Source organism: Mesorhizobium sp. LNHC229A00, assembly GCF_000502415.1.
In the GTDB taxonomy this organism is placed as follows: domain Bacteria; phylum Pseudomonadota; class Alphaproteobacteria; order Rhizobiales; family Rhizobiaceae; genus Mesorhizobium.
This window is the reverse complement of record NZ_AYWQ01000006.1, coordinates 56,022-110,730: the sequence shown is the minus strand read 5'-3', so window position 1 is coordinate 110,730 and position 54,709 is coordinate 56,022. Positions and strand designations below refer to the sequence as shown.

58 protein-coding genes and 4 pseudogenes (2 of these 62 only partly in view) are annotated in these 54,709 nt (G+C 64.2%); 27 read left to right on the top strand and 35 right to left on the bottom strand.

Annotation, left to right across the window (positions count from 1 at the left end; genetic code table 11):
• The 3 genes in view from X742_RS156770 to X742_RS156780 are tightly spaced (at most 21 nt apart) and all read right to left on the bottom strand, a layout consistent with a single transcriptional unit that may run on beyond the window.
• Positions 1-22, bottom strand: the 5' end (the start) of a protein-coding gene (locus X742_RS156770) for a Smr/MutS family protein (protein WP_023772012.1). The gene continues 509 nt to the left of window position 1, outside the view; only the first 22 of its 531 coding nucleotides appear in the window; it begins with the start codon at positions 20-22; its stop codon lies off the left edge, out of view.
• Positions 19-1,119 (bottom strand): murein transglycosylase A, encoded by a 1,101-nt coding sequence (locus tag X742_RS156775; RefSeq protein WP_023772011.1) that lies wholly within the window; start codon positions 1,117-1,119, stop codon positions 19-21. Before X742_RS156775 ends, X742_RS156770 begins: the two co-directional genes overlap by 4 nt.
• A 21-nt stretch (positions 1,120-1,140) precedes the next feature.
• Entirely contained in the window at positions 1,141-1,848 is a 708-nt protein-coding gene (locus X742_RS156780; protein ID WP_023772010.1) for a Tim44/TimA family putative adaptor protein, read from the bottom strand.
• A gap of 198 nt (positions 1,849-2,046) precedes the next feature.
• On the opposite strand from X742_RS156780, the gene X742_RS156785 reads away from it, so the two are divergent.
• From X742_RS156785 to X742_RS156795, 3 genes are all read left to right on the top strand, one after another.
• Entirely contained in the window at positions 2,047-2,544 is a 498-nt protein-coding gene (locus X742_RS156785; RefSeq protein ID WP_023772009.1) for an FxsA family protein, read from the top strand.
• A 392-nt stretch (positions 2,545-2,936) separates the two neighbouring features.
• A complete protein-coding gene (gene secB, locus X742_RS156790; protein WP_023772008.1) occupies positions 2,937-3,434 on the top strand; it encodes a protein-export chaperone SecB in 498 nt (165 codons plus the stop codon).
• Positions 3,435-3,782: 348 nt separating this feature from the next.
• On the top strand, positions 3,783-5,423 hold the full coding sequence (locus tag X742_RS156795; protein WP_023772007.1) for an ABC transporter substrate-binding protein: 1,641 nt from the start codon (positions 3,783-3,785) through the stop codon (positions 5,421-5,423).
• 794 nt (positions 5,424-6,217) lie between these two features.
• Here the strand turns inward: X742_RS156795 and X742_RS1000000175665 are convergent.
• The 5 genes from X742_RS1000000175665 to lepA all read right to left on the bottom strand — a co-directional run bounded on the left by X742_RS1000000175665 (position 6,218) and on the right by lepA (position 9,501).
• Positions 6,218-6,469 carry a hypothetical protein gene (locus X742_RS1000000175665; RefSeq protein WP_245275535.1) on the bottom strand — a complete coding sequence of 84 codons (252 nt, stop codon included), beginning with the start codon at positions 6,467-6,469 and terminating at the stop codon, positions 6,218-6,220.
• A gap of 30 nt (positions 6,470-6,499) precedes the next feature.
• The gene (locus X742_RS1000000175660) at positions 6,500-6,640 is read right to left on the bottom strand and encodes a hypothetical protein (RefSeq protein ID WP_156939378.1); all 141 of its coding nucleotides are present in this window, start codon (positions 6,638-6,640) and stop codon (positions 6,500-6,502) included.
• A 116-nt stretch (positions 6,641-6,756) separates the two neighbouring features.
• Positions 6,757-7,413, bottom strand: a complete 657-nt coding sequence (locus X742_RS156800) for a Fic family protein (protein ID WP_023772006.1) — start codon at positions 7,411-7,413, stop codon at positions 6,757-6,759.
• A gap of 22 nt (positions 7,414-7,435) precedes the next feature.
• Positions 7,436-7,615, bottom strand: a complete 180-nt coding sequence (locus X742_RS156805; protein ID WP_023772005.1) for a hypothetical protein — start codon at positions 7,613-7,615, stop codon at positions 7,436-7,438.
• Positions 7,616-7,854: 239 nt separating this feature from the next.
• A complete protein-coding gene (gene lepA, locus X742_RS156810; protein ID WP_023772004.1) occupies positions 7,855-9,501 on the bottom strand; it encodes a translation elongation factor 4 in 1,647 nt (548 codons plus the stop codon).
• Positions 9,502-9,709: 208 nt separating this feature from the next.
• Here lepA and X742_RS156815 point away from each other — a divergent pair, with 208 nt between their 5' ends.
• The 4 genes from X742_RS156815 to msrA all read left to right on the top strand — a co-directional run bounded on the left by X742_RS156815 (position 9,710) and on the right by msrA (position 12,959).
• The gene (locus X742_RS156815; RefSeq protein ID WP_023772003.1) at positions 9,710-10,789 is read left to right on the top strand and encodes a pilus assembly protein TadG-related protein; all 1,080 of its coding nucleotides are present in this window, start codon (positions 9,710-9,712) and stop codon (positions 10,787-10,789) included.
• Positions 10,790-10,968: 179 nt separating this feature from the next.
• Complete coding sequence (locus X742_RS156820; protein WP_023772002.1) at positions 10,969-11,673, top strand: DUF1223 domain-containing protein; 705 nt, start codon at positions 10,969-10,971, stop codon at positions 11,671-11,673.
• Between the two features lie 113 nt (positions 11,674-11,786).
• Positions 11,787-12,083: a hypothetical protein gene (locus X742_RS156825; protein ID WP_023772001.1), complete on the top strand. Its 297-nt coding sequence runs from the start codon at positions 11,787-11,789 to the stop codon at positions 12,081-12,083.
• A gap of 150 nt (positions 12,084-12,233) precedes the next feature.
• Positions 12,234-12,959 carry a peptide-methionine (S)-S-oxide reductase MsrA gene (gene msrA / locus X742_RS156830; RefSeq protein ID WP_023772000.1) on the top strand — a complete coding sequence of 242 codons (726 nt, stop codon included), beginning with the start codon at positions 12,234-12,236 and terminating at the stop codon, positions 12,957-12,959.
• Positions 12,960-13,038: 79 nt separating this feature from the next.
• Here msrA and X742_RS156835 read toward each other — a convergent pair whose 3' ends face one another.
• Both X742_RS156835 and X742_RS156840 read right to left on the bottom strand, forming a co-directional pair.
• Positions 13,039-14,043 carry a cytochrome d ubiquinol oxidase subunit II gene (locus X742_RS156835; RefSeq protein WP_023771999.1) on the bottom strand — a complete coding sequence of 335 codons (1,005 nt, stop codon included), beginning with the start codon at positions 14,041-14,043 and terminating at the stop codon, positions 13,039-13,041.
• Between the two features lie 286 nt (positions 14,044-14,329).
• Entirely contained in the window at positions 14,330-15,691 is a 1,362-nt protein-coding gene (locus X742_RS156840) for a cytochrome ubiquinol oxidase subunit I (protein ID WP_023771998.1), read from the bottom strand.
• Between the two features lie 295 nt (positions 15,692-15,986).
• Here X742_RS156840 and X742_RS156845 point away from each other — a divergent pair, with 295 nt between their 5' ends.
• A complete protein-coding gene (locus X742_RS156845; protein ID WP_023771997.1) occupies positions 15,987-16,913 on the top strand; it encodes an ABC transporter ATP-binding protein in 927 nt (308 codons plus the stop codon).
• Positions 16,910-17,671: an ABC transporter permease gene (locus tag X742_RS156850; RefSeq protein ID WP_023771996.1), complete on the top strand. Its 762-nt coding sequence runs from the start codon at positions 16,910-16,912 to the stop codon at positions 17,669-17,671. Before X742_RS156845 ends, X742_RS156850 begins: the two co-directional genes overlap by 4 nt.
• A 27-nt stretch (positions 17,672-17,698) precedes the next feature.
• Here the strand turns inward: X742_RS156850 and X742_RS156855 are convergent, their stop codons facing one another.
• Positions 17,699-18,736, bottom strand: a complete 1,038-nt coding sequence (locus X742_RS156855; RefSeq protein WP_023771995.1) for a phosphatidylglycerol lysyltransferase domain-containing protein — start codon at positions 18,734-18,736, stop codon at positions 17,699-17,701.
• 445 nt (positions 18,737-19,181) lie between these two features.
• Between X742_RS156855 and X742_RS156860 the strand changes: the two genes are divergently transcribed.
• On the top strand, positions 19,182-20,369 hold the full coding sequence (locus X742_RS156860; protein ID WP_023771994.1) for an NAD(P)/FAD-dependent oxidoreductase: 1,188 nt from the start codon (positions 19,182-19,184) through the stop codon (positions 20,367-20,369).
• Between the two features lie 32 nt (positions 20,370-20,401).
• Here X742_RS156860 and X742_RS156865 read toward each other — a convergent pair whose 3' ends face one another.
• The 3 genes and pseudogenes from X742_RS156865 to X742_RS1000000176510 all read right to left on the bottom strand — a co-directional run.
• A complete protein-coding gene (locus X742_RS156865; RefSeq protein WP_023771993.1) occupies positions 20,402-20,626 on the bottom strand; it encodes a hypothetical protein in 225 nt (74 codons plus the stop codon).
• A 134-nt stretch (positions 20,627-20,760) separates the two neighbouring features.
• Positions 20,761-22,344: pseudogene (locus X742_RS0136790) on the bottom strand (PhoX family phosphatase); the annotation flags it as partial.
• 2 nt (positions 22,345-22,346) lie between these two features.
• Positions 22,347-22,928: pseudogene (locus X742_RS1000000176510) on the bottom strand (alkaline phosphatase PhoX); the annotation flags it as partial.
• 480 nt (positions 22,929-23,408) lie between these two features.
• Between X742_RS1000000176510 and X742_RS156870 the strand changes: the two are divergent.
• Positions 23,409-23,801, top strand: a complete 393-nt coding sequence (locus X742_RS156870; RefSeq protein ID WP_156939377.1) for a hypothetical protein — start codon at positions 23,409-23,411, stop codon at positions 23,799-23,801.
• A 132-nt stretch (positions 23,802-23,933) separates the two neighbouring features.
• Here the strand turns inward: X742_RS156870 and X742_RS156875 are convergent, their stop codons facing one another.
• Together X742_RS156875 and X742_RS156880 are read right to left on the bottom strand one after the other, a co-directional pair.
• Complete coding sequence (locus X742_RS156875; protein ID WP_023771991.1) at positions 23,934-24,596, bottom strand: response regulator transcription factor; 663 nt, start codon at positions 24,594-24,596, stop codon at positions 23,934-23,936.
• Entirely contained in the window at positions 24,593-25,984 is a 1,392-nt protein-coding gene (locus tag X742_RS156880) for a sensor histidine kinase (RefSeq protein WP_023771990.1), read from the bottom strand. The genes X742_RS156875 and X742_RS156880 overlap by 4 nt, the downstream gene beginning before the upstream one ends.
• Before the next feature lie 169 nt (positions 25,985-26,153).
• Between X742_RS156880 and X742_RS156885 the strand changes: the two genes are divergently transcribed.
• From X742_RS156885 to X742_RS156900, 4 genes are all read left to right on the top strand, one after another.
• Positions 26,154-26,495 (top strand): hypothetical protein, encoded by a 342-nt coding sequence (locus X742_RS156885; RefSeq protein ID WP_015314759.1) that lies wholly within the window; start codon positions 26,154-26,156, stop codon positions 26,493-26,495.
• 8 nt (positions 26,496-26,503) lie between these two features.
• A complete protein-coding gene (locus X742_RS156890) occupies positions 26,504-27,208 on the top strand; it encodes a phosphatase PAP2 family protein (RefSeq protein WP_023771989.1) in 705 nt (234 codons plus the stop codon).
• A 273-nt stretch (positions 27,209-27,481) separates the two neighbouring features.
• The gene (locus X742_RS156895; RefSeq protein ID WP_023771988.1) at positions 27,482-27,760 is read left to right on the top strand and encodes a helix-turn-helix transcriptional regulator; all 279 of its coding nucleotides are present in this window, start codon (positions 27,482-27,484) and stop codon (positions 27,758-27,760) included.
• Between the two features lie 62 nt (positions 27,761-27,822).
• Entirely contained in the window at positions 27,823-29,553 is a 1,731-nt protein-coding gene (locus X742_RS156900) for a SulP family inorganic anion transporter (RefSeq protein WP_023771987.1), read from the top strand.
• Here the strand turns inward: X742_RS156900 and X742_RS156905 are convergent.
• From X742_RS156905 to X742_RS156915, 3 genes are all read right to left on the bottom strand, one after another.
• On the bottom strand, positions 29,543-30,169 hold the full coding sequence (locus X742_RS156905) for a DNA-3-methyladenine glycosylase (RefSeq protein ID WP_023771986.1): 627 nt from the start codon (positions 30,167-30,169) through the stop codon (positions 29,543-29,545). The two genes, X742_RS156900 and X742_RS156905, sit on opposite strands and share 11 nt — an antisense overlap.
• A complete protein-coding gene (locus X742_RS156910; RefSeq protein WP_023771985.1) occupies positions 30,148-30,528 on the bottom strand; it encodes a nuclear transport factor 2 family protein in 381 nt (126 codons plus the stop codon). Before X742_RS156910 ends, X742_RS156905 begins: the two co-directional genes overlap by 22 nt.
• Positions 30,529-30,630: 102 nt before the next feature.
• Positions 30,631-31,497 carry an ATP/GTP-binding protein gene (locus X742_RS156915; RefSeq protein ID WP_023771984.1) on the bottom strand — a complete coding sequence of 289 codons (867 nt, stop codon included), beginning with the start codon at positions 31,495-31,497 and terminating at the stop codon, positions 30,631-30,633.
• Positions 31,498-31,611: 114 nt separating this feature from the next.
• Here X742_RS156915 and X742_RS156920 point away from each other — a divergent pair, with 114 nt between their 5' ends.
• Both X742_RS156920 and X742_RS156925 read left to right on the top strand, forming a co-directional pair.
• Complete coding sequence (locus tag X742_RS156920; RefSeq protein WP_023771983.1) at positions 31,612-32,403, top strand: helix-turn-helix transcriptional regulator; 792 nt, start codon at positions 31,612-31,614, stop codon at positions 32,401-32,403.
• Between the two features lie 280 nt (positions 32,404-32,683).
• Positions 32,684-34,060, top strand: coding sequence for an adenylate/guanylate cyclase domain-containing protein (locus tag X742_RS156925; RefSeq protein ID WP_023771982.1), 1,377 nt, complete (start codon positions 32,684-32,686; stop codon positions 34,058-34,060).
• 79 nt (positions 34,061-34,139) lie between these two features.
• Here X742_RS156925 and X742_RS156930 read toward each other — a convergent pair whose 3' ends face one another.
• Genes X742_RS156930 through X742_RS156940 form a run of 3 tightly spaced genes read right to left on the bottom strand, consistent with a single transcriptional unit; the run spans position 34,140 to position 36,428 of the window.
• A complete protein-coding gene (locus X742_RS156930) occupies positions 34,140-34,967 on the bottom strand; it encodes a YiiX/YebB-like N1pC/P60 family cysteine hydrolase (protein ID WP_023771981.1) in 828 nt (275 codons plus the stop codon).
• A gap of 46 nt (positions 34,968-35,013) precedes the next feature.
• Complete coding sequence (locus tag X742_RS156935; RefSeq protein ID WP_023771980.1) at positions 35,014-35,958, bottom strand: CHAD domain-containing protein; 945 nt, start codon at positions 35,956-35,958, stop codon at positions 35,014-35,016.
• On the bottom strand, positions 35,955-36,428 hold the full coding sequence (locus tag X742_RS156940) for a CYTH domain-containing protein (protein ID WP_023771979.1): 474 nt from the start codon (positions 36,426-36,428) through the stop codon (positions 35,955-35,957). The genes X742_RS156935 and X742_RS156940 overlap by 4 nt, the downstream gene beginning before the upstream one ends.
• 91 nt (positions 36,429-36,519) lie before the next feature.
• Between X742_RS156940 and X742_RS156945 the strand changes: the two genes are divergently transcribed.
• The 4 genes and pseudogenes from X742_RS156945 to X742_RS156955 all read left to right on the top strand — a co-directional run bounded on the left by X742_RS156945 (position 36,520) and on the right by X742_RS156955 (position 40,100).
• Positions 36,520-37,239, top strand: a complete 720-nt coding sequence (locus X742_RS156945) for a CerR family C-terminal domain-containing protein (protein ID WP_023771978.1) — start codon at positions 36,520-36,522, stop codon at positions 37,237-37,239.
• A pseudogene (locus tag X742_RS01000000170030) lies at positions 37,236-38,050 on the top strand (HlyD family efflux transporter periplasmic adaptor subunit). The gene X742_RS156945 and the pseudogene X742_RS01000000170030 overlap by 4 nt, the downstream one beginning before the upstream one ends.
• Positions 38,047-38,967, top strand: a complete 921-nt coding sequence (locus X742_RS156950) for an ABC transporter ATP-binding protein (protein ID WP_023771977.1) — start codon at positions 38,047-38,049, stop codon at positions 38,965-38,967. Before X742_RS01000000170030 ends, X742_RS156950 begins: the two are co-directional and overlap by 4 nt.
• Positions 38,964-40,100: an ABC transporter permease gene (locus X742_RS156955; RefSeq protein WP_023771976.1), complete on the top strand. Its 1,137-nt coding sequence runs from the start codon at positions 38,964-38,966 to the stop codon at positions 40,098-40,100. The genes X742_RS156950 and X742_RS156955 overlap by 4 nt, the downstream gene beginning before the upstream one ends.
• Positions 40,101-40,121: 21 nt before the next feature.
• On the opposite strand, the gene X742_RS156960 is transcribed toward X742_RS156955, so the two are convergent.
• Positions 40,122-41,096, bottom strand: coding sequence for a threonine/serine dehydratase (locus X742_RS156960; protein WP_023771975.1), 975 nt, complete (start codon positions 41,094-41,096; stop codon positions 40,122-40,124).
• A gap of 150 nt (positions 41,097-41,246) precedes the next feature.
• On the bottom strand, positions 41,247-41,570 hold the full coding sequence (locus tag X742_RS156965) for a hypothetical protein (RefSeq protein ID WP_023771974.1): 324 nt from the start codon (positions 41,568-41,570) through the stop codon (positions 41,247-41,249).
• A gap of 170 nt (positions 41,571-41,740) precedes the next feature.
• Here X742_RS156965 and X742_RS01000000170025 point away from each other — a divergent pair.
• Positions 41,741-42,557 (top strand): annotated as a pseudogene (locus tag X742_RS01000000170025) (ferritin family protein).
• Between the two features lie 18 nt (positions 42,558-42,575).
• Here the strand turns inward: X742_RS01000000170025 and X742_RS156970 are convergent.
• From X742_RS156970 to X742_RS156980, 3 genes are all read right to left on the bottom strand, one after another.
• Entirely contained in the window at positions 42,576-42,920 is a 345-nt protein-coding gene (locus X742_RS156970) for an antibiotic biosynthesis monooxygenase (protein WP_023771971.1), read from the bottom strand.
• Positions 42,917-43,249, bottom strand: coding sequence for an NIPSNAP family protein (locus tag X742_RS156975; RefSeq protein WP_023771970.1), 333 nt, complete (start codon positions 43,247-43,249; stop codon positions 42,917-42,919). The genes X742_RS156970 and X742_RS156975 overlap by 4 nt, the downstream gene beginning before the upstream one ends.
• 91 nt (positions 43,250-43,340) lie before the next feature.
• A complete protein-coding gene (locus X742_RS156980; protein ID WP_023771969.1) occupies positions 43,341-43,556 on the bottom strand; it encodes a DUF1127 domain-containing protein in 216 nt (71 codons plus the stop codon).
• Between the two features lie 68 nt (positions 43,557-43,624).
• On the opposite strand from X742_RS156980, the gene X742_RS156985 reads away from it, so the two are divergent.
• A complete protein-coding gene (locus X742_RS156985; protein ID WP_023771968.1) occupies positions 43,625-44,299 on the top strand; it encodes a winged helix-turn-helix domain-containing protein in 675 nt (224 codons plus the stop codon).
• A 25-nt stretch (positions 44,300-44,324) separates the two neighbouring features.
• Here the strand turns inward: X742_RS156985 and ligD are convergent, their stop codons facing one another.
• The 3 genes from ligD to X742_RS157000 form a co-directional block, all read right to left on the bottom strand.
• Complete coding sequence (ligD, locus tag X742_RS156990; RefSeq protein ID WP_023771967.1) at positions 44,325-46,865, bottom strand: DNA ligase D; 2,541 nt, start codon at positions 46,863-46,865, stop codon at positions 44,325-44,327.
• 9 nt (positions 46,866-46,874) lie between these two features.
• Entirely contained in the window at positions 46,875-47,744 is an 870-nt protein-coding gene (locus tag X742_RS156995; protein ID WP_023771966.1) for a Ku protein, read from the bottom strand.
• Positions 47,745-47,852: 108 nt separating this feature from the next.
• Positions 47,853-48,359, bottom strand: a complete 507-nt coding sequence (locus X742_RS157000) for a ferritin-like domain-containing protein (RefSeq protein ID WP_015314781.1) — start codon at positions 48,357-48,359, stop codon at positions 47,853-47,855.
• Here X742_RS157000 and X742_RS1000000174785 point away from each other — a divergent pair.
• Positions 48,358-48,900 carry a hypothetical protein gene (locus X742_RS1000000174785; protein WP_198019212.1) on the top strand — a complete coding sequence of 181 codons (543 nt, stop codon included), beginning with the start codon at positions 48,358-48,360 and terminating at the stop codon, positions 48,898-48,900. The two genes, X742_RS157000 and X742_RS1000000174785, sit on opposite strands and share 2 nt — an antisense overlap.
• 2 nt (positions 48,901-48,902) lie before the next feature.
• The gene (locus X742_RS1000000176505) at positions 48,903-49,028 is read left to right on the top strand and encodes a hypothetical protein (RefSeq protein ID WP_023771965.1); all 126 of its coding nucleotides are present in this window, start codon (positions 48,903-48,905) and stop codon (positions 49,026-49,028) included.
• A gap of 195 nt (positions 49,029-49,223) precedes the next feature.
• Here the strand turns inward: X742_RS1000000176505 and X742_RS157005 are convergent, their stop codons facing one another.
• Positions 49,224-49,685 carry a RidA family protein gene (locus X742_RS157005; RefSeq protein ID WP_023771964.1) on the bottom strand — a complete coding sequence of 154 codons (462 nt, stop codon included), beginning with the start codon at positions 49,683-49,685 and terminating at the stop codon, positions 49,224-49,226.
• A gap of 233 nt (positions 49,686-49,918) precedes the next feature.
• Between X742_RS157005 and X742_RS157010 the strand changes: the two genes are divergently transcribed.
• Positions 49,919-50,287, top strand: a complete 369-nt coding sequence (locus X742_RS157010; protein WP_023771963.1) for a YciI family protein — start codon at positions 49,919-49,921, stop codon at positions 50,285-50,287.
• A 7-nt stretch (positions 50,288-50,294) separates the two neighbouring features.
• Entirely contained in the window at positions 50,295-51,539 is a 1,245-nt protein-coding gene (locus tag X742_RS157015) for an RNA polymerase sigma factor (protein ID WP_023771962.1), read from the top strand.
• A 9-nt stretch (positions 51,540-51,548) separates the two neighbouring features.
• On the opposite strand, the gene X742_RS157020 is transcribed toward X742_RS157015, so the two are convergent.
• The 4 genes from X742_RS157020 to X742_RS157035 all read right to left on the bottom strand — a co-directional run.
• The gene (locus X742_RS157020) at positions 51,549-52,175 is read right to left on the bottom strand and encodes a glutathione S-transferase family protein (RefSeq protein ID WP_023771961.1); all 627 of its coding nucleotides are present in this window, start codon (positions 52,173-52,175) and stop codon (positions 51,549-51,551) included.
• Positions 52,176-52,344: 169 nt separating this feature from the next.
• Positions 52,345-53,325, bottom strand: coding sequence for a cysteine synthase A (gene cysK / locus X742_RS157025; RefSeq protein ID WP_023771960.1), 981 nt, complete (start codon positions 53,323-53,325; stop codon positions 52,345-52,347).
• 179 nt (positions 53,326-53,504) lie between these two features.
• The gene (locus tag X742_RS157030; protein WP_023771959.1) at positions 53,505-54,122 is read right to left on the bottom strand and encodes a LysE family translocator; all 618 of its coding nucleotides are present in this window, start codon (positions 54,120-54,122) and stop codon (positions 53,505-53,507) included.
• 115 nt (positions 54,123-54,237) lie between these two features.
• Positions 54,238-54,709, bottom strand: partial view of a sorbosone dehydrogenase family protein gene (locus X742_RS157035; protein ID WP_031247884.1) — the final stretch only. 893 nt of this gene lie beyond the right edge of the window; only the last 472 of its 1,365 coding nucleotides appear in the window; its start codon lies beyond the right edge, outside the window; it ends in the stop codon at positions 54,238-54,240.

Below are 54,709 nucleotides of genomic sequence, written 5' to 3'. Positions count from 1 at the left end.
GCTTATCCCCGCGCTTGCTCATCTCGCGCCCCCGGCCAGCGCGCGCGGCACCAGCGCATAAAAATCGGCGGCGTTGCGCACCACGCCGGCGATCTCGCCGGCGGCATCGCCCGAGCCGGCGAACAGGTCGCCGCGCGCCGGCCCTGTTATGGCCGAGCCGGTGTCCTGCGCGATCATCAGCCGCCGGAACGGCCTTTCGTCGAAGGCGGTGAGCGTCGGCGCGTCGATGTAAAAGGGCGTGCCGAATGTGTGCAGCAGCCGGTCGACGGCCATCGAGCGGCCCGGCGTCAGCGGCACCTTGGCGGCGGCGATCGGACCGAGCGCGGCATCTTCCACTGCAGCCTCGCGGAAGAAGATGTAGGAGCGGTTCTGCCACAGGATCTCGTCGACCCGCTCCGGATCCGCCTTGAACCAGGCGCGGATCGACTGCATCGTCACCTGCGCCAGCGGGATTTCACCGAGCCCGCTCAGGATTTTGCCGGGGCCAGTAAAGCGCTGGCCTGACTTGGCGGCGTAGGTGACGCGGCTAAGCCGCCCGTCCGTCATGACAAGCCGCGCCGCGCCTTGGACATGGATGAAGAAGGCATCGACCTTGTCGGCCAGCCAGGCGATCTCCAGCCCCTGGCCGGCGAGCGCGCCGCGCTCGATCGCGCCACGGTCGGGATATTCGGCCAGCCCGTCGGCGGTCCGGCGCGCGAAGGCGAGGTAAGGATCCATCCCGGCGGGCCGGTTGGCGTCGTCCACGTCAATGAGATTGGCTGGACGCGACAGCAGCGGCACGCAGAAACGCTCCGTCCGTACCGGCGATGCCTCGACTTGCGGCTCGTAGAAACCGGTGACGAGACCGGCGCCGGTGTCCGGCCGCACCAGCATGGGCACGAAATGGCGCTCGAAGAAGGCACGCGCTTCGGACGAACTGGCGGCAGGGGCTTCGCGTGCTTGCGCATAGGCCTCGGCGAAGGCGCCGAAATCGACGCCGAGCGCACCGCTGCGATAGGGTTTTACCGGCACATGGAAGGCGGACCGGGCAAAAGCAGCGAAGGCCGGCAGGTGGTCGTCGTCACCCCAGCCGGGCAGGCCGCCGAAGGACCTTTCTACAAGGAGAGGCGACAGCGACACCGGAGCCTGCCTTTTTCGGACTCAGTCTTCTTCTTCGGTGGCGACGAGCTTCCAGTTCGGATCGCGCGAGCGTGTGTCGCGGGCGAAGGTCCAGACATCCTTGACCTCGGCCACCGTCTCGGGATCGCCGTCGATGACCGTACCGGCCTGGTCGCGCGTCGCCGAGATCAGCTCGCTGATGATGCGCAGCGTCACATGCGCCTCGCCGCCCTTCATCTCGGCCGAGACGATGTCGGCCTTGTCGATGCCGACGAAGGAGGACTGGATCTTCTCCGACTTGGCCTCGCGCTCGCCGATCGCGGCGACGAAGCCGTCATAGACCTCGCGGGACAGAAGGTTCTTCAGCGTTTTGCGGTCGCCGTCGGCATAGGCCATGACGATCATCTCATAGGCCATCTTGGCGCCGTCGACGAACCCCTTGGGGTCGAAGGAGGAGTCGTTGTCCTTGATCGCGCGCAAGCCCTTGTTGAGATCGGTGCCGGGCTTGGCGAAGGCGTCGATGGCCGTATAGGTGTCGGCCGCCGCCGGCTCGCCAGGCGCCCGCTTGCGCGGCAGCGAAACGACGTTCTCGGGCTTCTGCGTGGCGTCCTTGTCGGTGCGCGCCGCCGTGTAGGGGTCGAAAGGCGGCCGCTCGCTACCGGTCCGGCGGCCCAGCACGTTGCGCAGTTGGAAGAAGATCACCACCGCCGCGATCAGGAAGAAAATCGTGCCGAAGTCGAAGAAGCCCATATTTTCCGCCAATCAATCCCTGCCTCTAGGCCGGACCGTCCAGCCGAAGGCCGCGGTCGCATAGCGTTCACCATTCAAAGCATATAGAACGCAAGGCGCAATCATTCAAATCAAAGGCAGGCATACCTATCTAACAGCCTCCGTGCCAGCGGCGATTGGCCGCCAGGGGGACAAAACAATCGAATGATCGGTAAAGACTTGCGCATTTCGCTGCTTCCCCTCTTTCTCCTGGCGCTTCCGCTGCTGGAAATCGCCGGTTTCGTCGTCGTCGGCCGTGAGGTCGGCGCACTGGCGACGGTCGGCCTGGTGCTGGCCTCGAGCTTCGCCGGCGTGCTTTTGCTGCGCCACCAGGGTTTCGGCGTCATGACCCGTATCCGCACCGAGATGGCGGCCGGCCGCGACCCCAGCGGCCAGCTCGCCCATGGCGCCATGATCGTGGTAGCGGCGATCCTGCTGATCATTCCCGGTTTCATCACGGACATTGTCGGCCTGCTCCTGTTCCTGCCGCCGGTGCGCGACCTTGCCTGGAGCAGGCTGAAGGGCCGCATCGTCGTGGCCAGCAATTTCTCCACCGGCGGCTTCCGCCGGCAGCGCGACAGGGTCATCGACCTCGACGACGGCGACTATTCGCGCGAGGACGACCTGAAGCGCGGCCCGGACCACAACTCGCCTTGGCGGCGGCTGAAGGACGACTAGCTCGCGGCCGCGGCGTTCCGGTCTGTTTTGTCGAGGCCGGCGGCGCATTGTCCCGCCGGACATTTCTCCCCGTATAGTGACGGGGAGAAAGGGCTGATTGGGGCGGCGCTGGCGCTCAATCCTGCAACGTTGGCGATTGGCGAAAGCGCCGATGACAGCACCCCTCTCCCCGTCACTATAAGGGGAGAGGATGCCGGCAGGCAGGTGAGGGGCGGCACTGCCCTCGGCGATGATCTTCCCGTCACAAAGCGTCCGCGTCGATTGCCTCGGAACCACCGGGCGGCAAACCTTGTCTTGTCATGCCGGCCATGGTAGCGAACGCCCGATTTCAATTCGGTCAGCCCCGATTCAATTCGGTGAGCGAGACTGCCCAGGGGAAAAGGATAAGGCTCATGGCCAGCAATGATGACGCGCCGGTCGGCGCCAACGGCAACGGCAACGCGGCGCAGCCATCGCTCAACGTGCTGGCCCAGTATGTGAAGGACCTGTCCTTCGAAAGCCCCGGCGCGCCGAACTCGCTGCGCGGCCGCGACAAGGCCCCCGGCATCGCCATCAATGTCAACGTCAACGCCAACCCGCTTTCCGACAAGCAGTTCGACGTCAATCTGACGCTGAACGCCAAGGCTTCCTTCGACCAGGAAGTGCTGTTCAACGTCGAGCTGGTTTATGGCGGCGTCTTTGCCATTTCGGGCTTCCCGCAGGAGCACATGCTGCCGATCCTGTTCATCGAATGCCCGCGCCTTTTGTTCCCCTTCGCCCGCCAGATCATCGCCGAGGCGACGCGCAATGGCGGCTTCCCGCCGCTGATGCTCGACCCGATCGACTTCGCGCAGATGTTCCAGCAGAAGCTGGCCGAGGACCAGGCCGCGTCGAAGGTCCAGGTGAGCTGATCCGCGGCTGACAGGCATCGCTTGAAAAACCCGGCCTCGCGCCGGGTTTTTTTGTTGGGCGCCGCCATCGCTTCGTCGTGACGGGCGGAGCAAGGAGCGCGGCGACGCGGCGCAGACCCGAGGATGACGAAGGTAAAGGCCCCTGCGGAGCTCCGCACAACTCCTGCGGATTCCAGAACATTCCGCAACGTCACCCAGCCCTATCATTCCCTCTCAGGCAATGGCGCCCCGGCGGTCGCAGCCGCGCCGCGTCGGCTTGTCCGCCGGGGCGCAGCCTGTTTCCGTGCATGCCTCGTCCTAAAGCTGCTGGGCACTTTTGGGCATGCACCAACGACAAAGGGAACGACGATGAAATTCATGCTGACCGACCGCAAACTTCACCCGCGCGCCAAACCTGTCGCCGCCGATTTCAAGGCGGGCGGCATCAGCCGTCGCGAATATGTGGCGCTGATGGCCGGCCTCGGCGTCAGCGCCGCCGGCGCTTTTGCGCTGGGCGGCATTGCCCCGACGCCCGCCCGCGCCGCCGAGCCGAAGAAGGGCGGCGTGCTGCGCGTCGCCATGAACGTCAAGGGATTCAAGGACCCGCGCACCTTCGACGGCGTCGAAATGTCCAACGTCGCGCGCCACTGCAACGAATATCTGGTGCGCTGGAACACCGACTTCTCCTTCGAGCCCTGGCTGCTCGAAAAATGGGAGATGAGCGATGACGCCAAAACGCTGACGCTGCATGTGCGCAAGGGCATCACCTGGTCGAACGGCGACGCCTTCAACGCCGACGACGTGATCCACAACCTCACCCGCTGGTGCGAGGCTGGCGTTGCCGGCAACTCGGTCGCCGCGCGGATGGGCGCGCTGGTCAATGCCGACACCAAGAAGGTGGTCGATGGCGGCATCGAGAAGGTCGATGAGTACACGATCAAGCTCAATCTGCCGAAGCCAGACATTTCGCTGATCGCCGGCATGGCCGACTATCCGGCGCTGATCATGCACCGCTCCTATGATGGCGACGGCGATCCGATGAAGGCGCTGGCGATCACCACCGGCCCCTGCGAACTGGTGAAATGGGACGCCGAGACGGGTGCGGAGGTCAAGCGCAGGGACAAGCCCTGGTGGAAGGGCGAGTTCTATCTGGATGGCATCCAGTGGATCGACTACGGCTCCGACCCCAACGCCATGCTGTCGGCGTTCGAATCCGGCGAGATCGACACCGACCACGAAACCGCTTCCGACGCCGTCTCGCAGACCGACAAGATGGGGCTGAAGAATTCCGAGATCGCCACCGGCTCGACCATCGTCGCCCGCTTCAATGTCGCCAATCCGCCCTATGACGACATCAAGGTGCGCCGCGCCGCGCAGCTCGCCGTCGACAATTCCGCCGTGCTGAAGCTCGGCCTCGACGGCCGCGGCAAGCCCGCCGACAACCACCATGTCGGCCCCATGCACCCCGAATATGCCGATATCGGCCCGGCCAAGCGCGATATGGAGGCGGCGAAGAAGCTGCTGGCCGAGAGCGGCAAGGCCGACCATGAGTACGACCTCATCTCGGTCGACGTCGAATGGCAGAAGAGCACCGGCGACGCCATATCGGCGCAGATGCGCGAGGCGGGCCTCAAGATCAAGCGCACTGTGTTGCCCGCCGCCACCTTCTGGAACGACTGGAGCAAATATCCCTTCTCGTGCACCGAATGGCTCGGCCGCCCGCTCGGCGTCCAGGTGCTGGCGCTGGCTTACAAGTCGGGCGCCGCCTGGAACGAAAGCGCCTATGCCTCGAAGGAGTTCGACGAGCTGCTCGACAAGGCGCTCGCCATGCCCGACCCCAAGGCGCGCAAGGAGATCATGGCCAAGATCGAGCAGAATTTGCGCGACTCAGGCATCATCATCCAGCCCTACTGGCGCTCCGTCTACCGGACCTACCGCAAGGGCATCGAAGGCTGCGAACAGCACCAGGCGCTGGAGCAGCATTTCGAGAAGGTCTGGATTGAAAGCTGACGCGGGCGCGGCGCCAATCTTGGACGCCGCGCCGACGCTGTTCTTCCTGTCGCGGACGGGGGATGATCTCGACGTACCAGCCCCTGCCCGGTCGCCAGCAGCGTCAAGATCCAACTGACGAAGGTCAGGACGGGACCTCCGGGCGATGTGGAGCGCCTTTGGTCCACACTCATATCGTTCTGGAAAGATGGCCGGCGCGATGCCTGTGAGACAATTGCCTGAGCCCCGCGCCGGCCACTAGCGACCTGATGAAGGTCCGCCGCCAGATTTGTGTACCGGCCCCGCGCCGCGCGATCAACCGAGCCGGGCAATTGGTATGAATTCGTACCAACCCTGCTGGGATTTGTCGCGGGAGAGCCAGCGGCGGCAGCAGGCCTGCCCGTTCCCGGAAAACGTCTTTAGCGCGGGCAGACCGACACTGGACACGCGACAGCCGTCACGGCCGAAAGCTTCTCGCGCTTGCTCAGCCTCGGTTTTGCGTAGATCTTTTTCACGGATAGTCCCCCAATTGGCCCGCGTCCAATGACGCATGCGCGGACCCGATGTCAATACGGGCCGGCCGTGGTTCGGGGCGGACTGTTGCTGTTGCCAAGGTCGGCGCCGCCCCTCACTGTCCTGCCGGACATCTCTCCCCGTAAACGGGGCGAGAGGAGCTGGCCGCAACGCCGGCGCCTTTTGTGCAAGCGGTGGCGATTGGCGAAAGCCGCCACGACAGCGTCCCTCGCCCCGCGGGGAGAGGATGCCGGCAGGCAGGTGAGGGGCGGCGCCGACGCATGGAGACAAGGCGGTCCCGCTCACCGCGCCGGCTTCACCAACGTCCAGATCCAACCGGCGAAGGTCGCCACCAGGAAGGGATAGCCTGCCGCCGGCAGCGGCGCCGAGGTCGGCAGCAAGGGCGTACCCCACAGCACCATGCCCACCGAGGCCAGGAACAGCGCGGCAGCGATGAAGGCGGTGAGCCGCATCCATACCGCGAAGGTATTGGGCACGCTGATCAGCATCAGCGCCGCCGCCCACAGCGAGATGCCGCCGACATAGGAAGGCACGCTCGCCTCCAGCCCCGCCGCATTGCCGGCCTAAAGCAGACTCTCGCCAGCCAGGAAGGTCAGGAACCCTGCCGCCACGCAATCATTGCCGAGACGCTGGTATTTCATGCTCAGAAGTGCTGCGGCCACGACGAGGGCTACGCCATCGATCGCCCAAAGGGTTTCGCGCAACGGCGCGCCGGCGACGAAGGTGCCGGCAAGGCCGAAGGCACCACAGAGAGAGGCGACGTAGTGAGTGTTAAGCGAAAGGGAAGGAAGGATGAGGGCAGCCGTTAGCCGAGCGAACTCTAAGCTCGACCACCAGCCTTTTCATAAGCGTTTGTTAGCTGCCGCGCCAACATTCCAGACAGCAATTCTTCCATCTGAGAAAGATCGATACGCCCCTCTTTGGAGGCAGCGTCCGCCGCATCCAATGCATCGAAGTACGGATTTCTGTTCTCTACTATCTGTTCCGGAATGGTTGGTGTTCCGGGAAACACGCTCTCCGCCTTTATACACAAAACAACATAGGACAATATACGGGATGTCCGACCGTTACCATCGGCAAAAGGATGCACCCAATTAAGTCGCCACATTATGTATGCTGCGAGATGTATAGCCGTTGTCTTGTCCCAATTCTCGTTGACGTAGTCACAAAGCTCTTCAATTAGTTCTGGCACAAGGTGAGCTTCAGCCGGTTTGTGTTTACTGCCAACTATTTCAACGCCTGCGGGCCGAAAATTACCCGCATATGCGCTAATTCCAGCCAGCGCTTCTCGCTGCAAGGCAAGTATCAGAGACGGTCGGAGCTTGAAGCTGCCGCGGTCAAGCGCCTGATAAACCGTCTGGATGCCGTAATCATACTGCCTCAGGCCATTCCTGGCCTCAGCCTCCGCCTTAAGCTCCGGGTCCGATATCAGCTCAGCTTCAAATGCTCGGCTGTGACGTTGTGTGGAATCGACCACTATAATGACCTTCAGCCGACAATTAACCCTTAGCACTTTTGCTCAAAAGTTCCGCCTGCTTATCGACCATTTCACGAGTTATTCTATCGTTCTCGAACTTCGTATTACCATAAGCAAAGCTTCGGCGTTGCTGTTCCTTATCGGTTTTTGTCTGATCGAGCGTCTTGGTAGCTTCAATCAGTTTTTTCAGTGCTTCAGTCATTGATACCTCCTGCGCTTATCGCCTAACTGGTAAACGCAAATCACTTTGGCGAGCATGCGTGATACCAGCCGAATTTGCCAATGAATTTGTATGAAGGCCAACCGCGCATAGCGCATAGCCCAAACACCTAGCCCTACCAAGCCAACCACCAGCAGAGGATGGCCGTAAAGATAAGGTTGGAGACCTTCCGGGCGGTGTGGCTCTTCTCATCCAGAACATATCAAGAACCGTTTGACTTCTCAATCCCCCATCTTCAGCGCCTGGATAAACGCCTCCTGCGGGATATCCACCTTGCCGAACTGCCGCATCCGCTTCTTGCCCTCTTTCTGCTTGTCCAGCAGCTTGCGTTTGCGGGACACGTCGCCGCCGTAGCATTTGGCGGTCACGTCCTTGCGCAGGGCGGAGATGGTTTCGCGGGCGATGACCTTGCCGCCGATGGCGGCTTGGATCGGGATCTTGAAGAGATGGTGCGGGATCAGCTCCTTCAGCTTCTCGCACATCTGGCGGCCGCGCTTTTCGGCCGCCGTGCGGTGCACCAGCATGGACAGCGCGTCGACCGGCTCCTCATTGACCAGGATCGACATCTTCACCAGGTCGCCCTCGCGATAGTCGGTCAGGTGATAGTCGAACGAGGCGTAGCCTTTCGAGATCGACTTCAGCCGGTCGTAGAAGTCGAAGACGACTTCGTTGAGCGGCAGGTCGTAAGTCAGCATGGCGCGTTTGCCGACATAGGAGAGGTCGGCCTGGATGCCGCGCCGGTCCTGGCAGAGTTTCAGGATGCCGCCGAGGTAGTCGTCGGGCGTCAATATGGTGGCGCGGATCCACGGCTCCTCGATGGCGGCGATTTTCACCACGTCGGGCATGTCGGCGGGGTTGTGCAACTCCTTGACCGAGCCATCGTTGAGAAGCAGCCGGTAGACAACTGATGGCGCGGTGGCGATGAGGTCGAGGTTGAACTCGCGCTCCAGCCGTTCCTGGATGATTTCGAGATGCAAGAGACCCAAGAAGCCGCAGCGATAGCCGAAGCCAAGCGCGGCGGAGGTTTCCATTTCATAGGAGAAGGACGCGTCGTTGAGGCGCAGCTTGCCGACGGCGGCGCGCAGGTCCTCGAAATCGGCGGCGTCGACCGGGAACAGGCCGCAGAACACCACCGGCTGCGCCGGCTTGAAGCCGGGCAGCGCGTGCGCGGTCTGGCGCTTGTCCTCGGTTATGGTGTCGCCGACGCGGGTGTCGGCCACTTCCTTGATCGAGCCGGTGAAGAACCCGAACTCGCCGGGGCCGAGCTCGTCGACATTGATGCGGGCGGGCGTGAACACGCCGGTGCGCTCGACCAGGTACTTGGCGCCGGTGCCCATCATGCGGATGGTCTGGCCCTTCTTCAGCACGCCGTCGATGATGCGCACCAGCACGATGACGCCGAGATAGGCGTCGTACCAGCTGTCGACCAGCATNTCGGGCTCGGCGGCCGGCAGGTCGACCTTGTTCAGCACCACGACGATCTCGTGGTTGTTGTCGATGGCCTGGTAGACATTGGCGAGCGTCTGCGCCTCGACGCCTTGCGAAGCGTCGACCACCAGCAGCGAACCCTCGCAGGCGGCGAGCGACCGCGACACTTCATAGGCGAAGTCGACATGGCCGGGCGTGTCGATGAGGTTGAGGATATAGTCCTCGCCATTGTTGGCGCGGTACTTCAGCCGCACCGTCTGCGCCTTGATGGTGATGCCGCGCTCGCGCTCGATGTCCATCGAGTCCAGCACCTGCTCCTTCATGTCGCGCAGCTCCAGCCCGCCGGTCGACTGGATCAGGCGGTCGGCAAGCGTGGATTTGCCATGGTCGATATGGGCGACGATGGAAAAATTGCGGATGTGGTCGAGGGGCGTGCTCATGCCGCGCGCTTTAGCAGGGGCGGCAAGCGGCGGCAAGGCTTGGCGCCCAAGGGCTACCTTACCACTCACAAAGCGGTGAGATCGGCAAAAGAATCGGAAAAACCGGCCCTCGAGGGAGGAATGCATAAACTTTGATCGATCACATTAGAGCTTGGTTTGGCGGCTGCGTGGTAATTGCACGCTCGCTATTGTCTGTCGGGGGTTTGAAATGTTCAGGGTTTTGCGCGGGTTTGCCCGCTCCCGCAGCGGGTCGATGATGCCGCTCTTCCTGGTGATGCTGATGCCGCTGATCGCGGTCATCGGCTTCTCGGTCGACTATACCGGCGCGGTCCAGACCAAATCCAACCAGCAGCAGGCGCTTGATGCCGCGATCCTGACGATCACCACCATGGACACCACGTCGACGCTGGCGCAACGCCAGACGCTGTTGCAGGATTCCTTCGCCGCCAATGGCGGGCAGGGCACCGCGACGCTGACCAACTTCGTGGCTGGCAACACCACCACCGCCACCACGGCGCAGGCCACGGCAAGCTTCGCCATGCCGACCGTTTTCATGTCGATTGCCAGGATCAACACCGTACCGATCGCCGTCGGCGCGGCGGTCAACAAGCCGCCGGCACTGGTGAATGCCACCTTCAAGGTCTCCGGGGTGTCGGGTTACTGGAACAAGAAGATGACGCTCTACGGCACGCAATTCGGCGCGACGACGGCCAAGCCGCTGATGACGATCGACTACACCTATGGGAACACCGGGGACCCGAAGGGCTATGGCACCACCAATGTCAACGTCCTCACCACCGATTCAACCGGCAAGACCGTCACCACGCTGGTGCAGAAGCAGGTCTGCACCGTCGGCAAAAACCCGCCAAACGGCGTGACGCTCCTGAAAGATGCGAGTGGCACGTCCTATTACTGTGTCGACACGATGTACCCCGCTAACGGCTCCGGCGCATCGATCGACGTCAGCCAGATGGGTGGCCTCTCTCTGCAGATGTATGTGCCATCGGGGAACCCGCAATATCTCCAGACAAATGATCCGACCACCTCGAACCGACTCTACAGCGGGGTCAAGGATCCGCAGACCAACCAGATCACCTACAATGAGACCGCGACCGGCCAGATGGTCGATATCTTCAGCGTCGTGCCTTGCGGCTCGACAGCCTATCAGGCCTGGGAAGACGGCGGCAACTCGGTTCCGGCGCCTGTCAGCAACGCCGACTTCTTCTACAACGTCACCGGCAAATGCGACTTCAACAAGCGACCCTCGGAGACGGCACTGACGCAGTGACGTGGACGATCTCCCCCCGCGTGGGGGAGATCGGATGCGGCGACCGAGTTCGCCAATGACGCCCGCAGGGAAGAGGCGCCTTCAATCACAAACCGGTGAGTGCCGTAACGAAACGGTCGGTCGCGGCGAAGTGGGGATATGAGCGGCGCATCGTGGCGTCGTCCCCACGGAGCAAGCCGATGTCGCCAGTCCTATCAAGCAGGTTTTTCGCACTGTCCGGCCTCGCCGCGCTGGCGCTCGCCGGATCGCTTGCCGGCGCCATCGCCCAACCGCTCACCGTGGTCGAGCTGTTCACCAGCCAGGGCTGCTCGTCGTGCCCGCCGGCCAACGCCAACCTCATCAAGGTCAAGGACCGCCCCGGCGTGCTGGCGCTGTCGTTCAACGTCACCTACTGGGACTACCTCGGCTGGAAGGACACGTTCGGCAAGCAGGAATTCACCCAGCGCCAGGTGTCCTACGAGCCGCCGCTCGGCCATGACGGGCCGTTCACGCCGCAAGTGGTGGTCAACGGCCATGCCGACGTCGTCGGCGCCGCGCCCGGCGAGATCGAACATCTGATCGCGGCTACGGCCAAGGCCGGAGGCCCGTCGCTGTCGCTCGAGGGCGGCAAGGTCGCGATCGGCGCCGGCGCCGCTCCGGGCGGCCACGCCGATGTCTGGCTGGTGCGCTACACCAAGGGTGTCGTCGAGGTGCCGGTGGCGCGCGGCGAAAATACCGGCCGCACCTTGCCGCATGCCAATGTCGTGCATGCGCTGACAAAACTCGGCAGCTGGAGCGGCGTCGCCAAGACGCTCGATTTGCCGGCGGCCTCGGGCGGCCTCAGCACCGCCGTGCTGGTGCAGTCGCCCGGCGGCGGACCGATCCTGGCCGCAGCCGCCAATTAGATCGCGTTCGAGCGGAATTGTTCAAACAGAGATTTGCGCCGCCGCATGAGCAGCGGTGCAAGAGCCCGGCCGCCACAAGGCGTGCCAACAACCCTAAACCCAAGGAACCGACCATGACCACTTTCTCCCGCTTGACGCTGCCTGCGCTCGCCCTCGCTTTGTGCTCCACGGCGCTGTTTGCCGGCGGCATCGCGCATGCCGACGATGCCACCAATGCGATGAAGCCCGCCGCCAACGCCATGGCGCCGGCCGCGGACGCCATGAAGCCGGGAACCGATGCGATGAAGCCGGCCGACCCGATGGCCACCAACTCCATGAAGCCAGCCGCGAATGCCATGAAACCCGCCACGGATGCGATGAAACCGGCGACGGACGCGATGAAGCCGGCGACGGATGCCACCGCCAATTGAGATTGGCCTTCTGTCCCTGGCGGCTCCCTGTCCAGCCGGGGACAGTCGGGAGGCGCACGCGAATGTGAGCCTCCGCCGCAACTCACGCATCGCGCCACCGTAGCTGATCCAATAGACTGATCCCAAATGGAAGCCATGAGGACTGCAACCATGACCACTATCAACAACCGTTCGACAGGCTTTGTCCGCGGCGCGCTCGCCGCACTCGCCCTTGCCGTCGCGGGCGCCGCCTTCTGGCTGACGCCGGCCATTTCCGCCGAGGATGCCGTGAAGATCCCACCGCCGGCAATCGATGAAAAGGCCGCCACCGGCAGCGAGAAGGCGATCTTCGCCGGCGGCTGCTTCTGGGGCGTGCAGGGCGTGTTCCAGCACGTCAAGGGCGTCAGCAAGGCGGTCTCGGGCTATACCGGCGGCGCCAAGGACGACGCCGTCTACGAGACGGTCGGCACCGGCCGCACCGGCCATGCAGAGTCCGTCGAGATCACCTATGATCCGTCCAAGGTGACCTACGGCCAGCTGCTGCAGGTCTATTTCTCGGTCGCCCACAACCCGACCCAGCTCAACTACCAGGGTCCGGACTCGGGCACCCAGTACCGCTCGACGATCTTCGCCGAGAACGACGCCCAGAAGAAAATCGCGCAGAGCTACATCGCCCAGCTCGACAAGGCCAAAGTGTTCGGCGAGCCGATCGTCACCACGCTGGAGACAGGCAAGACCTTCTACCCGGCCGAGAACTACCACCAGGACTTTTTGACGCTGAACCCGACCTATCCCTACATCGTCTACAACGACCTGCCCAAGGTGGCGAATTTGAAGACGCTTTTCCCGGCGCTTTATAGCGAAAAGCCGGTGCTGGTGCTGTCGGCGAGCAATTAGTTGCTCGCGAGGGTGCACAAAGGACGACAGGCCGGCGGGACAGCCTGCCCCGCCGGCCTGCCTGCCGCTCTAACAAGCCTCAATCATACGTCAGATCCGTCGCCTTGCCGCCGAACACGCGGTAGGCATAGAACGAATAGAAGATGATGACCGGCAGCACCACCACGGTGCCGGCCAGGATGATCGCCAGGCTTTCGGGCGCCGACGCCGCCTGCCAGATGGTCAGGCGATCGGGCACCACATAGGGATAGAACGACCAGGCCAGGCCGGCAAAACCGAGCGCGAAGATGGCGGCCAGCGTCAGGAACGGCGTCAGCGAATGGCGATCGTCAGGTCTCGGCAGATGGAAGGTCTGCCGCCACAGCCAGGCAAACAGCAGCGCCGACACGATCGGCAGCGGCGACAGATAGAGCATCTCAGGCCAGACGAACCATTTGGCGAAGATGCGCGGGCTGGCGAACGGCGTCGCCAGCGACACGGCGGCCATGCCGAGCGCGGTCAGCACCAGGGCGGTGCGCAGCCAGAGCACCGCCTTCTTCTGCAGCGCGCCTTGGGTCTTGTAGATCACCCAGGCGGAGCCCATCGCTGCGTAGGCCGCCGCCAGGCAAAACGCCACCAGCACGCCAAACGCCATGCCGCCTGGTCCGACATCGAGGCCGAGCACGTAAACGCCCAGCATATAGCCTTGCGCCAGCGAGGCGATGAGCGAGCCCAGGAAGAAAATACGGTTCCAGCGATGTTTCTTCCCCGCCGGCACCTTGGCGCGGAAATCGAAGGCGACGCCGCGCAGGATCAAGCCGACCAGCAGCACGAAGACCGGAATGTAGAGAGCCGTCAGGATGACGCCGTGCGCCAGCGGAAAGGCGACCAGCAGCAGGCCGACGGCCAGCACCAGCCAGGTTTCGTTGGCATCCCAGAACGGGCCGATCGCGGCGATCATGGTGTCCTGCTCAGTGTCTTCGGCGGCGGCGAACAGGATGCCGATGCCGAGGTCGAAACCGTCGAGGATGACGTAGATCAGGATGGCCAGGCCCATCAGGCCGGCAAAGATCAGCGGGAGGGCGGTTGGCCAGTCGAAGGTCATCGGTATATCTCCGAGCCGCGATGGGCCGGGTGCACTGCCCTACCGCTTGAAGCAATCGTTTTAAATCGATTGTCGGGATTGGCACTGCCCCTCATCGCCCTGCCGGGCACTTCTCCCCGTATGGTGACGGGGAGAAGGAGGCTGGCCGCAGCGCCGACGCCCTTCCTGCTACCACGATGATGATTGGCGAAACCGGCGACGACAGCGCCCCTCTCCCCGTCGCTATACGGGGAGAGGATGCCGGCAGGCAGGTGAGGGGCGGCGCGGACCTGCGATGAAGACATGCTCACTCTCCCGCCGCCGGTTGCGACATGGCCGTCTTCATCACCCCCGGCAGCGGCGAGGTGTCGCCATCCTTGGCCGCCTTCAGCGCCAGGTGCACCAGCACGCCGAGATAGGCGATCAGCAAAAGCACGTAGAGGAGGAGATAAATGGCAAGCGTCAGCGCGACATGGTTGCCGGCCACCGGGCCGACGGCGTCGGCGGTTTTCAGCACGCCGGTCACCAGCCAGGGCTGGCGGCCGATCTCGGTGGTGTACCAGCCGGCCAGCGTCGCCAGCCAGCCCGACAACGCCATCGGCACCATCAGCATGGCGAGCGGTCTTGGCAGCGCGTGCCGGCGCTTGAGGAAGAAGGCGGCCGACCAGGAGACGGCGAGCATCAAAAGCCCGGTGCCGACCATGATGCGGAAGCTCCAGAAGATCGGAAAGACCGGCGGATGGTTGCCGGGATAGTCGTTCAGCCCTGGCACGACACCGGCGGTCGAGTGCCGCAGGATAAGGCTGGCCCCGTCCGGAATCGCGACCTCGAACTTGTTTTCCCTGGCCGCCTCGTCGGGCAGCGCGAACAAAACCAGCGGCACGTTGGGACCGGTGTTCCAGTTGGCCTCCATGGCGGCTATCTTCTGCGGCTGGTGTTCCAGCGTGTTGAGCCCGTGCTGGTCGCCGGCCAGGATCTGGACCGGGATCAGGATCGCCGCGGTGAAGACGCCGGTGCGCAGCGCCTTCCACATCGATTCCGAACGGTCGCCGTCGAGGTAGCGCAGCGCCGACAGGCCGGCGATCAGGAACGACACCGTCAGCCCCGAAGCGAGCAGCATGTGCACCAGCCGGTAGGGCATGGACGGGTTGAAGACGATGGCCCACCAGTCGACGGCGTGCGCGACGCCGTCGCGCATCTCGAAGCCGGCCGGCGTCTGCATCCAGGAATTGAGCGCGATGATCCAGAACGCCGACAGCGTCGTGCCGCCGGCGACCAGCACCGTCGCCAGCGTGTGGATGCGGTTGGAGACGCGGCGGAAGCCGAACAGCATGATGCCGAGAAAGGCCGCTTCGAGGAAGAAGGCGGTGAGGATCTCGTAGGCGAGCAGCGGCCCGGCGATGTTGCCGACATGCTGCATGTAGCCCGGCCAGTTGGTGCCGAACTGGAAGCTCATGGTGACGCCCGAAACCACGCCCATGGCAAACGACAGCGCGAACACCTTCACCCAGGTGAAATAGGCGCGCATCCAGGCGGAATCACTGGTCGCGTTGTAGCGCAGCTTGAAGAACAGCAGCACCCAGCCAAGGGCAATGGTGATTGTCGGAAACAGGATATGAAACGAGATATTCGCGCCGAACTGCATGCGCGACAGTATGAGCGGGTCCATGGCGGGCTCCGGCTGCTATTATTTTTTTCGACGCATTCCGGACGGAAAACCGTTCACATTTTCCTGGGATTGCTTCCAGTACCGGCGAAGGATAGGCCCGAAGCAGGGTCAGGTCAAAGCGGCGTCCTGCCGCGAGGCTGAACGCCGCAGGACAATTTTCCGGATAGGCGCGGCGCATTCCCAGCCAGCCTCGAGCTTCGATGTCCAGAACTGGCAGCAGGGCATGGACTTGCGGTTGCACCGGGCGACAACAGGCCTATATCAAGTCACCTCTTTCAGGCAGCCGTTTTCAACCATGCCCTCCATATTGTCCATTTCCGGGGTCTCCAAGACCTACGCCACCGGCTTCACCGCGCTCAAGGAAGTCAGCCTCGACATAGAACGCGGCGAGATCTTCGCGCTGCTCGGCCCCAACGGCGCCGGCAAGACGACGCTGATCTCGATCGTCTGCGGCATCGTCAACCGCTCGTCGGGCACCGTCACCGTCGATGGCCATGACATCAACAAGGACTATCGGGCCGCGCGCGGCATGATCGGGCTGGTGCCGCAGGAACTCACCATCGACGCCTTCGAGAGCGTCTGGGCGACCGTCAATTACAGCCGCGGCCTGTTCGGCAAGCCGGCCAATCCGGCCTTCGTCGAGAAGGTGCTGCGCGACCTTTCGCTGTGGGACAAGAAGGACGCCAAGGCGATCACGCTGTCGGGCGGCATGAAGCGGCGGCTGATGATCGCCAAGGCGCTGTCGCACGAGCCGCGCATCCTGTTCCTCGACGAGCCGACCGCCGGCGTCGACGTCGAGCTGCGCCAGGACATGTGGGCGATGGTGCGCCGGCTGCGCGAGGACGGCGTCACCATCATCCTCACCACGCACTATATCGAGGAAGCCGAGGCCATGGCCGACCGCGTCGGCGTCATCAACCGCGGCGAGATCATCCTGGTCGAGGGCAAGGCCGAACTGATGCGCAAGCTCGGCCGCAAGGAGATGAGGCTGGAGCTGCGCGCGCCGCTAGGCAACGTGCCCGACGGGCTCTCGCGCTACGCGCTCGAACTGTCGCCGGACGGCACACAACTCATCTATACCTATGACAACCAGAGCGACCGGCCGGGCGTCGCCTCGCTGATCCGGGATCTCGAGGCCGCCGGCATCGAGTTCCGCGATCTCGACACCAAGAACAGCTCGCTCGAAGAGATCTTCGTCAATCTCCTGAGGCAAGAGCCATGAACCTGCGTGCGGTATGGGCGATCTACCGGGTCGAGATGGCGCGTGCGTTCCGCACCGTGCTGCAGAGCATCATCTCGCCGGTCATCTCGACGTCGCTCTATTTCGTCGTCTTCGGCTCCGCCATCGGCTCGCGCATCACCGAAATCGACGGCATCGCCTATGGCGCCTTCATCGTGCCGGGACTGATCATGCTGTCGCTGTTGACGCAGTCGATCTCCAACGCCTCATTCGCCATCTATTTCCCGAAATTCGTCGGTTCGATCTACGAGCTTTTGTCGGCGCCGGTCTCCTACCTGGAGATCGTCATCGCCTATGTCGGCGGCGCCGCGACCAAGTCGATCATCCTCGGCCTGATCATCCTGGCCACGGCCTCGCTATTCGTGCCGCTGCACATCGAACATCCGTTCTGGATGCTCGCCTTTCTGATCCTGACGGCGGTGACCTTCAGCCTGTTCGGCTTCATCATCGGCATCTGGGCGAAAAGCTTCGAGCAGCTGCAGCTGGTGCCGCTGCTGATCATCACCCCGCTGACCTTCCTCGGCGGCAGCTTCTATTCGATCCACATGCTGCCTGGCATCTGGAAGACGATCACGCTGTTCAACCCGGTGGTCTACCTGATCAGCGGCTTCCGCTGGAGTTTCTACGGCAAGGCCGATGTCTCGGTCGTCGTCAGCCTCGGCATGACGCTGGTGTTCCTGGCCGTCTGCATCGCGATCGTCGCCTGGATCTTCCGGACCGGCTACCGGCTGAGGAACTGACGCGGCCCTAAAGTCGTGAGAGAGGCCTCAAATGGCCTTGACCAGCCGCAGCAATCCCAGCATCTCGATGTAGGTCCCCTCGCGAAAGGCGATATAGACCGGCTCCTCGGCGCCGTGGAAGCGGCGCTTGAATGCCGCCTGTCCCTGCAGGTTGAACCTGCGGCGGTTGACCCAGGGCGAATCGTAGGCGCGCTGGAAGGTGTTGCGCCAGAACTCGCTTTCGGCAAATCCGCTCGGGCCGACATCGACCAGCGGCGACAGGCCGAGCGTCACCACCGAAATGCCCTCGTCGCGAAAGCGGTCGACGGCGAATTTGGTCAGGCCGATCTCGGCATGCGGCGAGGCATCGATATGCTTGCGCTTGAAGGCGGTGGTGTAGCCGATCACCTTGCCGTCGGCGAACATCGGATCGAAATCGAGCAGGGCGACCAGATCGCCATCGGGACCGTGCAGCACGAAACGGCGCATATCGGTGCCGAGCTGATCGTAGAACGGTCGGTTGAGGAAACCCATCTCCCATCGCTTGACGATGCGGTCGCCGCGCCAGTTTTGAGACAGCCGGGAGATCTCGTCGAGATGGATCGTGCGTTTGTCCTCCTCGAATGAAAAGCCCTTTTTCAGCAGCCAGCGCTCGGAATAACGCACCGTTTCGTTCCGCTTGCCGGAAAAGTCATGGTCGGGCAGAACAAGGCGCGTGTCGATGCCCAGCCGGTTGATCTTGTAGCCAAGGCCGGCAAGGACCTGGGCGGTCTGTTCGCCGATCTGCACGAACCACGGGCCGCCGGCGCTCTCGACGAAGCGTCTGATGTAATCGGGCCACCGATCCGGCGCCGCCACGGGATCGCCGAGCGCGAAATGATGCTTCATCTTGGTGCCGAAGGCGATGTAACCGTCGGCATCGCCAAAATAGGAAAGCTTGCTTTGCACGGCGGTGGAATAGGCGAGCGAGAAGCCGCCATGGCGGCGCACCAGCGCCAGCCGTTCGACATGCGTCAGCGCCCGGCGCTCGACCTTGGGCGAGGCCCCCTCGAGGATGTTGTCGAAATAGATCCGCAAGGAGGGCATGGTCGAGATTCCGCGTGCCGTCCGTGGCGCGACGTGTCCGACGACACGCAAGACGCGCCACGGCGTCTTGATTTTCCGCAGGGAAGCCGAAATCGGGTTGCCGGTTTCGAATGCCCGCGTCCGTGACGAGATCCGCCTGCCCCCGGACCTCGAATCAATCACTTTGCCGCGACCTGATTATCGCCGATGTCGCCGATATGCCATATAGGGTTGTATGTATTCGGACAGAAGCGGGTAATCCGCTCCATGTCGTGGTTTTGACGCGGTGCCGCGACCGGCTGTTTGCGCCGGGCGGTGGAACGCTCCGGAAGCGAAGCCGCCTCGGCGCGGGACCATCGAAAATCGGCATCGAGTTGCCGTTCGGGTTCTTGCGCGCGATCAAACTGTTACAGCGGCCTGCGAGCCTTCAGGGGCTGCCGCGAGGGCGAATGGGATTCGAGAGTGAATGGCTGATACGACAAGCAGATCGATGGTGGAGCAGGCGGAGACGGTCGAGCCGGCGATCGTCATTGGCGCCGGCGCCGCCGGGCTGGCCGTCGCGAGGGCCTTGATGAAGGCCGGCGTGGCGACGGCGATCCTGGAGAAGGAAAGCCGGCTGGCCGAGCCCTGGCGCCGGCGCCACGAGCAGCTGCACCTCAACACCCACCGCGATCTATCGGCGCTGCCCGGCCTTGCCTATCCCAAGGGCACCCCCGCTTTTCCGCACCGGGACGTCGTCATCCGTCATATGAGCGATTTCCATGAGGCGAACCGTCTGCCGGTGGAGTTTGACGTTTCCGTCGAGGCCATCACGTTCAGGGGCGATCACTGGGTCGTGCGCACCGGCGCCGGCTCGCGCCTGGCACGTCATGTCGTTGTCGCCACCGGCCGCGACCGGGAACCCTTCACGCCGCAGTGGACGGGCATGCAGGCGTTCGCGGGCCGGATCATCCATTCGGCGGATTTTGGCGATGCCCAGGCCTATGCGGGCAAGAAGGTTCTGGTTGTCGGCGCCGGCAATTCGGGCTTCGACGCACTCAATCATCTGGCGGGTGTCGATACCGCCGCTGTCTGGCTGTCGGCCCGCAACGGCCCCGCCCTTTTGCCCAAGCGCGTCGGCAAGATCGCCGTGCACCGCCTCTCGCCGCTCATGGCGCGCCTGCCTCTGCGCGTCGCCGATGCGGTGATGGCGGTGACGCAGCGCCTGGTATTCGGCGATCTCACCAAATTCGGCATGCCACCCGCGCCCGCCGGCGGCGCCAGTCGCCTGAGCTCGGACTACACCGCGATCGCCGCCGACGATGGCGCCGTCGATGCCATCAAATCGGGCAGGATCGTGGTGGTGCCCGGGGTACGGGAGTTCACCCGCGACGGCGTCATCCTGGCCAATGGCAGCTTGATCGCTCCCGACATCGTCATTGCCGCGACGGGCTACCGCACCGGGCTGGAGCGGATGGTCGGCAATCTCGGCGTGCTCGACGACAAGGGCGTTCCGCTCTTCAACGGCGGCCAGGCCGATCCGAAACTGCCCGGCCTGTGGTTCACCGGCATGCGGCCGAGCATCCGCGGCTGCTTTGCCAATGCCGGCATATTGGCCAAGGCGATAGCTGCTCGGATCGCCGGCTCATCCCGCCCCTCCGGCGCATCACGCTGAGCGACCGCATAGGACAACATTTTCCGTCGGCCTCACGCCGATTTCGGCTCCAGCCGCCGGAAACCGACAGCCTCGGTCAGCATCTCCTCGTCGACCATGCCGGCATTGTAGAGGGCCAGCAAGGTGAGCGCCAATTCACGCGCCTCGGCGGATTCGGGATGCGCTTGCCGTCGGCGGCAGGCCTCGTCGAAGACACGTTGCAAGGTGGCCACTTCGTCAGGTTTGAGCAGGCCACGGTCGTAGATCGACTTGGGCATGGCGATGATCTCCTGATCACGATCTAGGGCGCCACGTGTAAATTTCCAATCTTTCCCGAGGCTTGAATACGATGTCGCACAAAGGAGGGGCCCCGGATCGCCGGAGCCCCTCTCATTTTTTGTCTCGCGTGACCTCAGATGGCGATCTTGCCGCCACCCTGTTTGGTGATGGCGACCACCGCCGGCCGCACCGGCATGTCGGGCTTGAAATCGGGCCAGCGGGTTGACAGGTCCTCATAATAGGAGGGCCGGCCGAACGCTTCCCAATCCTCGCCGCCGTCACCCGGATGCTGGACGGCGACGAAGGCGGTCTGATCGTCGGGCGCAAACTGCGGGCCGCACATCTCGGCGCCGATCGGCACCCGGAAGAACAGTCTCGAGGTCGCCCGCGCCGATCCTTCCGTGTCCACCGCCCACAGGCCGTCGGTGCGGCCGGTGGCCTTCGGGCCCTGGCCGTCGGTGGCGACCCACAGGCGCCCGGCCGAATCGACCGCGCAATTGTCGGGCATGCCGAACCAGCCATTGGCGCTCGTCGCGGTGGAGAAGGTGGCGCCGACGGCCGCCACCGACGGGTCGCCGCATTTCAGCAGCACTTCCCACTTGCCCTTGGTGGCGGCGAAATCGCCATCGTCCTCGACGATTTCGATGATGTGGCCGAAGGCGTTTTCCGCGCGCGGGTTGGCGGCGTCGACCTGATCGGCCTTGCGCTTGGAATTGTTGGTCAGCATGACATAGACCTTGCCGTTGCCGGCATTGGGCTGGATGTCTTCGGGCCGGTCCATCTTGGTGGCGCCAAGCAGGTCGGCGGCGCGGCGTGTCTCGATCAGCACGTCGGCCTGGCCGGCAAAACCGTTTTCCGCCGTCAGCGGGCCGTGGCCGAACACGATCGGCATCCATTCGACCGAGCCGTCCTCCGCGAATTTTGCGACATGCAGTGTGCCGTCGTCGAGCATATCCTTGTTGGCCGCGCGGTCGCCGGCGTTGAACATGCCCTTGGTGACGAACTTGTAGACATAGTCGAAGCGCTCGTCGTCGCCGAGATAGAAGACCACGCGACCATCCTTGGCGACGATCGATTCGGCGCCCTCATGCTTGAAGCGGCCCATGGCGGTGCGCTTGCGCGGTACCGAGGCCGCGTCGTTGACATCGACCTCGACGATCCAGCCGAAGCGGTTGGGCTCGTTCGGCTCCTTGGCCAGGTTGAAGCGGTCATAGTGCGCGCCCCATTCATAGGCGCCTTCCGGAATGCCGAGGCGCTTGTAGTTGGCGGCCTCCTTGTGGCCCTCCGGCAGCTCGCCGGAGAAGTAGCCATGGATGTTCTCCTCGGACATCACATAGGTGCCCCAGGGCGTGACCCCGCCGGCGCAATTGTTGATGGTGCCGAACACCTTGACGCCGGACGGGTCGGCATTGGTCTTCACGCGGTCATGGCCGGCGACCGGGCCCGACAACGCCATTTCGGTGTTGGCGGTGATGCGGCGGTTGAGCTTGCCGTCGCGAATCACCCGCCATTTGCCGCCCTCCTTGCGGATCTCGACGATGGTGCCGCCATGGGCGGCCATCTCGACATCGACCTGCTCCTTCGAGAGCGGCGCCACCTCGGCCGACTTCTTGCCGTCCTTCTCGACGATCTTGACGATGCCCGGGAACATCAGATGCGGGTTGGTGTATTCGTGGTTGACCACCAGCAGGCCATGTTCGGCCGAGCCGTCGAGCGGNCGGCCATCTCGACATCGACCTGCTCCTTCGAGAGCGGCGCCACCTCGGCCGACTTCTTGCCGTCCTTCTCAACGATCTTGACGATGCCCGGGAACATCAGATGCGGGTTGGTGTATTCGTGGTTGACCACCAGCAGGCCATGTTCGGCCGAGCCGTCGAGCGGGATGTAACCGACATAGTCGTTGTTGTAGCCGAACTGCCTGGCCTGGGCTTGCGCCGACTGCTTCGTGGGGTCGAATTCCGGCGAATCGACAAACAGCGGATCGCCCCAGCGCAGCAAAACGTCGGCGTCGTAGCCGGGCGCGACGTGGTGCTTGTCGTCGATACCGGCCTCCAGCTCGTCGAATTTGAAGGCCGAACCTTCCGCGGCACGGGCATCGTCGGCGGCGATCATGGCCAGCGGGCTGACGGTGGCGGCGATCGCCGAAACAGCAAGCGAACCCTTGAGGAAGCCGCGGCGCGAGAATCGCGCGGCGATGATCTCGCCCATGGTGCGGTTTTGGCTAGGATTGTTGGCGGGGCCCTCGTTTTCCTCGAGCAGGCTGGTGCGGAATCGGGCGTCGGGGGATCGATGTTCGGTCATGGGAACCTCTGGCTTGGTTTTGGCTCGAGCTTGTTGCCTGTTCGACCGCTTACGGCAGGCTGATCACATTTTCGTGACATGGTATCTCCGCTGCTGCTCACTCGCGAGGGCGATTCTCCACGCGTCGCCCTGGGACTTTGGTCCGATCTTGCGCCTGCAAAGGTCCTGGGGGACAAACGCAACGGTCGGGGGTCGCTTCCGGCCACCACGTCTTTCGGCGATGTTGTTGCACTGCGACGTTGGGGTGGGCACGCCGGCTCAATCGACGGAGATCAGTATGCGTGGATCGATCACGGCCCGTTGTTGCCGTCTGGCTATCGGATCGGCGGCCGTCCTGGCGCTAACCATCGCTCCCTATGAAATAGTCTTCCATGGCTTCGTGCCTNATCGATCACGGCCCGTTGTTGCCGTCTGGCTATCGGATCGGCGGCCGTCCTGGCGCTAACCATCGCTCCCTATGAAATAGTCTTCCATGGCTTCGTGCCTGGACTCGATGCCGCGACCGCACATGCCGACAAGGGCGGCAACGGCGGTGGCGGCGGCAATGGCGGTGGCAATGGCGGCAACGGTGGTGGGGGTAACAACGGCAACGGTGGCGGCAACAACGGCAACAGTGGCAATGGCGGAAACAGCGGCGGCGGGAATAGCGGAAAGGGTAAGAGCCAGGGCCAGGGCGACCAGAGCACAAGCCATGTCAACGCCATGACCGGCGACACGGTCGACGTGGACGGCAACAAGATTACAGTTCAGCACCCCGACGGCTTGACGGAAAAGATCGAGAACGGCCGTTTCAGCATGATGGATAAGCTCGGCCGCACGATCATCGATCGCCGTGCCACACCGGCCGATGCCAGCCGGCTCAAGGCGCTTTGAATTTCGGCCCCATGAATTGCGGCCCCATGAATTTCGGCCTTGTGAAGTTGGTCGACAGGCAACGACCAGTTTCACACGTCACCTCCGCCGCCCCCGGCGGAGGTGACCTCGTTTCGCGGCGTTCCGCGATGGCTACGAACGGTCCCTGTCGCGGTCGCGAAACTCGCGCATGATGAGGGCCGCTTCAGTACGGTTTCGCACGTTGAGTTTCGACAGCACCCCCGTCATGTGATGCTTGACGGTCTTCTCCTGCAGCTCCAGGCGCAAGGCGATTTCCTTGTTGCTCAGTCCCTCCGCCACCAGCCGCAGTATTTCGGTCTGCCGGCCGGTGAGCTGCCGCAGCCGGTCCGCGACCCCGTTGGCGGGCTGCAGGGACTGCACATCGGAAAGCAGCCGGGCTGACAGCATCGGCGAAAGATAGCTTTCGCCGGTTGCCACGTTGCGCAGGATATCGGCAAGCGCGCGCGATCCGACACCTTTGAGGACATAGCCGAGCACCCCGGCGTTCAAGGCCTTGGTCACATCGGCATTCGCCTCCGAAACGGTCAGCATGACGATCTTTTGGGCGGGATGGTCGGCAAGGATGCTGGCAACCGCGGCCAGGCCGCCGCCCGGCATGGAAATGTCGATGAGCAATATGTCGGGCTGCATGGTCGAGGCGATGCGCTCCGCGTCCTGCGCGGTCGCACCTTCGCCGACCATCTCGAAGCCGCCGATCTCCGACAGGCTGCGCGTCACGCCTTCGCGGAACAGCGGATGATCGTCGACAATGGCAATGCGGATGGCGCCGATCATGCTTGCTCCTCGACCGAAAGACGGATCACCAGCTTCGTGCCTTTCGGCCCTGTCAGTGTTTCGAATTGGCCGCCAATGCTTTCAACCCGCTCCCTGAGACCGGCAAGGCCCAACCCCTCTGCCCGCGCCAGATCGAAGCCCGGTCCGCCGTCCGATACTTCAACGAAAAACCGACCATTTTTCATGCCTGCACGCACCGCCTGATCCTTGCCCCGTCCGTGGCGGTAGGCATTGTTCAGCCCCTCCTGCACGAAGCGATAAATGCTGATCTTCTCAGAAGCGCCAGGCTCCGGCAAATGTTTCGGCATCGTAAGCGTCACCGATGTGCCCGTCCGGCGCTCATGCTCCTCGACGGCCAGCCGCAGAACGTCCGCCGCCGCCGCCGTTTCTATCTGCGGCAGGACCAGACCGGTGCAGATGCCGCGTATTTCGCGCATCGCATCCTCCAGCGTCTTGCGGATCATGGCGACCTCGGTCGAGCGGCCTTCGCTGCCATGGCCGTCGCCGGTAAACACCGGACTGTCCATGCGCAGCGCGGCCAGCGCCACGAGCTGGGCAGGGCCGTCATGCAGATCGGCGCCGATCCGGCGCAGATATCTTTCGTTGAGCGCCGTGGCGCGGCGGGACGCCCGCTGCACACGATGCCGCAAGGCGCTGTTCTGCGTCACCAGGCCCTGCAGCTCCGCCACCTGGCGGCGCAGCGCCCCGCGCTGGTCGTCGATAATGCGGCTGCCGCGCAGGACAATTCCCGACAGAAGCAGGAATGCCGTCAAGGTGGTGCCTGCCACGACCAGCCAGCTCGACAGCAGGGCGGAAGCAAGGGTCGCCTTGAAATCGCTAGCGACCTCGTAGAATTCGGTGACGGCGACCACTTCGCCGGACCAGGGCTCGCGCACTGGATTGTAGATCTCGAGCAACGGCACACCCGCGGCCCGCTCCTTGTCTTCGTTCTCGTCGAACGTATCGAACTGGGCAACGACGCTGCCCTGGAAGGCAGAACGCAGATTGTCGTTCAGGTCGAAGCGGCGGCCGGTCAAAACCGGGTCCTTCGAATAGAGGATCGTGCCGTCGCGGCGCCAGAGCCTGAAGGACGCCAGGCGTTTGCCGAGCGCGCCCTGGCCGAGCGTCTCGTCGAGGGCCTGCTTGACGGATGCGCTGAGCTCCTCGCTCTTGCGCAGGTCGGGCAGCAGCGGCGCGATCACGCTGTCTACATAGAGCGCCGTCGTGGCGGCCGAATTGCGAATGACGCCGTCCCGGATCTGCGTCGTCACCCAGGTCCCGACGATCACCATGACGACCAGGAGCCCAAAACCGCCGGCAACGACGAATTGCAGAGCAAGGGAAAGCTCGCTCCAGCGCCGCGCCAAGTTCTGAAAAATACGAATCATGAACCCCTTGCCGCCCTTTTATCGACAGGCTGGGCGATTGCGGCACATTGAGCTTCAGCCTCGCCGTTGCCAAGACCCTCGTTTGAACGACGTCGCTTGACGTACCGGCACGCTTCGGAAACAAGGTCGGCGCTATCAGGCGAAAGCCGCTTCGAAGGGGGACGGGACGTTGAGTTTTTCGGGACTTCTGCAGCTCGGCTTTTCGACGGTGATCTTCCTCCTGGCGGCTACCGCCGCCAAGCAATGGGGACTGGCGCCCAGCCTGGGCAAGATCCTGCTGACGCTGGCGCTCTATTCGCTGGGCAATCTGATCATGCTGCGGCTGATCCGCGAATTCGGCATGTCGGTATCGTTCAGCCTTTCGGCGGTGATCCAGCTGGTTTCGGTCAACGTCGTTGCGCTGGTGTTCTTCGGCGAGCGCGTCAACGCGCTGCAGGCGGCCGGCATCGCGCTGGCGATCGCCGCAGTCGCGCTGATCACGCTTGGACCGTATCTGCAAGGGCGGATGTAACGGTGCCGATGAAGAACGTCGCGAAGGCTCTGCTCAACCGGGTGGAATTCCCGGTGCTGCTGGCCGGCCTGGTCATCGCCGGTGGGCTGTGGGGGTTCGAGGAATTGATGGAGGTGGCACGGGCCACCACGCCGCACGCCTTCGATACCGAAATCCTCCTTGCATTCCGCCGGGCCGGTCAACCGGCGATCCCGATCGGTCCGCCATGGCTGGAAGGCGCGATGCGCGATATCACCAGTCTCGGCAGCTCCAGTGTTCTGGTGCTGATCACGGCGGCGACGATCATCTATCTGCTGTTGATTCGCCGCCCGGCGACGGCGCTTCTCATGTTCGTTGCCGTGGCGGGCGGCCAGGTGCTGTCGAGCCTGCTGAAAGTCGGCGTCGACCGGCCACGCCCGGAACTGGTTTCGCATCTCGTCGACGAGATGTCGCTTTCCTTCCCGAGCGGCCATGCCATGCTGTCGGCGGTGACCTACCTCACGCTCGGTTCGCTGGCGGCGCGCTTCCTGCCGGGCCGGACGACCAAGGTCTACGTGCTGTTCCTGGCGGTGCTGACGACAGTGCTGGTCGGCGTCAGCCGCATCTATCTCGGCGTCCACTGGCCGTCGGATGTGCTGGCGGGCTGGTGTGCCGGCTTCGCCTGGGCGATGCTATGCTGGTTGGTGGCGAGGCTTCTGCAACGGCGTAGGGCGTTGAGCGAGGAGCCTGACTGAGTCAGATCAACCTGTTGATGAGGTGGCCTCCGCAGCCTGTCAGCGACAAAACCGTCGACAGCAAGCCTGCCGATATCACCAAGGTCTTGAAAACGTTCACCCGCGTACCCCCTGCCTCTGTTGCACCACCCTACCCGAAATCCTTGGTGAGTATCGAAGAAAATGGATATTAGCCGGCAGTGGTTACGTCTAAAACTTCATTAATGATGCTTGAAACATGATAATAATGGTATTATACGTTATGTCAGCAGGCTCAGACGGGGATTCCGGCCGATGATCACTGCCGCGCAGATGCGCGCCGCAAGGGCGCTGGCCGGCATCGACCAGAGGACGCTCGCCGAGCGCGCCGGCGTCTCGCTTCCCACCATCCAGCGCATGGAGGCGAGCGGCGGCGTGGTCAGGGGCGTGGTCGATACGCTGATGAAGGTCATCCAGGCTCTCGACGAAGCCGGGGTGGAACTGATCGGCGAGAACCAGGCCAGCGAGCGCGGCGGCAGGGGCGTGCGCCTCAAGCCCGCCATGCCGCCGGAACCCAAGGCTGAGCCGGAATAAATCGCGACGGCGACCGCCGACAGTCCTGCCGACGATCCCGCCGCCTTTTGCAGGGGCAGTTCATGGATCAAGCGCGTCAGGCAGTGCATCAGGCGGTGAAGCCGACATTCTCCGAGCTGTTCACGCCGAAGTTGGTGACCGTCTGGCGGGAGGGCTACCGCCTGCCGCATTTCAAGGCCGATGTCATCGCCGGGCTGACTGTCGCCATCGTCGCGCTGCCGCTGTCGATGGCGATCGCGATCGCTTCTGGCGTGACGCCGGAGCGAGGCCTCTACACTTCCATCGTCGGCGGCTTCATCATCTCGGCCTTGGGCGGCAGCCGCTTCCAGATCGGCGGGCCGGCCGGCGCCTTCATCGTGCTGGTGGCGGCGACGGTGGCGCGCGTCGGCGTTGACGGCCTGCTGCTGGCGACGATGATGGCCGGTGTGTTCCTGCTTGCCATCGGCTATCTCCGACTCGGCACTTACATCAAGTTCATTCCCTATCCGGTCACTGTCGGCTTCACCGCCGGCATCGCCGTCATCATCTTCTCCGGCCAGATCGTCGAACTGTTCGGGCTGACCTTGCCGGGCCGGGAGCCCGGACCGTTCGTGCCCAAGCTGATCGAGCTTGGCGAAGCAGCCGGCACGATCAACCTCGCGGCGACCGCCGTGGCGGCGCTGACCATCGCGACCATCGTCTTCCTGAAGCGCTGGCGGCCGAAATGGCCGGCCATGTTGATCGCCATCGGGCTCGCCTCGCTGGTCGTGGCGCTGTTGGCGTTGCCGGCCGAGACGATCGGCACGCGCTATGGCGGCATTCCGCGCAGCCTGGAATGGCCTGGCATGCCACCCGTCAGCTTCGGCAGGATGCTCGACGTCTTGCCGGACGCCATCGCGTTCGCGCTGCTCGGCGCCATCGAATCGCTGCTGTCGGCCGTCGTCGCCGACGGCATGACGGGCCGGCGGCACCGCTCGAATTGCGAGTTGGTGGCGCAGGGCTTCGCCAACGTCGCGTCGGCTTTGTTCGGCGGCATCTGCGCCACCGGCACCATCGCCCGCACCGCCACCAATGTGCGGGCCGGCGCGCACGGCCCGGTCTCGGGCATGGTCCATTCGGGAATCCTGCTGGTGCTGATGCTGGTGGCGGCGCCGCTTGCCAGCTACATCCCGCTCGCGGCCCTTGCCGGCGTCCTGGCGGTGGTCTGCTGGAACATGGTCGAGAAACAAGCCTTCGCCACGCTGCTCATGGCATCGCGCGGCGATGCGCTGGTGCTGATGGCGACCTTCCTCATCGTCGTCTTCCGCGATCTCACCGAAGGCATCGTCGTCGGCTTCGCGCTCGGCTCGATCCTGTTCATCGACCGCATGGCCAAGTCCGTCGCGGTCGAGGCGGACCTGGCGCAGGACGACGTCGCCGACAGCGTCGGCGGCGCCCGCGCCTATGATTCCGCGGAGGCAAGCGACGCCGACACCGTCGTCTACCGCATCTCGGGCGCCTTCTTCTTCGGTGCCGCGTCCACCGTCGGCAGCGTGCTCGACCGCATCGCCGACCAGCGCCGCAACTTCGTGCTCGACTGTTCGGCCGTGCCGCTTTTCGATTCGACGGCGGCCAATGTCATCGAAAGCGCGGCCCACAAGGCGGGGCGCGCCGGCGTGCGCTTCATCATCTCGGGCGCCTCGCCGCAGATCCGGCGCATGCTGATCAACCACGGCGTCAAGCCGCCGCTGGTGACCTATGCCGCGTCGATCCGCGACGCGCGGGGCCAATTGGCGGGGAAACAAGGGGCGGAGCAGCTGTCTCTCAACGATTGAGCGATGCCGGGCCGCTGACGAACGGACTTTCCCTGACGTAGAACCGCAGCAGGCGGTCGGCGTCCTTCGAAATGCCGATCCTGATGCCCTGTCCGATCGCACAGGGCTCACATTCATCGTGGGCGAGCCACAGCGGGCCTTCCCGGCACAGGTCGATCCCGTCGAGCGAACGATCTATCCGCAACGCCGCGGCCAGCCTTCCGGGCCCCCGCGCCAAGTCGCGCAGGCGCTCGACGCCTCGGTTCAGCCGCATGATCGCGACGCCTTCCAGCGGTTCCAGCGCCCGGATCAGCACACCGGTCCCCACCCCTGGCGTCTCGCTCGAGACATTCAGCATGAAGGAGGTGCCATAGGCGAGGTAGACATAGGCGTGCCCGGCTTCGAGAAACAGCGACCGGTTGCGCTGCGTCATCCCTCGAAAGCCGTGCCCGGCCGCGTCACCGACGACATAGGCTTCCGTCTCGACGATGCGGCCGCTGACCCTGCCTTCGGGCAAGTCGCGCACCACCAGCTTGCCGACGAGAAACCGGGCGAGGGCGGCCGTATCGTCCGGCAGCTCGGAGCGGGCGAGCGGCTGATGATCCTCCCCGTGACTCACGGCATCCGCTCGACCCATTGCGCCCGCGAAGCTCCCGGCTCGAACGGATCGCCGAAATACTGCGTCTCGCGGGCGACCTTGCCGTCAAGGAACTCCATGATGCTGACCGTATAGGAGGGCCGCCCGTCATAGGTCAGCACATATTCGGTGACCAAGAGGTTACCGGCGCCGGTGATCCGCCGCACGCTGAAGCGCTTGCGGTCCGGCTGCGCGGCGCGCGACGACTGGATGTCGCACCGGCCGCGGATGCGCTCGCCCGATTGCGGATAGTCGAGCACCGCATCCTCCCGGTAGATCTCGTGTTCGGCCTCGAAGTCACCGGCATCGGAGGCGGCCCAGTGGCGATCCAGGGCCGCCCTGATTTCCCGGTCGTCCATGGCAATCCTCCTTGACCATTACCGTGGAATGGACCGTCGTAGCACGGTCCATTCCACGGCTGTTAGCATGGGTCGCATGGATCGACCCCGAAGCGCCGGTGCTCAGTCGAGCTTCAATGCCGCCACTTCGCCCTCGCCCATCAGCGGCACATAGAGGATCGACTTGCCGTCGGTGCCGATGTCGGCGCTGCCGGGCTTGAAATGCGCCACCGCTTCCGGGGTTCCGCCGGCCTTGTACCGGTAAAGCGTGCCGGTCATGTAGGCGGTGGCATAGATGGCGTCGCCAATGGCGACGACGCCGTCGAGGTCGGCAAAGTTCTGCGCGCCGGGCAAAGGCGTGATTTTCCTCGTGGCGAGGTCGATGGCCAGCAGGCCGCCGGGCTCCGCCGTGCTGAAATCCGCCTTGATGCCCTTGCCCCAGGAGGCGACGATCAGCCTGTCGCCATCGGCGAAGACGCCGTTGGGTGAAGCCAGCAACGCATCCCTGGCGAACAGCTCCGGTTTGTCGCCGTCGATGCGATAGATCGTGTCGGCCAGCATGTCGCTGACATAGACCTTGCCTGTCTGGTCCGAAGTCATGTCGTTGAGGAAGACCGCATTCGGCACCGCGATGCTGGCGATCAGCCTGCCGCTGGCCAGATCGACGACGCGGATCTTGGTGATGTCGGCGACATAGAGCCTGCCGCCCGCTATCGCCATGCCCTTGGGCGCGTCCATGCCGTCGGTCCAATGCTGGGTGACCGTCTTGCCGTCCAGCGACAGCAGGCTGAGATAGCCGTTGCCGTCAGCTTCGCCCGGATTGCCTGATATGTTGGAGACGATGATGCGATTGTTGGCGGCATCGAACAGCGCCGATTCCGGTTGTTCGAGGCCCGTGGCGCGCCAGAGTTCGCCGGCCCGGACGGCGGGTGCGGTGGCGATGCCGATGCCGATGATGGCGGCAAAGGCTGGGAGGATGAAACGGTTCATGGCTGTTCTCCTGTGATGACAGGCGGGTAGCTAGTGTTTTTGATACTTTTCCGGAAGCTCGATTACCGCTAGTATCGAATATCGATACTAAAATGCCGGCAAGAGGTGCATCCCATGAACGCTCTGATCTTCGAGGCGCTGAAGCGGACGCTGAAGGCGAAAGGTGTCACCTATCGTGAGCTTGCCGAGCGCATGGGCATTTCCGAGCCGACGGTGAAGCGCATCTTCCACGAGAAGAACTGCAAGCTCGACCGGCTGGTGGATATCTGTGCCGCCGCCGGTGTCGAGCTGGACAACGTGCTCGGCTCGATGAACCGCGGGCCGGGGCCGGTCAACCACATCGCGCCCGAGATCGAGCGCCGGCTCGCCGGCCGGCCGGCGTTGCTGTTCATCTTCGTCATGCTCTCGGAGAAATTCACGCCTGAAGGCATCATGCGTTCGCAAGGCCTGAGCGAGGCCTCGATGTTCCTCTATCTGCGCGACCTCGAGCAGCTCGGCCTGATCGCGCTTGGCCGTGGCCTGTCGGCGAAATTGCTGGTCGAAACGCCGATCCAGTGGAATTTCGAGGGGCCACTCAGGCCGCTGTTCGAGATGACCAACAAGAATTTCATCGGCTGGGCCATCAGCCATATCGATAAGGGGGCGACCTTCGTCAGCTTCTCCAGGCGGATGCGTCCGGAGACGGCGGAGATGGTGCGGCGCGAGGCGGAGGAGCTGGCCGAGCGCGCCAAACTGCTCGCCCATCACGACCAGCATACGACGCCCGAGGACGGGCTCACCGGTTACAAATGGACGTTTGCCTTCGGGGCGACGCCGTTTCCCGCGATCATGCCGATCGGCCCGCATCCGCGCGATGCCGGCGCCCAGCCCGCCGCTCCTGCAAAACGCCACCCCCTGCCGGCCTGACCAATCATCCCGAGCCTGGCTGCACCTGGCGGCTGAGCTTGTCGCGCACCGCTCCCGCGGCGCCGACTGCCACCATTCGCCACCGGCTGGCCGCCCGGACCAGCCACGCGGCCCGCGATACCGACCGCGCCGGTAGGGCGCGTTGGGATAGAACAGATCCGGCACCAACATTCATGATAGAATTCGCACACTGATTTGCCAGACTGTAGTAGGCGGGCCAGACTGTATTAGGCGAGTTTGCCGAATGCGTGACTCGTCCCCGTGAAATCGAAGTGATGCTATGCCGACCTCACCGACACTTGAACTTCGCCGCTATTCGCGCCTGAAGAATTTGCGGGAGCGCGCAGAACGCCAGGGTGCTGCATTGCAGTTCTGGGCGCGTACGGCATCGCTCGCTGTGATCTCCTGCTTCTTTTCATTGATCAGCCGCTGGGATGCCTCACTGCTCTTCGTGCTGGCGGGCCTCGTGCTGTTCCAGCTCGTCGGCCTGATCCAGTTTCTTCTTGTGCGCCGTCGCACGGGGCCATGGTGGATCGGTTACCTCGTCGGTACGCTTGACATCATTCTGTTGACCATTCTGCTGGTAACGCCCAACCCGTTTTCCGCGGAGGTGGTGCCGGCCGCAATGCAACTGCGCGAGGGCAGCTTCAAATTCCTGCTGATTTTCGTGTGCCTTGGCGCGCTGACCCTTTCGACACGATTGGCGCTCTATCTCGGCGCGCTCGCGGCCTTGACGTGGGCGATCGGGGTGGGATGGGTGATTTTTCATCCGGGAACCGTCATTCCGGCGACGAACCTCTATTCGCTGCCGATGACAGAGCGGTTGAGGCTTTATCTCAACCCCAATTTCGTCGATACGTTCGCGCAGGCGACCAATGTGTTGGTTGTGCTGATTATCGGCGCGATCATGGCGCTGGTCGTCTCTCGTTCCCGACGTCTGTCGGAGGACTATGTCAAGGCAGAGCGTGCCCGCGCCAATCTTGCCCGGCATTTTTCGCCCAACGTCGTCGACCAGCTCGCCACGGATGACGAGCCCTTCGGCCCGGTCCGCCGGCAGAATATCGCGGTGCTGTTCGCCGACATCGTCGGCTTCACACATTATTCCGAGGATCATCCGGCCGAAGCAGTGTTTGAACTTCTGCGTCAGTTCCACCGTCGCATGGAGCAGGTTATTTTCGACCACCACGGCACCGTCGATAACTATATCGGCGATTGCATCATGGCGACATTCGGGGTTCCGCAAGCCAGCCATGACGACGCGACTCGCGCCATTCAGTGCGCTGAAGCGATGATCGCCGCACTCGAAGACTGGAATGTGCAGCGTGTGTCCAGGGGATATCCGCCGTTGGACGTTCGGATCGGTGCACAATACGGCGCAGTCGTCATCGGCGCTGTCGGCAGCGAGCGCAATCTGTCCTTCGCGGTGGTGGGCGACACTGTCAACGTCGCCAGCCGTTTGCAGTCGCTGTGCCGTGAGGTTCAGGCGAATATCTGTTTTGGATCACGACTGATCGAGGCCGCGAAGGCGGAATCGCCCGCGACACAGTTGAATGCGCGCGATCATGGACCGGTGAGCATCCGCGGCCGGGACGAACCGGTCCATGTCTGGGTCGAACACAGAGCCGAAAACCAGGGCCCTGTAGCGGTTTCGGCATGATGTAGGCCGCCATGTGAAACGCATGCACCTCGTCGGACAGGCCGCGCCACAGGGCATGTCCTGACCCAGGCCGAAGCCATCACGTGTCCGAGGCGATTGTTCCGGCCTTTGCGGCTTCGGCGTCTGTGCTTGCCTTGTCGTCCCAGACCATCTGCCGGTAGTCGAAACCGTATTCCAGCGTCGGTTTGACGATGCGGAAAAACGGCGACAGGTCGAAATCGCGTGGCGTATAGAGCGAGTGGTGGCGGATGTGCAGGATTTCCCTGCGCGAATAGTTCGACTGCGCCGAGGCACGGCCGGGCGCGCGGGTGATCTCGGGCAGGATCGGGTAGCGGATCTGGCCATAAGCCTCGGCAATCAGCGTCGAGCAGATGGCGCGTGTCGGGTCGCCGGAACCAAACGCCAGCATGCGGCGGCGCCAACGCACCGGCACTGGCGGCGTCGGCAGGAAATAGCGCAGCATGTCGAAGATATTCTTGAGGTCGTATTTCAAACCGAGCTTGCCGATCATGAAGGCGACCACCTTGTCGCGATCCTCCGGCGCCAGTCCGCTCGCGCGGCAAATGCGGGTGTTGTAGGTCCGGTAGCGCGACAGCGGTACGGCGACGCTGCCTTCGCCGAGCGTGACCTCGATCAGCCGCCGCCGTTCCGTACCGTCCTCCGGTTCGGCCAGCGCGTCGCCGACATAGAAAGCCGCGTGCGACCAGGTTGACTGTGTGAGGTACTTGATCGCCGCCGAAATCTTCTGGTTGCCCTCGATCAGCAGGATGTCGCCCGGCTCCAACGTGCGGCGCAGCGTTTCTGGGTCCGATGGCGTATAGGGTTCATAGCCGGAGGATTCGTCCTGCAACCGGCCGGCAAGCCAGCGGCCAAGTCGATCCAGGAGCGTGTCGCCGGGCTTGGTCATTCCATACGGCGATTACCACGGACGGGCGGCTGAGCGCCAGCCGCTGTCAATTGGCGGTGGCGTTCGTGTCTTCCAGCGAGGCAGCGCCGGCAAGATCGTCGCGTGCCTTGCGGGCGAGCTTTTTCGTCGCGCGCTTGGGGCTGTCGCCGAACAGTTCGGCGGCCTCGGCGAGACAGGCTTTCCTGAGGCTCTTTTCCGAGCGCTTAAGCAACTTGCCGAGGAGTTTTGTGTCCTCGGGCGGCCCCAGCGGCTCGCTGTCCGCCTCGAGCAGCGCGCGCATGACGAACACGTCGTGCAGTTCACCGAGCCGCTCGCCCAGTTCATCCACGGCCTTGCGCCGCGCCTTGATCGGGGTCGGCCACAGCCTGCCCAGCAGCGACAGGTGCATGCCATGCGTCTTGGCAGCCTTGCGCAGGTCATGGAAATCGTCGGCTTCACCGCGCGCGCCGGCCTTGTCGAGCGCCTTCCTTGCACGCCGCAAGGCGACGCGGGCGCCTTCGGCAAGCACGTCGGCGGCCTGTTCCGGCTGATCGGGCAAAGCAAGGGTTCCAATGCGCTTCAGGCCGTCTTCGCAGGCGGCGGTGGCCGCCCCGATCGCCGCCTTCAGCCCGGCGCCTTCGTGCAGATCATGCTGGCGTACGATCAACCTGTCGCGCACGGCATCAAGCCCGCTACCGGTGCTTTCCCTGCCAAAGTCCGCCGCCAGCCGATCGATGGTTTCGATCAGGGCCGTGGCTTCACGCGGACCGGCAAGCAGCGCCGCGACATTGCGATAGCACTGGTTTTCCGTGGCGCAGAAAGTTTCGTCACCGGAACGAACCAGGCGCAACAAGGCACGCGCGCTCTTGAGCCGCTTGCGGCACTTGTGCAGCCCCTGTTCCGGCCGGGTGTGCGCCATCTCCAGATGCAGCAGGGCCTTGCCGATCTCCTCGGCAAGGATACGCCTGACCTCCCCGGTCAGCGGCAGGCGCGGATCGATACGAAAGCTCATGCGGCGATCTCCGGTATCCCCCCAAGGGCGAGCGACGCGTTGTAGAATTTCTGCTCGCCGGTCACTTCCCGGCCGAGCCAGTCAGGCAGCATTTCGTCCGGAACCTCTTCTGGCGTCTCGAGCTCGGCCACCACAAGTCCCGCCAGTGCACCGCCAAAGACATCGACTTCATAGAGATAGCCGCGATGCCTAACATGGTGACGTGTCTTCTCGATGACACGTCCGATGGCGAAGTCCAGCATCTCCACCGCCTCCTCCAGCGGGATCGAATATTCGAATTCGTCGCGCTCGCGCGCGCTGCTGCCGAATTTGAGCGTCAGCTTGGCGGAGGCGCCATCGCTGATGCGGATGCGGACGGTTCGCCCGGGTGCCGTGGCGAGATAGAACTGAAGAATGCGGATATCGGCTTCCGCCAGATCCCGCCATGCGGTGCTGGAGACCAGGAATTTACGCTCGACTTCCTTGCCCATGGCCGCGCACTAAAGCGGTTGCCGCGCGCGATGGCAAGACAGCGCCGCATGCAAGTTGACTTTAATCAATCGATTGATTAAAGTCTTTTGCATGATAAAATTGCCAGATGCCAGGCGGCCCCGCCGCGAGACCTCCCCGGCAGAGCCGACGCGCGCCGCGCTGGTCCAGGCGGCGTTGAAACTGTTCGGGCGGCAGGGCTTCGACGGCACCTCGACGCGCCAGATTGCCGCCGAGGCGGGCGCCAATATAGGCTCGATCGCCTATCATTTCGGCGGCAAGGAAGGTCTTCGCGCCGCTGCCGCCGACTTCATCGTCGCGACCATCCAGGCCGTCGCCGGGCAGGCACTGGGCGCAGGCGAGAGGCTCGGCCATGGACAGGCGGCGGCAAGCGATCCGGAAGCGGCAGGCGCGCAGCTCTTCACGGCGCTCGAGCGGATGGTCGGCTTCATCGTGGCTCAGCCGCAGGCCGGAGAGATCGTGCAATTCGTGCTGCGCGAGCTGTCTTATCCGACGGCGGCGCTCGACCGCATCTATGACGGCGTCTTTGAGCCGACGCACCGCCGGCTGTGCCAGATCTGGGAGCAGGCCACCGGAGAGCCGGCCGAGAGCGAACGCACCCGGCTCACTGTGTTCACGTTGATCGGGCAGGTCATCTATTTCCGCATCGGCCGCGAGGCTGTCATGCGCCGCATGGGCTGGCGCGACATCGGCGCCGCCGAGGCCGCCAAGGTGGTGGCGGTCACCACGGACAATCTCGGCGCCATACTGGCCGCCCGGAAGGGACCAGGAATGAAGGGATCAAAACAATGAGCTTTCTGTGCTCGCTGCCGCTCGCCGCGCAATTGTTCGGCGCCTGCGCGCCGGTGGCGCCGCTCGCCGTCGGTTATGTCGAGGGCGATTATGTGCTCCTGGCGCCGATCGAGGTGGCGCAGGTCGATACGGTGGCGGTGAAGCGAGGCGACCGCGTCANAAGGCCGAGGTCGACATGACCAAGGCACAGGCCGCCGACGCAAAGCGAAAATTCGACCGCGCCAGCGACCTGTTCAAACGCGGCGCCGGCACGCAGGCAGATTTCGACACGGCTTCCGCGACGCTGGAGACGGCCAATGCGCAGGTCGGCCAGGCGGAGGCCAACCTGGCGGTCGGCGGCCTGCCGGCGCGCGCCGAAACGATCAAGGCCGCCGACAATCAGGTCAAACAGGCGCAGGCGGCACTGGATCAGGCGCAATGGCGGCTCTCCAAACGGGTGTTGGCGGCACCTTCGCCAGGCCGCGTCAACGACGTCATCCGCAATCCCGGCGACACGGCGGGCCCGACCGCGCCGGTCATCTCGGTGCTTCCCGACGGCGCGGTGAAGCTCAGCGTCTATATTCCGGAAAGCGCCTTCTCCTCGGTCAAGGTCGGCAGCCTGCTCCGCGTCCATTGCGACGGCTGCGGCCCGGGGGTGAAGGCGCGCGTCAGCTACGTCTCGCCCGATCCCGAATTCACCCCACCGGTGATCTACTCCCTCGAAAACCGGCAGAAGCTGGTCTACCTCGTCGAGGCGCGGCCGGAGGGCGATGCGGGGCCGCTGCAGCCCGGCCAGATCGTCGATGTCGATCTCGCGGATATGGGAAAATGAACGCCATCGACGTTCACGGCCTGGTCAAGCGCTTCGGCGACAAGACCGTCGTCGACCATGTGACGATGTCGGTCGCCGAGGGCGAGATCGTCGGCTTCCTCGGCCCCAACGGCTCGGGCAAGACCACCACCATCCGCATCATGTGCGGCCTGCTGACGCCGGACGAGGGCGAAGGCACGGTGCTGGGCTTCAACATCCGCACCGACAGCCTCAGGATCAAGCGCGAAGTCGGCTACATGACGCAGAAATTCTCGTTCTACGAGGATCTGACGATCGGCGAGAACCTCGAATTCGTGGCGCGGCTCTACCGGCTGCGGCCGGTCGAGGACTATGTCTCGCGCACACTGGAGGAGCTCGGGCTGACGACGCGCCGCAATCAGCTGGCCGGCACCTTGTCCGGTGGCTGGAAGCAGCGCCTGGCGCTGGCCGCCTGCATCATGCACAAGCCGAAACTGCTGCTGCTGGATGAGCCGACGGCCGGCGTCGACCCGAAGGCGCGGCGCGAGTTCTGGGACGAGATCCATCGCCTGGCGAGCGGCGGGCTGACCGTGCTGGTGTCCACACATTACATGGACGAGGCCGAGCGCTGCCACCGCATCAGCTACATCTCCTATGGCAAGATGCTGGCCACCGGCACCGTCGCCGAGGTGGTGAAGAATGCGGGCCTGACCACCTTCGTGCTGCAGGGTCCGCGGCTCGACGAGGTGGCGCAAGCACTGCAAGGCCGCCCCGGCGTCGACCAGGTGGCGCCGTTCGGCGCGACGCTTCACGTCGTCGGTTCCGACCGCGAGAAGCTCGAGGGCGCGCTTACCGATGTCGAGAGAGAGCACAAGGGCGTGACGGTGACGCCGGGCGAAACCAGCCTGGAGGATGTCTTCATCCAGTTCATGTCGGGATCGAAGGACAACATGGCATGAACAGCGTCTTTTCCTTCGCCAGGCTCGGCGCCCTGCTGATCAAGGAGTTCATCCAGATGCGGCGTGACCGCATTACCTTCGCCATGATGCTGGGCGTGCCGCTGATCCAGCTCGTGCTGTTCGGCTACGCCATCAACAACGACCCGAAAAGCCTGCCGGCGGCCCTGGTGGCGACCAGCAGCGATCCCTATACCCGCGCCATGGTCGCGGCGCTGCAGACCACCGGTTATTACCGCTTCGACCATGTCGCGCAAAGCGCGGACGAGGCCGAGTTCCTGATGGCGCGTGGCGACGTCGCTTTCGTCGTCACCATCCCGGCCGATTTCGCCCGGCGCGTCGAGCGCGGCGACAAGCCGCAAATCCTGATCGAGGCCGATGCCACCGATCCGGCGGTCGCCAGCGGCGCCATCTCGACGCTCGGCACCATCGCCGGCCAGGCGCTGCTGAGAGCGCAGGGCACGCAGGAGGCCGCGGCGGAAGCCGCCAGGGGCCAGCTCGATGTCGTCGTCCACCGCCGTTACAATCCCGAAGGCATCTCGCAATACAACATCGTGCCCGGCCTGCTTGGGGTCATCCTGCAGATGACGATGGTGATGATGACCTCGATCGCGCTGACGCGTGAGACCGAGCGCGGCACGATGGAGAATCTCCTGGCGATGCCGTCGAGCCCGCTGGAGATCATGATGGGCAAGGTGCTGCCCTACCTGGCGGTCGGAGCGGTGCAAGTGGGGGTGGTGCTGGCGGCGTCGAAGCTTCTGTTCGCCATCCCGTTCACCGGCTCGATGACGCTGCTTCTGTCGGCGGTGCTGGTGTTCGTGCTGTCGCTGGTGCTGCTCGGCTACACGATCTCGACGATCGCACGCACGCAGATGCAGGCGCTTCAGCTCACCTTCTTCTTCTTCCTGCCCTCGATCATGCTGTCGGGCTTCATGTTCCCCTATCGCGGCATGCCGGACTGGGCGCAGACCTTCGGCGAGATCTTCCCGCTGACGCATTTCCTGCGCATCACCCGCGCGGTGATGCTGAAGGGCGCGGAACTGCCGGCGGTGGCGACCGAGATCGGCTGGCTGGTGGTCTTTGTCGCGCTGTTCGCCGGCGTTGCGCTGGTGCGGTTCAGGCGCACGCTGGACTGACGAGAGCTGAACCGTGCCGCCCTACGCCGCCATGATCCCGGCATAGGTGCCGAAATCGACATTGCCGCCGGACAGCACCACGGCAACGCATTTGCCCGACAGCTCGATCTCGCCCGATGACAGCGCCGCCAGCGCGACGCAGCCGCCGGGCTCGACCACCAGCTTCAGAAAGGCCATGGCGTCGCGCATCGCCTGCCTGACGGCATCCTCGGAGACGGCGACGGCGCCGGCGAGGTTGCGGCGGTTGATCTCGAAGGTGATCGCACCCGGCTCGGCGGTGAGGATGGCGTCGCAGATCGAACTATGGCCCGGCTCGTTCGACACCCTGGCGCCCGCCGCCAGCGAGCGGCGCGTGTCGTCGAAATGCTCGGGTTCGACCGCCCAGATCGCGGTGCCGGACGAGGTATCCTTCACGGCAACCGAGATACCGCTGGTCAGGCCGCCGCCGCCGCAGGGGATGACGACCGCGTCGAGCGAGACACCCAGCGCCCGCGCCTGCCTCACCAGCTCCAGTCCGATCGTGCCTTGGCCGGCAATGATGGCCGGATCGTCAAAGGGCGGCACCAACGCCATGCCCTTGTCGAGATAGGGGCGCACGACCGTCATGCGGTCGTCCTTGAAACGGTCGAAGGGCACCACTTCGGCGCCCATCTTGCGGACATTGGCGATCTTCATGTCAGGCGCGTCCGCCGGCATGGCGATGACCGCCTTGACGCCGAACATGGCGGCGGAAGCCGCCACTCCTTGCGCGTGATTGCCCGAGGAGAAAGCGACGACGCCACGAGAACGCTCCGCCTCGCTCAGCGTCGACAGCTTGTTGTAGGCACCGCGGAACTTGAACGAGCCGGTCCGCTGCAGCGTCTCCGGCTTGAACAGGATGCGGCCGCCGAAGCGCCTGTTCAGCTCCTGCGATTCGATCAAGGGGGTCTCGACGATCAGGCCCGAGAGCCGTGCGGCGGCGGCGTGGATGTCGGCGATGCCGGGAGGGGTGGTCATGGCGGGTCCTGTGGCGATGCGATCCGGCCATGGTGCACGCAAAGGCTCGCGCGATGCCAACGAAAAGATGTGACCGGGACAAAGTTCGCGATTGTGATCAAAGATACAAATGTATCCAGCGTTGCGGCCGTCACGCCCGCATGTCGCAATTCACCCCAGCAATGTCCGCTGCCGCTTGCTGCCGCCCAGCTTGCGCCAGTTGTTGAACCGATGCGTGGCGGCGGCAAACGAGATCTTCATCTGCTGGGCCACCGAATAGCGCGACTTGCCTTCGTCGAACATGCGGTAGCAGCACTCGACGCCTTCCTCGGTCAGCTTGCCGTCTGGTGCCTTGTTGTGCGGGTTGGCGGGGTCGAATTTCTCGACCTGCTGCTCGACCAGTCCCTTCAGGCGCTGCAGGTCGGCCTCGATGCTGGCGATGAGATCGAGGACCGGTTTCGGGTCGTAGGCGTGCGGAGGCTTCTTGTCCGTCATCAGCTCGTTCCTTTTTTGCTTGGCCCCCATATATAGGTGAACATTCGCTGATATGAAGAGAGACGCCGAGTGCCCGGCTTCAACTATTCTTGACTGTGGCTAAGCGCACGATTGACCATGGACGTTGCAAATCATAGTTTAGAACAATTCTAAACTAGGGTGATTTCCTCATGCTTTCCCGTGTTTTCGGCTTCGGCCGCCGCTCCTTCGAATCGCTCTCCGAACAGGAGATCCTGGCGCTGGCCATTTCATCGGAGGAGGATGACGGGCGTATCTACCGGGCCTATGCGGACGGATTGTCCGAGACCTTTCCGCAATCGGCCAAACTCTTCGAGGCCATGGCCGAGGAGGAAGACGGCCATCGCGACTCGCTGATCGAACTCTTCCGCAAGCGTTTCGGCGAGCGCATTCCGCTGGTCCGCCGTGAGCATGTGAGGGGCTATTTCGAGCGCAAGCCCGACTGGCTGGTGCGGCCGCTCGGCATCGAGGCTGTGCGCCGCCAGGCCGAGGCGATGGAGCGGCAGGCCTACCTGTTCTATGTCGAGGCGGCCAAGCGCACCACCGACGCCTCGACCCGCAAGCTGCTTGACGATCTGGCCGCGGCCGAACAGGGCCATGAAAGCTCGGCGCATGCGNCGTGTGCTCTTCCGATCTCTCGCCGCCTCGATCGGCGCCGGCATCTCGATGGGCTTCACCGAGGTCGCTTCCGACGACGGCAAGCTGTCGGGCAGGGGTTCGCCGATCAAGCGCGGCCTCACCGTCGGCATCATGACGACGCTGGGCGGCCTCGGCCACGCGCTGCCCTATCTTATCCCGCATTTCTGGACCGCGACGGCGGTAGCCGCCGTGGTGGTGTTTTTCGAACTGTGGGCCATCGCCTTCGTCCAGAACCGCTACATGCAGACCCCGTTCCTGCGCGCCGCCTTCCAGGTGGTGCTGGGCGGCGCCCTGGTGTTCGCGGCGGGCGTGCTGATCGGGAATGCGTAGCAGCGGGAAGGAACGGCGCTATCCATTCGTCGCGCGGCTGTCCGCCGGCGCCTCGTCCCTCTCGGTCAGTCCGTAGTCGCGCACCACGTGCGCGATCCGCAACCGATAGCCGGCAAAGATACCGCCGCGCCCGGCCTGCTGCGCCTGCCGGTGCTCTTCGGTGTTGCGCCAGGCCTTCACCGCCTCCTCGTCGCGCCAGAACGACAGCGACAGCACCCGGTTCGGGTCGGCCAGGCTCTGGAAGCGCTCGACGGAGATGAACCCGTCAATGCGGTCGAGCAGCGGGCGCAAGTTCGCGGCGATGCCGAGATAGGCATCGCGCTTGCCCTGCGCCGGCTGCACCTCGAAGATGACGGCGATCATGCCTTCACCAGCGGCGCATGCGGGCCGGAAGCCAGTTTCAGGAACATGCGGTCCTCCTTGAGGATAAAGCGTTGGCGCTTGGCGAACTCATAGTTTGCCTTGCCGGCGGGGTCCGCGGCAAGCCGGGCGCGGTAGGCTTCGTAGGCGGCAAGGCTTTCGATGTTGTAGGCGGCATAGGCCGTCGTGGCCGAGCCCTCATGCGGCGCGAAATAGCCGATCAGATCGGCGCCGCAGCGTGGAATGGCCTGACCCCAGTTGCGGGCATACTCCTCGAAGGCGGCCTTGCCGAACGGGTCGATCTCATAACGGATGAAGCAGGTGATGGTCATGGTCGTTTTCTCCTTGATGGCTTTCGCGCCGATAGTTCGAGCGGCCTCGAAACGTCGTGCCACCCGATCTGCTAGGCAGATGACTTGGCGATCACGCCTGCCAGAAGGATTTCGCGCATTCGCGGCGCACGTCCTCCCGTGTCAGGCCGAGGTCACGCAGCAGGTGGTCGTCGATCTCCGAGAGGTCGCGGCGCTGCGAATGGCGGTCATACCAGCGGGCCAGCAGCCGTGAGCGGACCCAGGTGACGAACGGGAACGATTGGCGGCGGGGGACCCGTTCGGGGGTGAAAGCGGTTCGTGCGGCCATCCTCGTCTCCTTGATCTCATCGGAGAATAATGGTTACCTGACAAGAATGCTTCGATGAGGATCAAACCATGCGTGAAGGACCCGACATTGCCCGCATAGCCAGCCTGGTCGGCGATCCGGCCCGCGCCAACATGCTGAACGCCCTGATGGGCGGCACGGCATTGACCGCGAGCGAACTGGCGCTGGAGGCCGGCGTGTCGCTGCCGACCGCCTCCTCGCATCTGTCCAAGCTGATGGAGGGCGGGCTGCTGACCTTGGCCAGCCAGGGCCGGCATCGCTATTACGGTCTGGCCGGCCCGCAAGTGGCCGGCATGATCGAGGCCATCACCGGCGTGGCGGAAGCCGTTGGCCCCAGGCGCGTCCGGCCGGGCCCGCGCGACAGCGCGATGCGCGTCGCGCGCGTCTGCTACGATCACCTCGCCGGAGAGCAGGCGGTTGCGATGCTGGACCGCTTTGTCGAGAAAAACATACTGGTCCGCGACGACAAGGAGATCAGGCTCGGGCCGTCCGCCGCATCGCATTTCGCGGCGATCGGCATCGATGTCTACACCAAGCCGCGGCGGCCGGTGTGCCGCGCCTGCCTCGACTGGAGCGTGCGGCGTTCGCACCTCGCCGGGACGCTGGGCGCCGCCATCCTTGACAAGATCCTTGCCGAGAAATGGGCGCGCCGCGAGAAAGAGAGCCGCGCGGTGATTTTCTCGCCGCCGGGCAAGCAGGCGTTCGAGAGGGTGTTTTTGGGGTGAGAGTCCCGCAGCGTTGAAAGTCGAGCTACCCCCGCTTCAGCACCTTGCCCTTCTTGAAGAAATCCACCCAGGGATCGGCTTCGGAAAGCCGTTTCAGCGTCGTCTTGTCGCCGATCGGGAAGGCGTTCGGCGGCAGGCCCGCCTCGATCTCGGCCCAGGTCACCGGCATCGACACCGTCGCGCCCTTCTTGGCGCGCGAGGAGTACGGCGCGACGGTGGTCGCGCCGCTGCCGTTGCGCAAATAGTCGACGAAGATCTTTCCCGTGCGCGCCTTCTTCGACAGCGTCGCGGTGTAGCGGTCCGGCGCGCCTTGCTCCAGCGCCCTGGCAAAATCATGGGCGAAGCTTTTGACCTCGGCCCAATCCGCCGACGGCTTCAGCGGAACGACGACGTGAAAGCCCTTGCCGCCCGATGTCTTGACGAAGTTGGGCAGCGACAGCTCGTCGAGCTTGCCCCTGATGTCGAGCGCCGCCTCGCGCACCGCCTTCACATCGACGCCCTCGTCGGGGTCGAGGTCGAAGACGATCTGGTCGGGCTGTTCAAGCTTGTCGATGGTGCAGCCCCAGATGTGGATCTCGACCACGCCGAGCTGGACCAGCGCCGCGATGCCATCGAAATCGCGGATGAACAGGATTTCCTCGCCATCCGTGGGATCCTTGGTCTTCTCGATTTTCGCATGCATGCCGGGCGAGGCATGCTTCTGGAAGAAGCGCTGGCCGCCGACGCCATCGGGCGCCCTGACCAGGCTGAGCGGGCGGTCGACCACGAATTGCTTCATGCGCGGCCATACCAGCGCGTAATGATCGAGCAGGGCCTGCTTCGAGATCTTTTCGTCGGGCCACAGAAGCTTGTCCGGGTGGGACAGCTTCACGGTGGTTTTCGCCGCGGTTGCTGCCGTGTTGGCGTTGCCTGCCGCCGGCTTGGCCTTGGCGGGGCTCTTGCCTGTCGCTGCCTTGGTTCCCGTGGCCCCTGTTCCCGTTGCCTTGGGCTTTTCCTGCACGACTTCCTCCGCCGGCTTGTCCTCGCGCAACCCCTGGAACGAAGCATGGCGTATTATACGGTCCGACGTCCAGCTGCGAAACTCCACTTCGCCGACCAGTTCCGGCTTGACCCAGACCAGGCCCTTACCCTTCGGTACGGCCGCATCGAAGGGCGAGGCGTCCGCCTTCAGCGCATCGAGCTTCTTCTGCAAGTCGTTGGCGCTCTTGGTGGAGAAGCCGGTGCCGACACGGCCGGCATAGTGCAGGCCGCCGTCTTCGAAATAGCCGACCAGCAGCGAGCGCAGGCCGCGCCCGGTCTTGTCCGACGGCAGATAGCCGCCAATGACGAATTCCTGCCGTGCCGTGCATTTCGATTTGACCCATGTCGGACCGCGCCCGCCGCGGTAGGGCGCATCGGCGCGTTTTGAGACGACGCCTTCCAGCCCCATGCGGCAGGCATGTTCCAGCATGATCTTGCCGGGTTCCGCAAAATGGTCGGAAAAACGCACCGCCGTGGCGTCGGATGGCTGGCCGAGCAGCGCCTGCAAGGCCTGCTTGCGCTCGACAAGCGGCTCCCGGCGCAAATCCTTGCCGTCGAGCCGCATCAGGTCGAAGACGTAATAGATGAAGCGATTCGTCCGCTTCGCCGACAGATCCTGCTGCAGCAGCGCGAAGGACGACACGCCGCTGTCGGCCAGAACGACGATCTCGCCGTCGAGGATGGCGTCGCTGCATTTCAGCGCGGCGAGTTCGGCCGCGATCTCGCCGCCGAATTTTTCCGTCCAGTCCAGGCCGGTGCGGGTCAGGAGCCGAACGTCGGTGCCGGCGATCTGCGCCTGCATGCGGTAGCCGTCGAACTTCACCTCATGCAGCCAGTCCTGGCCCGAGGGTGCGTCGCGCTCCAGCGTGGCGAGCTGCGGCTCGATGAAATCGAGCTTCTTGCCGCCGGTCCTGGCCTTGCCGGCGGCCGGTTTGTTCGAATGCCAGACCTTCGGCTTCTCACCCTTGGCCGCCTTGCCTTCACCGACCTCCTCGATCGTCAGGCCTGATTTCACCGATTTCGGCTCGTCTTGCAGAATATCCTCGCCGGGGCGTGCGGCGGCATCGTCCGACTTGATCAGCAGCCAGTTGTCGCGTTTTTCGCCGGGGCGCGGCCGCAGCCGCACCAGATGCCATTTGCCACGCAGCTTGTGACCGTCGAGTTCGAAGTTGATGTGGCCCTTCGCCATCATCTTGGCCGGATCGCCCTCGGGCGTCCAGGTGCCCTCGTCCCAGACGAGGACCGAGCCACCGCCATATTCGCCCTTGGGGATGGTGCCCTCGAAGCCGGCATAGTCGATGGGATGATCCTCGACATGCACGGCCAGCCGCTTTTCGTGCGGATCGAGGCTCGGGCCGCGCGTCACCGCCCAGCTGCACAGCACGCCGTCATACTCAAGTCGAAAATCGTAATGCAGCCGTGTGGCGGCATGCTTCTGGACGACGAAGATGCCGCCGTCCTGCTTGCCGCGCGCAACCTTGCCCGCCGGCTCGGCGGTCTTCTTGAAGTCACGCTTCGAATGGTACTGTTCGAGGCTGCTCGCCATCTCGTATCCTCAGGCCGATTTGCGCTTCGGCGCAACGCTTTTCGCCTTGGCACGTTTGGCCGCCGGCTTGGCTTTCGCCGGGGATGACTTGGTTGGCGCCGAATCCGACGACAGGCTCTTCTTCAGCGCGTCGAACAGGTTGACGACATTGGAGGGTTTGGGCGCCTCCTTGGCCTTGGGCGCCTTGTGCCCCGCCTTCTTGGCGCGGATCAGTTCGAGCAGGGCTTCCTCATATTTGTCGTCGAATTTCGAGGGATCGAACTTCGTCTTCTTCTTGTCGATGATGAGCTCGGCCAGATCGGTCATCTCCTGGTCGGTCTTCACCGCCTCGATGTCGCCGAAGACAGTCTCCGGCTGGCGCACCGTGTTGTCGTAGCGCAGCGTGGTCAGCACCATGCCCTTGCCGAGCGGCTCGATGACCACGGGACGCTCGCGTCGATAAAGGACGATGCGCGCCAGCCCGGCCATCTTCTTGCCCGCCATCGCATCCCGGATGACGGCGAAGGCCTCTTCCGAAACCTTGTCGGCCGGCGCGACATAGTAGGGTGTGTCGAGATAGATCTGCCGGATCGAGGATTTGTCGACGAAGCCGTCGAGGCTCATCGTGTGCGAGGTTTCGATCTGCACCGCCTCGATCTCATCCTCCTCTATGTGGACGAAGTCGCCCTTTTCGATCTCGTATCCCTTGATCTCGTCGCCGTCCTCGACCGGGTTGCCGGTCTCGGCGTCGACATAGATCCGCTTCACCGTATTGCCGGTCTTGCGGTTCAGGATATGGAACGAGACCTTGTCGGCATGGGTGACCACGTTGGTCAGTTCGATGGCGCAGGTGACCAGCGAGAGCTTCAGATAGCCTTTCCAGGCCGGGCGCGGCGCCATGATGATTTCCCCGTGAGAAAGATCAGCTGGAACGGGCGACCACCCCGCTCGGTTCCAACCCGGTCCGCCGGGGCCGGCGCGGTTGCCGCCGGCCCCGGCTTTCAGCCCCTATTCGGCGGCCTGCAGGTTGATCTTGCTTTCCGCGATTTCGGTCAGCTTACGATCCGTTGCCTGCTCTTCCTTGAGATTCTTGGCCAGCACATTGGCGCAGTCGCTGCGGCCGAGCTGCTTGGCCCAGGCGATCAAGGTGCCGTAGCGGGTCATTTCGTAGTGCTCGACGGCCTGCGCGGAGGCGATCAGCGCGGCATCCAGAACGTCCTTGTCGTCGACATCGCCGCTGACGTCGTCGGCCTCCTCGAGAATGCCGTCGATGGCCGGGCAGTTCACCTGCTTGGCCTTGACGCCATGCAGCTCGAACACCTGCTCGACGCGTTCGATATGGCCCTTGGTCTGCTCGAGGTGTTTTTCGAAGCCGGCCTTCAATTGCGGATCGGTTGCCTTGTCGACCATCTTCGGCAACGCCTTCTCGATCTGCTTTTCGGCGTAATAGATGTCGCGCAACGTGTGTACGAAGAGGTCGTCCAGCGTTTTGATGTCCTTCGAAAAGAAGCCCATGATTTCAGCCTTTCCATTGCTCTTGCTTGCTCGGGAGGTTCCGGCCTGCCTGGGCAGTGCCTGTGAGCCGGCAATGCCGGTCCTGCGTCTCAACGTCCATTGGTGGGGCGGGTTCCGAACGCTCGCGGCCGCGCGGCAAGGAAATTCCCGGGCGGCACGAAAGTTGAAACACAAGCGCGCCAAGGCGACATTCAAACGAAACATATGTGATGCAAAAGTCACACGGACCGAAATGGTGACAAAAGGCGTCGAAACACCCCGAATGAGCCGCAATCCCGCCATGAAGCGGCGGGTTTTCGACCAAAAATTAACATCACGTTCACTGAGTATTCACGCCTCGATGCTATCGTTCCCGCACTTCGGAAGGGACGTCCGAAAATCGGGACAGGGACCAGATAAAATGAACTTCCTCACGCAACTCATCGGCTATGCCGCCGCCATCCGCGAATTCGTCGCGCCGACCTACCGGCCCGAGCGCTATTACATGCGCGGACCGGGTCCGGCCTGCGCCCGTCGCGGCACGTCGCTGGGCGCGCACTGACCATGAGCTTCGAAAGCCGCCACAACAGCCGCATCTGCAGGCCGGGCGCCGACAGCCGCGCCACCGCCTATCGCGCCGAACGCCCTGCCCTGGCCGACCGCCGCCGTGCGGCAACGCCGCGTCTTTGANGGGTTCGAGCACGATAACGCCGCCCGCCGCCTGGCCGAGTTCCAGGCAACCCTGAACCGTGCACAGCGTCCAGCCATCGCCGGTCGCGCCGGTCGCGGCGAGCAGGACACGACGCTGAGCACCCACCCCGGGCGCATTAGACCGACGGTTAAGGGGCAAAACCGCGGCACGGCACGTCGCGGCCGCATTGCCTTTCAATCCGGCAGCGCCGCGACCGCGACGATCTCAATCATGATGTCTGCCTGGGCAAGCGCCGCGACGCCAATTACTTCCGAGGGCGGCGGATTGTTGTAACTGCAGTGCTTGGGGCAGTGCTCGGCAAAGAAAGCGTCCAGCACGTCGAGGCGAAAATTGGGAGAGCTGAGAACACCGCCGTCGGGAAAGGGCCCTCTGACGAAGAAGGTCAGCCTGATGAGATTGTCCAGCCCGCTGCCGAGCTCTTCCAGGTCCGATTTGATGGAGCCGAGAACCGCGCGCCACTGCGCCGCCACATCGCCGGCGAAGCCGCCGCCCGCTTTGCCGGCCGGATCGTAATCGTCCGATGTCGCCGTGTTTCCACAGAGATAGACAGTTCCCTTCGCGCCGCTGACGACCGTGCCCTTCCCCCATGGCATCAAGCGGCCGTTCTTGAACTTCTTGTGGGTGACGAGTTCCATTGTCTTACTCCTGTCGCTCCGCCTCGTCTGCTTGTCTGCGACAAGGATAGGGCCGCCAGTCATCGCCGCCAGTGCGGCAGTGGATGTCGCCCGGCACCGAAGGTGAGATACGGTTCTTGCGAAACTTCGCGACGAAGCCGAAAGTTTTTCCGTGACCTGTCGAAATCGGTCGCCGCCGCGCGACATACGTTCGGCCCGCAACGAAGCGGCCTTCCAAACCACGGGAGAGACCCATGCGATACATGCTTATGATCTACGCCGACGAAGCCGCGATGGCGAACGTGCCGACCGAGGCGACCTATCAGATGAGCGCCGCCTACGACGCCTACACGGAAGCGCTGAAGAAGTCCGGCACCTGGCTGGCCGGGGACAGGCTGCGCCCGAGCCAGGCGACCACCCTGGTCCGGATGACTGACGGCAAGACCAGCGTGCTCGACGGCCCCTATGCCGACACCAAGGAGCAGCTTGCCGGCTTCTACATGATCGAAGCCGAGGACGCCGACGCCGCGATCGCCTGGGCGGCGCGCTGTCCGGCGGCCAGCACCGGGACCGTCGAGGTGCGACCGATCTGGGAAATGGCCGACTATCTGCCCAAGAAGTGACGGCGTGATGGACGCTCGACCCGAAATTGCCCGGGCGGCGGCCGAGACGGCCGCCCGGCAGAGCTATGGCAAGCTGGTCGCCTGGCTGGCGGCGCGCACGCGCGACGTGGCCGCGGCGGAGGATGCGCTGGCCGACGCCTTTGCGGCGGCGCTTGAACGCTGGCCGCGAACCGGCGTGCCGGAAAAGCCGGAAGCCTGGTTGCTCGCGGTGGCAAGGCGGCGGCGTGTCGATGCGGTGCGGCGGCGGCTGACCAGCGAAGCCGGCCGCGAGCATCTCAAGTTGATTGCCGAGGAGGCGGAGGCGCGCATGATCGATGACGACCTGCCCGACGAACGATTGCGGCTGATGTTTGCCTGCGCCCATCCGGCGATCGAACCGGGCGTGCGGGCACCGCTGATCCTGCAGACCATCCTCGGCTTCGATGCCGCGACGATCGCTTCCGCTTTCCTGCTCTCGCCGTCAACGATGGGCCAGCGCCTGGTGCGCGCCAAGAGCCGCATCCGCGAGACCGGCATTCCGTTCCGCGTGCCGGAGCGGGCCGAACTCGGCGAAAGGCTGGGCGCGGTGCTGGAGGCGATCTACGCCGCCTTCGCCGAGGGCTGGTCCGATCCGGCCGGTACCGAGACGCGGCGCCGGAACCTCGCCACCGAAGGTATCTGGCTCGGCCGGCTGGTGGCCTCGCTGCTGCCCGACGAGCCGGAAGCGCTGGGCCTGCTGGCTCTGATGCTGTTCGCCGAGGCGCGCCGTGCGGCGCGGCGCGACCCGGCCGGAGAGTATGTGCCGCTCGCCGAGCAGGACCATGCATTGTGGGATCATGCCCTGGTCGACGAGGCGGAAGCCCTGCTCGGCCGCGCCGCCACCATGGGCACGATCGGCCGTTATCAGCTCGAGGCGGCGGTACAGTCGGCGCATGCCGCGCGACGGCTTCGTGGCCGCACCGACTGGGCGGCGATCCGCGGGCTCTACGAAGCGCTGTTTTCGATCGCCGGGTCGCCGGTCGTGGCGATCAACCGCGCGGTGGCGATCGCCGAGACCGAGGGCGCGGTGGCGGGTTTGGCGGCTCTTTACGTGCTGGGCGACGACAAGCGGCTCAATGACTACCAGCCCTACTGGGCCGCGCGTGCCGGCCTGCTGGCCAGGCTCGGCCAGGGAGCGCAGGCGGTCGAAGCCTATGATCGGGCTATCGGCCTCGAGCGCGATCCGGCGGTGCGCCGGTTCCTGCAGGCCAAACGCGCCGCGCTCGGACAGTGAGGTTTCCGCTCAGGCCGGCCACATCTCGTGCGACGTGTTGAGCGTCTTCATCAGCGGATGCTCGCGCAACCGCGCCCACAGGCGTTCGATACCGGGCCAGACCGCCCGCGCCATCTCGATGTCGGGATGCCAGGCCACCAGCATGACGAGATAGATGTCGGCCAGCGACATCTGATCGCCGGCGAGCCAGTCGCGGTCGCGCAAGGCTGCGTCGACGACGGCAAAACCGCGGTCCATCTCGGCGACCGCCGCCTGTTTCACCGCCTTCGACCCTTCGGCATCCGTCGTGTAGCGATGGGCGTAGTAGAGCCGCAGCACCGCCGGGTAGAGCACCGAGGACATGAACGCCATCCAGCGCAGGAACTCCGCGCGCGCCGGTTCGTCGGCGGTCGGCGCCAGGCGGGCTTGCGGGTGGCGCTCGGCGAGCAGGATGCAGATCGCCGCCGATTCGGTGATCGAGCGTCCGTCCGGCAAGGTCAGCACCGGCACCTGGTTCAACGGGCTGATGGCGAGGAAGGCAGGATCGGGCGCCTCGCTTTTCGGCACGTCGATCTGCTGGAAAGGCGCATCGATCAGCGCCAGCGCTGCCTCGACGACAAAGCCGCCGCTGCCCGGACGCGTGTAGAGCTTGTACATGAAATCCTCCCCGGCCCGTCTTCTCGCGAGCCGGGGGTGATATGAACCGGAAGCAGTGGTCGGCTCAAGCGGCGCGGCGGCGCCAAGGGGAGTTTTTCTGCGGGCCAGGCTCACGCGCAATACAAACCACGCTAGCGGGCCAGCGCTGCCGTTCCTGGGTATCGAAGCTCTAAGCCCCCAGCCCCTCGAACAGGATCGTCGACAGATACCGCTCGGCGAAGGACGGGATGATCACCACCAGGGTCTTGCCCTTGTTCTCGGGCCGCGAGCCGACGACGATTGCTGCCTGCAGGGCGGCACCCGACGAGATGCCGACCGGCACGCCTTCGAGGCGGGCGATGAGGCGCGCATTGGCGACCGAATCCTCGTTCGAGACCTTGACGATCTCGTCATAGATCGTTGTGTCGAGGATCTTTGGCGCGAAGCCAGCGCCGATGCCCTGGATCTTGTGCGGGCCGGGCTGGCCGCCCGACAACACCGGCGAGGCCTCCGGTTCGACCGCGACGATCTGGACCGAGGGCTTGCGCTTCTTCAGCACCTGGCCGACGCCGGTGATGGTGCCGCCGGTGCCGATGCCGGCGACGAAGATGTCGACTTCGCCCTGCGTGTCGTTCCAGATTTCCTCGGCCGTCGTCGTGCGATGGATTTCCGGATTGGCGGGGTTTTCGAACTGCTGCGGAATGATGGCGTTGGGGATCGTCGCGGCCAGTTCGTCAGCCTTGGCGATGGCGCCCTTCATGCCTTTCGGACCTTCGGTCAGCACCAGTTCGGCGCCGAGCAGCGCCAGCATCTTGCGGCGCTCTACCGACATCGTCTCCGGCATGGTCAGGATCAGCTTGTAGCCCTTGGCGGCGGCGGCGAAGGCGAGCGCGATGCCGGTGTTGCCGGATGTCGGCTCGATCAGCGTGGTCTTGCCTGGGGCAATCTTGCCCGCCGCTTCCAGCGCCTCGATCATCGCCACGCCGATACGGTCCTTGACCGAGGCGATCGGATTGAAGAATTCGAGCTTGGCGACCAGATTGGCGACGATGCCCTTCTCCTTGGCGAACTTGTCGAGCCGTGCCAGGGGCGTGTCGCCGATCGTGTCGGTGATGGAATTGTAGATGCGGCCGCGGCCGGGCACACGGGCTGAAGTGACGGGCTTGTTCATTGGTTTCGCTCCCTGGATTTCAGGCAATTGGCAGTCGCCGACAGAATAGGGCTTTCAACCGCGCAAGATAGGCCGCGGCTGGAAAATATCCGAGTGGGGGCGCGTGCTGAAAACGCCTGGCCCTCGGAAACGCATTTCTCGAAACAGCCCAGGCTGGGGAATGGTTTGGCTGAAACGACCTACTGGCGGGCGGCGATCGCCGCCGCCGCGCCAACCATGAAGGCGCCGGCGGTGCGGTTCAGCACCCTCAGCGCGCGCGGCGACTTCAGGAACCAGCGCGCCTTGGCCGCCAGCACCAGGTAAGGCAGCAGCACGACGAACAGGACGATGACCGTCAGCGCGACGAGAATGCCGTAATCGGCAAGCGTGATCGTCTTCAGGTCGACGATGGTCGGCGTGATGGCGAGGTAGAAGATCATCGTCTTCGGATTGCCGAGCGTCACGGTGAGGCCGGCGACGAAGCTCGACAGCAATCCGCCCTTGCCCTTCCGGGCTTCGACGGTTTCGGGTCTGATGCCGGCGGTCCAGAAGCGCCAGCCGAGAAAAGCCAGGTAGGCGACGCCGGCCCATTTGATGGCCAGGAAAACCATGCCGAACTCCTGCGCGACGAAAGCGAGACCCAGCACCACGGCGGTCAGGTAGGTGAGATCGCCAAGCATGAGGCCAAAGGACATGGCCAGCGACGAGCGAAAGCCCGAGCCCAGCGCACGCGCGACCAGCGCGGTGACACCGGGGCCAGGAATGGCGGCGGCGATACCGAGAGCGGCACTATAGGCGAGGAATCCGGTGAGGGTCATGGCGTGGCGTCCAAGGGCGGTCGCGGCCTTGTCGCACGGGACGGCCTCCAGGAGAACGCCCTGAGCGCGGGATTCGCTTGCACCAGACGGCAATGGCCCGGTTCGCAAGGAAGGATCAGGAGCGGTCGCCATTGTAAGTCACGCGCCAGATCGTGCCGTTGCCGTCCTCGGAGACGATCAAGGATCCGTCGCTGGCCACCGCAACGCCGACCGGGCGGCCCCACACCTCGCCATTGGAACCGACGAAGCCGGTCATGAAATCCTCGTATTCGCCGGTCGGCTTGCCGTCCTTGAACTTGAGCCGGACCACCTTGTAGCCGGTCCTGCTGCCGCGGTTCCAAGAGCCGTGCAGGGCAACGAAGGCGTCGCCTCGATACGCCTGGGGAAAGCCGGCGTCGGCGGGCAAATCCTTGCCATCGTAGAAGGCGATGTTGAGCGGCGCCGAATGCGCCTGCATCAGCACGTCGGGATTGTCAGCCTTGCCGGCGAGATCGGACCGCTCGCCCTTGTGACGCGGGTCCTCATTGTCGCCGATATAATACCAGGGCCAGCCATAGAAGGCGCCTTCCCTGACCGATGTCGCGTAT

Bases quoted from the DNA above. Each gene is read 5' to 3' on its own strand.
- X742_RS156780 (WP_023772010.1), bottom strand. From the start codon at position 1,848: ATGGGCTTCTTCGACTTCGGCACGATTTTCTTCCTGATCGCGGCGGTG.
- secB (WP_023772008.1), top strand. From the start codon at position 2,937: ATGGCCAGCAATGATGACGCGCCGGTCGGCGCCAACGGCAACGGCAAC.
- X742_RS156795 (WP_023772007.1), top strand. From the start codon at position 3,783: ATGAAATTCATGCTGACCGACCGCAAACTTCACCCGCGCGCCAAACCT.
- X742_RS156805 (WP_023772005.1), bottom strand. From the start codon at position 7,615: ATGACTGAAGCACTGAAAAAACTGATTGAAGCTACCAAGACGCTCGAT.
- X742_RS156815 (WP_023772003.1), top strand. From the start codon at position 9,710: ATGTTCAGGGTTTTGCGCGGGTTTGCCCGCTCCCGCAGCGGGTCGATG.
- X742_RS156820 (WP_023772002.1), top strand. From the start codon at position 10,969: ATGTCGCCAGTCCTATCAAGCAGGTTTTTCGCACTGTCCGGCCTCGCC.
- X742_RS156825 (WP_023772001.1), top strand. From the start codon at position 11,787: ATGACCACTTTCTCCCGCTTGACGCTGCCTGCGCTCGCCCTCGCTTTG.
- msrA (WP_023772000.1), top strand. From the start codon at position 12,234: ATGACCACTATCAACAACCGTTCGACAGGCTTTGTCCGCGGCGCGCTC.
- X742_RS156835 (WP_023771999.1), bottom strand. From the start codon at position 14,043: ATGACCTTCGACTGGCCAACCGCCCTCCCGCTGATCTTTGCCGGCCTG.
- X742_RS156840 (WP_023771998.1), bottom strand. From the start codon at position 15,691: ATGGACCCGCTCATACTGTCGCGCATGCAGTTCGGCGCGAATATCTCG.
- X742_RS156845 (WP_023771997.1), top strand. From the start codon at position 15,987: ATGCCCTCCATATTGTCCATTTCCGGGGTCTCCAAGACCTACGCCACC.
- X742_RS156850 (WP_023771996.1), top strand. From the start codon at position 16,910: ATGAACCTGCGTGCGGTATGGGCGATCTACCGGGTCGAGATGGCGCGT.
- X742_RS156855 (WP_023771995.1), bottom strand. From the start codon at position 18,736: ATGCCCTCCTTGCGGATCTATTTCGACAACATCCTCGAGGGGGCCTCG.
- X742_RS156860 (WP_023771994.1), top strand. From the start codon at position 19,182: ATGGCTGATACGACAAGCAGATCGATGGTGGAGCAGGCGGAGACGGTC.
- X742_RS156865 (WP_023771993.1), bottom strand. From the start codon at position 20,626: ATGCCCAAGTCGATCTACGACCGTGGCCTGCTCAAACCTGACGAAGTG.
- X742_RS156875 (WP_023771991.1), bottom strand. From the start codon at position 24,596: ATGATCGGCGCCATCCGCATTGCCATTGTCGACGATCATCCGCTGTTC.
- X742_RS156880 (WP_023771990.1), bottom strand. From the start codon at position 25,984: ATGATTCGTATTTTTCAGAACTTGGCGCGGCGCTGGAGCGAGCTTTCC.
- X742_RS156890 (WP_023771989.1), top strand. From the start codon at position 26,504: ATGAAGAACGTCGCGAAGGCTCTGCTCAACCGGGTGGAATTCCCGGTG.
- X742_RS156895 (WP_023771988.1), top strand. From the start codon at position 27,482: ATGATCACTGCCGCGCAGATGCGCGCCGCAAGGGCGCTGGCCGGCATC.
- X742_RS156900 (WP_023771987.1), top strand. From the start codon at position 27,823: ATGGATCAAGCGCGTCAGGCAGTGCATCAGGCGGTGAAGCCGACATTC.
- X742_RS156905 (WP_023771986.1), bottom strand. From the start codon at position 30,169: ATGGGTCGAGCGGATGCCGTGAGTCACGGGGAGGATCATCAGCCGCTC.
- X742_RS156910 (WP_023771985.1), bottom strand. From the start codon at position 30,528: ATGGACGACCGGGAAATCAGGGCGGCCCTGGATCGCCACTGGGCCGCC.
- X742_RS156915 (WP_023771984.1), bottom strand. From the start codon at position 31,497: ATGAACCGTTTCATCCTCCCAGCCTTTGCCGCCATCATCGGCATCGGC.
- X742_RS156920 (WP_023771983.1), top strand. From the start codon at position 31,612: ATGAACGCTCTGATCTTCGAGGCGCTGAAGCGGACGCTGAAGGCGAAA.
- X742_RS156925 (WP_023771982.1), top strand. From the start codon at position 32,684: ATGCCGACCTCACCGACACTTGAACTTCGCCGCTATTCGCGCCTGAAG.
- X742_RS156930 (WP_023771981.1), bottom strand. From the start codon at position 34,967: ATGACCAAGCCCGGCGACACGCTCCTGGATCGACTTGGCCGCTGGCTT.
- X742_RS156935 (WP_023771980.1), bottom strand. From the start codon at position 35,958: ATGAGCTTTCGTATCGATCCGCGCCTGCCGCTGACCGGGGAGGTCAGG.
- X742_RS156940 (WP_023771979.1), bottom strand. From the start codon at position 36,428: ATGGGCAAGGAAGTCGAGCGTAAATTCCTGGTCTCCAGCACCGCATGG.
- X742_RS156945 (WP_023771978.1), top strand. From the start codon at position 36,520: ATGATAAAATTGCCAGATGCCAGGCGGCCCCGCCGCGAGACCTCCCCG.
- X742_RS156950 (WP_023771977.1), top strand. From the start codon at position 38,047: ATGAACGCCATCGACGTTCACGGCCTGGTCAAGCGCTTCGGCGACAAG.
- X742_RS156955 (WP_023771976.1), top strand. From the start codon at position 38,964: ATGAACAGCGTCTTTTCCTTCGCCAGGCTCGGCGCCCTGCTGATCAAG.
- X742_RS156960 (WP_023771975.1), bottom strand. From the start codon at position 41,096: ATGACCACCCCTCCCGGCATCGCCGACATCCACGCCGCCGCCGCACGG.
- X742_RS156965 (WP_023771974.1), bottom strand. From the start codon at position 41,570: ATGACGGACAAGAAGCCTCCGCACGCCTACGACCCGAAACCGGTCCTC.
- X742_RS156970 (WP_023771971.1), bottom strand. From the start codon at position 42,920: ATGATCGCCGTCATCTTCGAGGTGCAGCCGGCGCAGGGCAAGCGCGAT.
- X742_RS156975 (WP_023771970.1), bottom strand. From the start codon at position 43,249: ATGACCATCACCTGCTTCATCCGTTATGAGATCGACCCGTTCGGCAAG.
- X742_RS156980 (WP_023771969.1), bottom strand. From the start codon at position 43,556: ATGGCCGCACGAACCGCTTTCACCCCCGAACGGGTCCCCCGCCGCCAA.
- X742_RS156985 (WP_023771968.1), top strand. From the start codon at position 43,625: ATGCGTGAAGGACCCGACATTGCCCGCATAGCCAGCCTGGTCGGCGAT.
- ligD (WP_023771967.1), bottom strand. From the start codon at position 46,865: ATGGCGAGCAGCCTCGAACAGTACCATTCGAAGCGTGACTTCAAGAAG.
- X742_RS156995 (WP_023771966.1), bottom strand. From the start codon at position 47,744: ATGGCGCCGCGCCCGGCCTGGAAAGGCTATCTGAAGCTCTCGCTGGTC.
- X742_RS1000000174785 (WP_198019212.1), top strand. From the start codon at position 48,358: ATGATTTCAGCCTTTCCATTGCTCTTGCTTGCTCGGGAGGTTCCGGCC.
- X742_RS157000 (WP_015314781.1), bottom strand. From the start codon at position 48,359: ATGGGCTTCTTTTCGAAGGACATCAAAACGCTGGACGACCTCTTCGTA.
- X742_RS1000000176505 (WP_023771965.1), top strand. From the start codon at position 48,903: ATGAGCTTCGAAAGCCGCCACAACAGCCGCATCTGCAGGCCGGGCGCC.
- X742_RS157005 (WP_023771964.1), bottom strand. From the start codon at position 49,685: ATGGAACTCGTCACCCACAAGAAGTTCAAGAACGGCCGCTTGATGCCA.
- X742_RS157010 (WP_023771963.1), top strand. From the start codon at position 49,919: ATGCGATACATGCTTATGATCTACGCCGACGAAGCCGCGATGGCGAAC.
- X742_RS157015 (WP_023771962.1), top strand. From the start codon at position 50,295: ATGGACGCTCGACCCGAAATTGCCCGGGCGGCGGCCGAGACGGCCGCC.
- X742_RS157020 (WP_023771961.1), bottom strand. From the start codon at position 52,175: ATGTACAAGCTCTACACGCGTCCGGGCAGCGGCGGCTTTGTCGTCGAG.
- cysK (WP_023771960.1), bottom strand. From the start codon at position 53,325: ATGAACAAGCCCGTCACTTCAGCCCGTGTGCCCGGCCGCGGCCGCATC.
- X742_RS157030 (WP_023771959.1), bottom strand. From the start codon at position 54,122: ATGACCCTCACCGGATTCCTCGCCTATAGTGCCGCTCTCGGTATCGCC.